The organism is Paraburkholderia gardini, from assembly GCF_907164545.1.
Taxonomy (GTDB): domain Bacteria; phylum Pseudomonadota; class Gammaproteobacteria; order Burkholderiales; family Burkholderiaceae; genus Paraburkholderia; species Paraburkholderia gardini.
On record NZ_CAJQZB010000017.1, the window covers coordinates 1 to 57,671 of the forward strand.

Below are 57,671 nucleotides of genomic sequence, written 5' to 3' on the forward strand. Positions count from 1 at the left end.
GCCGGTCTTGCCGACCGTGCACAACGCCGTGTTGCCCGCCGTCACGCCCGACAGGGCGACGGATTTCTTCGGTTTGAATGCGCCGCTTCCGACCGGTGCCGCGGCTTGTGTCGTCTCGCTCATCTCCAGCAATCTCCTGTATATCCGCTCATTTTCGTGGCGGCGGTATGTCGATTACCTGCGGCCTGACAGTCGCGGCTTTCCAGCGAAAAGTCGCGCTTCTGGATGAATGCATTGCGTCGATCGGTCACGAGACGGCGCTCCCGGTTGCAACCTGGGTTGCGAACAGCGGCGCGGCTTCGTCGGGCACGGCGCGGCCGGTCGAACGCGCGCGGCGCAGCACCGACCAGTAGTAGCGATAGCTCGCGCGGTCGTGGAGCGTGTCGTGGTGACGCGTGGGGCCCCATTGCGCCGATTGCGCGGCAAGCAGGATCTCGGCAGCGGTGGTGATCTCCGCGTCGCGCGGTGCGAACGCCGCGACGATCGCTTCGATCTGCGCGGGGTGAATGCTCCACATGCGCGTGTAGCCGAATTCGTTGCGGGCGCGGCTCGCGTCGTTCGCGACGACGCTCATGTCGCGCACTTCAGTGCTGACATTGTGCGACGGCACCTTGCCGTACGCATGGCAGGCCGCCGAAATCTCGAGCTTGGCGCGCCGTACGAGCGGATGGTCGAACTGGCCTGGCGAGCGCATCGCGCTATCGGGAATCGCGCCGTCATGCGTCGAAACGAAATCCATCAGGCCGAAGCTGAGCGCCTCGACGCCCGGCAACGCGGCAAGATCGAACACGCGCGCGAGCGCGCCGTGCGTCTCGACCAGCAACTGCACCGGAACCGGCTGCGCAATCGAGAGTTCGCGACGCGTGGCCTCGACGAACGCGCACATTTCGGCGGCATCGGGCACGTTGCGGATCTTCGGGAGGGTGATGTACGCCGGCGCGCGCTTCGCGGCGCGCAGGATCAGGCGCACGTCGTCGCGCCAGTGAGGATGCTGGAAATCGTGAATCCGCACGCCGACGCGGCCAAAGCGGTCATGCTCGCTGCCCAGCAGCGAAGCGACGAGTTCCGCGTGCTCCGCCTCGCGGCCGACCTGCGCGCCATCTTCGCAATCGAGCGTGACGTCGAATACGGGCCCGAGCGCCTGCTGCAAGGCAAGCGATTTCAGCATCAGCTTTTCGCTGCCGGCGTAGTGATCGCAGGCAGGCAGAACAGCGGGTGGCGCTTCGCCTTCGAACAACACTTCGGCGGGGGAAAGGGCGCGCATCGTCGACGTCAGGGGCGTGGGTGTCTGTTGATCAAACCGATTCGGGCGCGCTCTGCGGGGCGGCAGGCTGGCAAAACGCGTCCGGATCAGGTGAGGAAAACGTGGGCGACGCTTCGTTCAGGTTGCGTTCGAACGAGGCGCCACGCACGCATCCGCACGTGAAAAAACCGGAACCCGCCGCGCTGCAACGGAGCTCCGGTTCATTTGCATCAGCGATTAGCCAAGCAGATGCTGCACGCCGTCGCGCTCTTCGAGCAGCTCGTTCAGCGTGCCGTCCATCTTTTCACGCGAGAAAGCGTCGATCGCGAGGCCTTCGACACGCTTGTACTCGCCGTTTTCGCACGTTACAGGCACACCGTAGATGATGTCTTCCGGAATGCCATACGAACCGTCCGACGGAATGCCCATCGTGACCCACTTGCCGTTCGTGCCGAGCACCCAGTCATGCACATGATCGATCGCTGCGTTCGCCGCCGATGCTGCCGACGACAGGCCGCGCGCTTCGATGATCGCCGCGCCGCGCTTGCCGACGGTCGGGATGAACGTGTTGCGGTTCCACTCGTCGTCGTTGATCAGCTTCGTCAGGTCCTGACCTTCAGCCGTTGCAACGCGGAAATCCGGGTACATCGTCGGCGAATGGTTGCCCCACACGGCGAGCTTTTCGATCGAGGCGACCGGCTTGCCCGACTTCGCGGCCAGCTGCGACAGCGCGCGGTTGTGGTCGAGACGCAGCATGGCGGTGAAGTTCTTCTTCGGCAGATCCGGCGCCGACTTCATCGCGATATAGGCGTTCGTGTTGGCCGGGTTGCCGACCACGAGCACCTTCACGTCGCGGCTTGCGACTTCGTTCAGCGCCTTGCCCTGAACCGTGAAGATTTCGGCGTTCGCCGACAGCAGGTCCTTGCGTTCCATGCCTTTCGAACGCGGACGCGCGCCAACCAGCAGGGCGACGTCGGCATCCTTGAATGCGACCTTCGGATCGTCAGTGATCACGACGCCCGACAGCAGCGGGAATGCGCAATCATCCAGTTCCATCACGACGCCTTTAACGGCGGCTTGCGCCTGCGGCAGATCCAGCAACTGCAGGACGACCGGCTGGTCCTTGCCGAGCAGGTCGCCATTGGCGATGCGGAACAGCAGGGAGTAAGCGATTTGACCTGCGGCGCCGGTGACGGCAACGCGCTTTGCGGGCTTAGCCATTGAGAAATCTCCAGGACGATGCGTTAGACGCTAAGGGAAAACGCCATTCTATATGCGCGTTGCTCGAAGCGTCGGTTAAACACAGCGGAATTCGCAGCGCGCGGACAGCCTGTAATGAAGCTGGAAGGCGTGCTGCGGCGAGGCCGCCATGCCGGAAAACCTGTGCCTGTACGGCTGAGCGGGTAAAACAGGGAGCGGCGAGCGCTGCATCTGGCCACTGCATGACGCGGGCCCTGCAACAGCGTGTTCCGGAAGCGTCTGACGAAGCACTGACGGGCGAATCGAAACCTGAACTGCGGGAGGGTGCGGCGTGGTGCAGGGCGGCTTTCGCGGCGCGGCGATCATGCAGAAAATGCAATGCCTGACCACCCGCAAACCCTTGCTCGACAAGGAGTGTAGAAGTCAGGCAGCGCAAAGTCAACATTATCTTATGTCTTATATAAGACATAAGTGTAAAGGGGAAAACTCTGGACGGCGGACGGCCCTTTATGATGAAATGCGCGGATGACTTCGAACCCGGCGAGCACCGCGAACCCGATCGGCCCGGCTGCCAGCGGCGAGGCAGTGCCCGCTGCCGTGCCTGCCATGTCGCCCACGTTCAGTCCGCTTTACCAGCAGATCAAGGGGCTCATTACGCAGAGCCTCGAGTCCGGCGAATGGAAGCCGGGCGAGATCATTCCGAGTGAAGTCGAACTGGCGTCGCGCTACAAGGTCAGTCAGGGCACCGTGCGCAAGGCGATCGACGAGCTCGCCGCCGACAACCTGCTGGTGCGCCGTCAGGGCAAGGGTACGTTTGTTGCAACGCACAACGAAGACCGCGCCCAGTTTCGCTTCCTCAGATTACTGGCCGATGACGGCGTGGAACATCCGCACGTCAGCCGGCTGCTCGAATGCAGGCGGCTGCGTGCTTCGGCCGATATTGCCCGCCAGCTCGACCTGAAGCCGGCCGACCCGGTCGTGCTCATCAAGCGCCTGCTGCAGTTCGACGGCGAAACCACCGTACTCGATGAAATCTGGCTGCCCGGCGTTGTGTTCCGCGGGCTGACGCTCGAGCGTCTCCAGGAGTACGAGGGGCCGCTCTACGCGATGTTCGAAACGGAGTTCGGCACGCGCATGATCCGCGCGACCGAAAAGATCCGCGCGGTAGCCGCGGAGCCGTCGGTGGCGGACCTGCTGCACGTACCGGCTGGCTTTCCGCTACTCTCCGTCGAACGCGTTTCATATACCTATGGCGATCGTCCCGTCGAAGTGCGGCGTGGATGGTATGTCACAACAGGGTATTACTATCAGAATGACTTGAGCTGAATGATGGCGCTGCGCCAGGCGCGCAGCCCGTATGAAGACGCCTTTATCGCGTGTGCCGTAACAGTGTTGAGCGTTGTTACGCTGCAGCGCGAAAAGAAAAGGCGCTAAAATCGCGGATTAGTGTGACTACAAGTAGGGGTCTAGCATGGCTGAAGCCGTAAAAAAACCGAGACCGGAATTCCGGAATATCGGTATCGGGCAGATTTTGACGGCATACCGTCTCCCTCTGGCGGGGCGTGTGTCGATTCTCCATCGTTTGAGCGGTGGGCTGCTTTTTGTATTTCTTCCGTTCCTGCTGTACCTCTTCGATCAAAGTCTCACCTCAGAACTCAGCTTCGAAGTCTTCAAGGGTTTCCTCTCCAACATCATCGTCAAGCTCATCACGCTCGTTCTTGCGTGGGCCTTCCTGTTTCACTTCTGCGCCGGCATCCGTCACCTCGTGATGGACATGCATTACGCAGTGTCGAAGGAAGGTGGCAAGCAGACGTCGATCATCGTGCTGGTCGTGTCGTCGCTGCTCACGATTGTGTTTGCGGCAAAACTGTTTGGAGCATTCTGAAAAATGGCAGCCAATAACCGGATCGGCTCGAAACGCCTCGTCGTCGGCGCGCATTACGGCCTGCGCGACTGGCTCGCGCAACGCATCACCGCCTGCATCATGGCGGTCTACACCGTCATCCTGCTTGCGCTTTTCTTCGGCGCGCACGATTTCTCGTATGACGGATGGGCATCGATCTTCGCGATGCAATGGATGAAGCTCGCCACGTTTGTCACGCTGCTGTCGCTGTTCTATCACGCGTGGGTCGGCATCCGTGACATCTGGATGGATTACATCAAGCCCGCGGGTTTGCGTTTGTTCCTCCAGGCGCTGACGATCGTCTGGCTGCTCGGTTGTGCAGGCTACGCTGCGCAGATTCTCTGGAGAGTGTAAAAGAATGGCTGCAATCAAAAATTCTCTGCCGCGTCGCAAGTTTGACGTGGTCATCGTCGGCGCGGGCGGCTCGGGGATGCGCGCTTCACTGCAACTCGCGCGTGCGGGCCTGTCGGTCTGCGTGCTGTCGAAAGTGTTTCCGACGCGTTCGCACACGGTGGCGGCCCAGGGCGGTATCGGCGCATCGCTTGGCAACATGAGCGAAGACAACTGGCACTATCACTTTTACGACACGATCAAGGGTTCCGACTGGCTCGGCGACCAGGACGCGATCGAGTTCATGTGCCGTGAAGCGCCGAACGCAGTCTACGAACTTGAACACATGGGCATGCCGTTCGACCGTAACGCCGACGGCACGATTTACCAGCGTCCGTTCGGCGGCCACACGGCGAACTACGGCGAAAAGCCGGTGCAGCGTGCCTGCGCGGCGGCTGACCGTACCGGTCACGCACTGCTGCACACGCTGTATCAGCAGAACGTCGCGGCGAAGACGCAGTTCTTCGTCGAATGGATGGCGCTGGATCTGATCCGCGACGCCGACGGCGACGTGCTCGGCGTGACCGCGCTGGAAATGGAAACCGGCGACGTCTATATCCTCGAAGGCAAGACCACGCTGTTCGCCACGGGCGGCGCAGGCCGGATCTTCGCGGCGTCGACCAATGCGTTCATCAACACCGGCGACGGCCTCGGCATGGCCGCGCGCTCGGGCATCGCGCTGCAGGACATGGAATTCTGGCAGTTCCACCCGACCGGCGTGGCCGGCGCGGGCGTGCTGATCACCGAAGGCGTGCGCGGTGAAGGCGGCATTCTGCGTAACTCGAACGGCGAGCGTTTCATGGAACGCTACGCCCCGACGCTGAAGGATCTGGCGCCGCGCGACTTCGTTTCGCGCTCGATGGACCAGGAAATCAAGGAAGGCCGTGGCGTCGGTCCGAACAAGGATCACGTGCTGCTCGACCTGTCGCACATCGGCGCCGAGACGATCATGAAGCGTTTGCCGTCGATTCGCGAAATCGCGATGAAATTCGCGAACGTCGACTGCATCAAGGAGCCGATTCCGGTTGTTCCGACCATTCACTACCAGATGGGCGGCATTCCGACGAACATCCACGGTCAGGTCGTGGGCACGTCGAAGGGTCACGAAGATCCGGTCAACGGTTTCTACGCGGTCGGCGAATGCTCGTGCGTGTCGGTCCACGGCGCGAACCGTCTTGGCACGAACTCGCTGCTCGACCTCGTGGTGTTCGGCCGTGCGGCCGGCAATCACATCGTCAAGCATGTGAAGGAAATCAAGGAGCACAAGCCGCTGCCCGCCGATGCTGCCGATTTCGCGCTGTCGCGTCTGGACAAGCTCGACAAGTCGTCGTCGGGTGAGTACACGCAAGCCGTCGCAAGCGACATCCGTGCCACGATGCAGGCGCATGCCGGCGTGTTCCGCACGTCGAAGCTGCTGGCCGAAGGCGTCGAGCGGATTCGCGAAGTGGCTGAACGTGTCGACAGCATTCATCTGAAGGACAAGTCGAAGGTGTTCAACACCGCACGCGTCGAAGCGCTGGAACTGGCGAACCTGATCGAAGTGGCCCGCGCCACGATGGTCTCCGCCGAGGCGCGCAAGGAAAGCCGCGGCGCGCACGCACAGGACGACTTCGAACATCGCGACGACGAGAACTGGCTGCGCCATACGCTGTGGTTCAGCGAAGGCGACCGCCTCGACTACAAGCCGGTTCACATGCAACCGCTGACCGTCGAATCGGTGCCGCCGAAAGCGCGGACCTTCTAAGGCACAAGTCAAAGGAATTCAGAAATGGCAAAGCGTACATTTGAAATCTACCGCTACGATCCGGACAAGGACGCAGCACCGCGCATGCAGACGTACGAGATCGAAATCGACTCGCACGAGCGCATGCTGCTCGACGCGCTGCTCAAGCTGAAAGCGGTCGATGAAACGCTGTCGTTCCGCCGTTCGTGCCGTGAAGGCGTGTGCGGGTCGGACGCAATGAACATCAACGGCAAGAATGGTCTGGCGTGCCTGCAGAACATGAACGACCTGCCGCAGAAGATCGTGCTGCGTCCGCTGCCGGGCCTGCCCGTCGTGCGCGACCTGATCTGCGACTTCACGCAGTTCTTCAACCAGTATCACTCGATCAAGCCGTATCTGATCAACGATACGCCGCCGCCGGAAAAGGAACGCCTGCAGTCGCCGGAAGAACGCGACGAGCTCGACGGCCTGTACGAGTGCATTCTGTGCGCGAGCTGTTCGACGTCGTGCCCGAGCTTCTGGTGGAACCCGGACAAGTTCGTGGGTCCGGCGGGCCTGTTGCAAGCCTATCGTTTCATCGCGGACAGCCGCGACGAAGCGACGGGTGAACGCCTCGACAACCTGGAAGATCCGTACCGTCTGTTCCGTTGCCATTCGATCATGAACTGCGTCGATGTGTGCCCGAAGGGCCTCAATCCGACGAAGGCGATTGGCAAGATCAAGGAATTGATGGTTCGCCGCGCTGTCTGAGATGGACGGATCACCGCATCAGTCCGACCCTCTTCGCCGCGCGCGCCTTCGCTGGCGTGCGCGGCGCGGTTTGCTGGAAAACGATCTGATCTTCGAACGTTTTTTCAGCCGATATGAGCATGACCTCAGCGACGCCGACGTGGGGGCACTTACCCGTCTGCTCGAGCTGAGCGATAACGACCTGATGGACTTGCTTCTCTCGCGCAAGGAACCAGAAGGCGACCTTGCCGACCCGGATACCCAACGGGTGCTGGAGCTGCTGCGCACAGCGTGAGCATCACGCGCGCATGCGTAGCTGTCTTGTCCCGGCGTGCAATTATCGAAACCCTGTTTCCATACTTCGATTGAGGATGTGCTATGACCCCGTCAGATGTTAAAGCCACGCTATCGTTCAGCGACAATTCGCCGAGCGTTGAAATGCCGATTTACAAGGGCACGATGGGCCCGGATGTAATCGACATCCGCAAACTGTACGGCCAGACTGGCAAGTTCACGTACGACCCGGGCTTCATGTCGACGGCAGCGTGCAATTCGGCGATTACGTACATCGACGGCGACAAGGGCGAACTGCTGTATCGCGGCTACCCGATCGACGATCTCGCGCAGAACGCCGACTTCCTCGAAACCTGCTTTCTGCTGCTGAAGGGCGAACTGCCGACCGTCGCGCAGAAGAAGGAATTCGTCGACACCGTCACGAAGCACACGATGGTGCACGAGCAGATGCACTTCTTCTTCCGTGGCTTCCGCCGCGACGCGCACCCGATGGCGGTGCTGGTTGCAGCGGTCGGCGCACTGTCGGCGTTCTATCACGACTCGCTGAACATCAACGACCCGCGTCACCGTGAAGTGTCGGCGATCCGCATGATCGCGAAGCTGCCGACGCTCGTCGCCATGGCGTACAAGTTCAGCATCGGCCAGCCGTTCGTGTATCCGAAGAACGACCTGTCGTACAGCGCGAACTTCATGCACATGATGTTCTCGAACCCGTGCGAAGAGTACAAGATCAACGACGTGCTGGTGCGGGCGCTCGACCGTATTCTCATCCTGCACGCCGACCACGAACAGAACGCGTCGACTTCGACGGTTCGTCTGGCCGGTTCGTCGGGTGCCAATCCGTTCGCCTGTATCGCTGCCGGTATCGCCTGCCTGTGGGGCCCGGCGCACGGCGGTGCGAACGAAGCCGCACTGAACATGCTGGAAGAAATCGGCTCGGTCGACAACATTCCTGAGTTCATCAGGCAGGTGAAGGACAAGAACTCGGGCGTGAAGCTGATGGGCTTCGGTCACCGCGTGTACAAGAACTACGATCCGCGTGCGAAGCTGATGCGCGAAACGTGCCACGAAGTGCTCGAAGAACTGGGCCTGCACGACGATCCGCTGTTCAAGCTCGCCATGGCGCTCGAAAAGATCGCGCTGGAAGACGAATACTTCGTGTCGCGCAAGCTGTACCCGAACGTCGACTTCTATTCGGGTATCGTGCAACGCGCGCTGGGCATTCCGACGTCGATGTTCACGTGTATCTTCGCGATGGCACGTACGGTCGGCTGGATCGGTCAGTGGAACGAGATGATTGCGGATCCGGAACAGAAGATTGGCCGTCCGCGTCAGCTGTTCATCGGCGAAACGCCGCGCGAAGCCAAGCCGATCGGCAAGCGTTAATCAGCCGGTCGTTGTCCGGTGCGGCGGTTGATCGCTGCATCGCAGGCAAAACGCCTCGACGGAGACTCCGTCGGGGCGTTTTGCTTTTCGGCGTGGTGTCATGCGGCAACGTCTGCCTGTGCCTGGCCGGCCGTTCCTGCGAACCCTTACCGGGTAACGCCGATACAGGTATCGACACTACCAGCCAACCCCATGTTTTTTATCGCTTTTCCCTGCATCGGGTGAGCATCGGCTGTCATCTGCGTGGCATAATTGACCGGACACGATTGCCCCGCAGTCCAGTTATTACTACCCGCATACAATGGCACAGACTCTCTACGACAAATTGTGGAACACGCACGTGGTCCACACGGAAGAAGACGGCACGACGCTTCTCTATATCGACCGTCACCTGCTGCACGAAGTCACCAGCCCGCAGGCGTTTGAAGGCCTGAAACTGGCTGAGCGCCCCGTGTGGCGCATCAGCGCGAACCTGGCCGTGTCCGACCACAACGTGCCCACTACCGACCGTAGCCACGGCATCGCCGATCCGGTCTCGAAGCTGCAGGTCGATACGCTCGACGCGAACTGCGATGCCTACGGCATCACGCAGTTCAAGATGAACGACCTGCGTCAGGGCATCGTGCACATCATCGGGCCGGAACAGGGTGCCACGCTGCCGGGCATGACGATCGTCTGCGGCGATTCGCATACGTCGACGCACGGCGCGTTCGGCGCGCTCGCGCACGGCATCGGCACGTCGGAAGTCGAACACGTTCTCGCCACGCAAACGCTCCTGCAGAAGAAGAGCAGGAACATGCTGGTGAAAGTGGAAGGTGCGTTGCCGCGCGGCTGTACCGCGAAAGACATCGTGCTCGCCGTCATCGGCAGGATCGGTACGGCAGGCGGCACGGGTTATGCCATCGAATTCGGCGGCTCGACGATCCGCGCACTTTCGATGGAAGGCCGCATGACGGTGTGCAACATGGCGATCGAGGCGGGTGCACGTGCCGGCATGGTCGCCGTCGACGACACGACCATCGAATATCTGAAAGGCCGCCCGTTCTCGCCGGAAGGGGTGGAATGGGATCACGCGGTCGAATACTGGAAGCAGTTCGTTTCGGACGCCGATGCGAAGTTCGACCGTGTCGTCGAACTGAACGCCGCGGAGATCGTGCCGCAGGTCACGTGGGGCACGTCGCCGGAAATGGTGACGTCGATCGACGGCCGCGTACCGGATCCGGAACGCGAGAAAGACCCGGTCAAGCGCGACGCGATGGAACGCGCGCTGAAGTACATGGCGCTCGAACCGAATCTGCCGATCGAATCGATCAAGCCGGACAAGATCTTTATCGGTTCGTGCACGAATGCGCGTATCGAAGACCTGCGCGCCGCGGCGTATGTCGTGAAGAAGCTGGGCCGCCGTGTTGCGCCGAACATTCGTCTCGCAATGGTGGTGCCGGGCTCGGGTCTCGTGAAGGCGCAGGCGGAGCGTGAAGGTCTCGACAAGGTGTTTCTCGATGCCGGTTTCCAGTGGCGCGAACCGGGCTGCTCGATGTGTCTCGCGATGAACGCCGACCGGCTCGATCCGGGCGAACGTTGCGCTTCGACCTCGAACCGTAATTTCGAGGGTCGTCAGGGCGCGGGTGGTCGCACGCATCTCGTGAGCCCCGCGATGGCCGCAGCCGCGGCCATCGAAGGGCACTTCGTCGATATTCGCAAGCTGGGATAAATCGCATGATGAAAAGCATCAATCGTCTTACGTGGCTGCGTCGTCTCGCACTGGGTTCGCTGGCGGCTGCATTGCTAGGACTGGCCGGCTGCAACACGGTGCATGGCTTCGGTGAAGACATGTCGCACCTTGGTAACTCGATCAGCAATCACGCTGACAAATAAGCGGGTTTTGATTCTTTCCGGCGATGCCTGGCTGCCGCCAGCCGCATCGCCCGCTTTTGAACAGGCGCAAGCGTCATGGATAAATTCACTGTACACACCGGCGTCGTGGCGCCGCTCGACCGGGCGAACGTCGATACCGACGCGATCATTCCGAAGCAGTTCCTGAAGTCGATCAAGCGCAGCGGCTTCGGTCCGAACGCATTCGACGAATGGCGTTACCTCGATCACGGCGAGCCGGGCCAGGACAACTCGAAGCGCCCGCTGAATCCCGATTTCGTATTGAATCAGGCACGCTATCAGGGCGCATCGGTGCTGCTGGCGCGCGAAAACTTCGGCTGCGGCAGCTCGCGTGAGCACGCGCCGTGGGCGCTGCAGCAGTACGGCTTCCGCGCGATCATCGCGCCGAGTTTCGCCGATATCTTCTACAACAACTGCTTCAAGAACGGTCTGCTGCCGATCGTGCTGACGGAGCAGCAGGTCGATCATCTGTTCAACGAAACGTACGCGTTCAACGGCTTCAAGCTGACGATCGACCTCGACGCACAACTCGTGCGCACGTCGGACGGCGCGGCTGCATATCCGTTCGAAGTCGCGGGCTTTCGCAAGTACTGCCTGCTGAACGGCTTCGACGATATCGCCCTCACGCTGCGTCACTCGGAGCTGATCCGTCAGTACGAAGCCGAACGGCTCACGAAGCAGCCGTGGCTCAATCACCGCATCGTCGGCTAGACGCCCCGGGTATCTGGCTGGCACGCCTGACCTGTCGTTCGGCCGGTCAGGCGCGTCGACGCACTCACGAACAAAGCAAGGAATTCGCATGAAGATCGCAGTGTTGCCGGGCGACGGCATTGGTCCGGAAATCGTCAAGGAAGCCGTCAAGGTGCTGAACGCACTTGGCGAAAAGTTCGAACTCGAAGAAGCGCCGGTAGGCGGCGCGGGTTACGAGGCGCAGGGTCATCCGCTGCCGGAATCGACGCTCGCGCTCGCGAAGGCCGCTGACGCGATCCTGTTTGGCGCCGTCGGCGACTGGAAGTACGACTCGCTCGAACGCGCGCTGCGCCCGGAGCAGGCCATTCTGGGCCTGCGCAAGCATCTTCAGCTGTTCGCGAACTTCCGTCCGGCGATCTGCTATCCGCAGCTGACGGGTGCTTCATCGCTGAAGGAAGAAATCGTTTCGGGCCTCGACATCCTGATCGTGCGCGAACTGAACGGCGACATTTACTTCGGCTCGCCGCGCGGCGTGCGCGAAGCGCCGGATGGTCCGTTCGCCGGCGCGAAGGAAGGCTTCGACACGATGCGCTATTCGGAACCGGAAGTGCGCCGCATCGCGCACGTCGCGTTCCAGGCAGCACAAAAGCGCGGCAAGAAGCTGACTTCGGTCGATAAAGCCAACGTGCTCGAAACGTCGCAGTTCTGGAAGGACGTGATGATCGACGTGTCGAAGGAATACGCCGACGTCGAGCTGTCGCACATGTATGTCGACAACGCCGCGATGCAGCTCGTGAAGGCACCGAAGTCGTTCGACGTGATCGTCACCGGCAACATGTTCGGCGACATCCTGTCCGACGAAGCCGCCATGCTGACGGGTTCGATCGGCATGCTGCCGTCGGCTTCGCTCGATAAAAACAACAAGGGTCTGTACGAGCCGTCGCACGGCTCGGCGCCGGATATCGCCGGCAAGGGCGTGGCGAATCCGCTCGCGACGATCCTCTCGGCCGCGATGATGTTGCGTTATTCACTGAACAAGGTGGAACAGGCGGACCGCATCGAAAGCGCGGTGAAGAAAGTGCTGGAGCAGGGTTATCGCACCGGCGACATTCTTACGCCGGGTTGCACGCAGGTCGGCACGGCAGCAATGGGCGATGCGGTACTGGCCGCGCTGTAAGCAGCACTGGCAGCGTGACATCGCGTAGTACCGCAGTAAAGGCTAACGGGGCGCAAAGCGGTCCGTTAGCCTGCCAGAAAGGCAGGAATTGCGGCCATACGGCCGCCAGATTGCGATTTTCGTGTATATTTATGTGATGGCGAAGTTTCCTCAAATCTCCTCGATTGCAAACCTCCACGGCAAAACGGCCCGTGCGGTTGAGTTCGCCATTACCATCGAATCGCTCATTAAAACGATTACCCCGAAAACGATCACGAAGCGCTGATCGCCTGTTGTGCCCGCCCGTCTTCCCCGCGCGGTCACTGCGGGCAAAGTTGCGGGGAAGCCTCCACTCGAAGGGTATGAAGTCATGAACGTAGGTCTCGCAGGTTGGCGCGGTATGGTCGGTAGCGTCCTGATGCAGCGCATGCAGCAGGAAGGCGATTTTGATCTCATCGAACCGGTGTTTTTCAGCACCAGCAATGCGGGCGGCAACGCGCCGTCATTCGCTAAAAACGAGACGAAGCTCAAAGACGCGTCGAGCATCGACGACCTGAAGAAGTGCGACGTCATCATCTCCTGCCAGGGCGGCGACTACACGAACGAGGTGTTCCCGAAGCTGCGCGCGGCGGGCTGGAACGGCTACTGGATCGACGCGGCTTCGTCGTTGCGCATGAAGGATGACGCGGTCATCGTTCTCGATCCAGTCAACCTCGACGTGATCAAGAATGCGCTGGTCAAGGGCCAGAAGAACTTCATCGGCGGCAACTGCACGGTCAGCCTGATGCTGATGGCGCTCGGCGGCCTGTTCCGCGAAAACCTCATCGACTGGATGACGGCCATGACGTATCAGGCCGCATCGGGCGCGGGCGCGCAGAACATGCGCGAACTGCTGCAACAGATGGGCACGCTGTACGGCGCGGCGAAGGAAGACCTCGCGGACCCGTCGTCGGCGATTCTCGACATCGACCGCCGCGTGCTGGAAGCGATGAACAGCGACCGCATGCCGACCAGCCAGTTCGGCGTGCCGCTCGCGGGTTCGCTGATTCCGTGGATCGACAAGGATCTCGGCAACGGCATGTCGAAGGAAGAATGGAAGGGCGGCGCGGAAACCAACAAGATTCTGGGCAAGCCGGCCATGGGCGAAGCCGGTTCGATTCCGGTCGACGGCCTGTGCGTGCGCATCGGCGCAATGCGCTGCCACTCGCAGGCGCTGACGATCAAGCTGAAGAAGGACGTTCCGCTCGACGAAGTGAACAGCATCCTCGCGTCGGGCAACGACTGGGTCAAGGTGGTGCCGAACGAGCGCGAAGCGTCGATGCGCGATCTGTCGCCGGCCGTGGTCACGGGCACGCTGACGGTGCCGGTCGGCCGTCTGCGCAAGCTCGCGATGGGTGGCGAATATCTGTCGGCATTCACGGTCGGCGACCAGTTGCTGTGGGGCGCGGCGGAACCGCTGCGTCGGATGCTTCGCATTCTGCTCGACAAGTAAAGTAAACTACGCGATTACGAAGCGTAGACATTCAGAAAGCGTCGCGCTTGCGCGGCGCTTTTTTCATTGTGTGCTCCGAATTCCTGTCACCCTCCAACCCTGAACATGGCGAGCGCCATGCCGCGCCAGAGCTCCCGATGATCGTTCGATTTCATGTCCTTCCCGCTGCTATGGTTTCCCGTGTTCGCGCGGGTCGTCTGGCGGCCGCTGTTGCTTTCGCATTTGCATTGAGTGGGACCGGCGCAGGCATCGCACACGCAGCGACCGCCGACGCGGCCAGTGCCCCGGCTGTCGTCGAATCAGCTGATGCGCAGTACACGGTGCGTCCGGGACAGTCGCTCAACGACGTCGCGATCGCGCTGACGCAGTCGCACGACCGTGCGACGCTCGCGCGTGCATCGAAGGCGATCTTCGATTCCAATCCGAACGCGTTCATGGGACACGATCCGAGTCGTATGCGGCTGGGCGCGGTGCTGAACGTGCCGTCGCTGGATTCGCTGGGCGTGGCTGCCAGTGCGCCGGAGGCAGGTTCGGCGGCGGCTTCCGCTTCGGGCGCGGCGTCTGCCGCTGCGCCGGTGGCGGCAGCGTCGGCACCGGCTGCGTCTACGCCAGCGGCCAGCGCGCCAGCTGCGTCGAATGCAGTTTCGAATACCACGGCGGGTGTGACCCCGAATAGCGCGAGCGCCGTGGCGGGTGCGAGTGTGCCAGCGGCTTCATCCGTGGCGGTGGCGGCAACGTCAGGCGCTTCGCAGGCGGCGGGAGCGGCTGCACAGGCGCCGCAGACAGCCAGCGGCTCGCATGTATGGACCGGGTCGATCCAGGCTGGCGGCGCGCCGGCTGAAGGTGCGTCCGCCGCGACTTCGTCCGCAGCGACGACTGCTGTTGCGGCGCAGGCCGCATCGCAGGCGCGGACGTCGGTGTCGAGTCTCCAGCAACTGCTCGCGTTGAAGAGCCGGGTCCTGATGGAATTGCAGAAGCACGGCATCGTGCCGGTCGGAAAGGCGCCGCAGGCGGGCAGCGCTGCGGCTCTGCCGTCGGCATCCACACCGCAGGCCAGCGTGGGTGTCGCGCCGGGTAGCGGCGCGACGGTCGGACCGGCCGCTGTGGGAGGCAATGCGGGCACGGGGACAGCAGGGCTGTCGCCGGGCGTGATGGCGGGAATCGCAGCGGCCATTGCGGCGGTGATTGCGTTGATCCTGAGTTTGACTGTGCGCCGCCGCCGCCGCCCGGCGGCGGATGCCGGCAGTGCGGATGCAGAGGCAAAAGGCGTGTCGCCTGCTGCACCGCTCGCGAGCGACGACGTACAGGCTCAGGCGTTCCCGTCGATCCAGCCTGACACACCTGAAAGCGCGACGGGCGCGGCGAGTCTTGCAGCGGCGGCTGAACTGGGCGCTGAGGCGCTGCCGGTGGAACAGATCGATCCCGCGGCGCATGAATCCGAAGAAGACGAAGGTGCCCGATATGTCGGCGCAGGCGCGCACGATGAGGCGCCGAAGGCAGCAGAAACCGAAACCACGCTGCCAGTCGAGCCAGCGGAACCGCTGACGCACGCCGCGAACGCAGAGCCAGAGCCGGCGCAAGCCAGCGCAAACGAACCGTTGTCGCAGGCCGAAGCGGCCGACGCCTACGTTGCCCCTGACGTGCATCACGATGCGCCCGTCCAGCACACCGATCACGACCCGCACGCGGATGAGTCGATGGCCAGTCAGGAGTCCGCTCGCGCGTTCAATGAAAACGCACACGCGCAGCCGGCCTCTGCAGAGCCGGTCGAACTCCCGTCGCACGCCGCCGGATTCCCGCGCGAGGCCGTCGCGGCGCTTGGCGCACTCGATATGGCGCTGCCGCCGCGCACGGAGCAGCCGGCGCCGTTCGGCGAAATGACGCTGGACGGTCTTCCGCCAGCGGCGAGTCAACCCGTTGTCGAACCGGAAGTCACGGCCCGCCAGGCTGTTGCCCAGCCGCCCGCAGCACCGCGTGCCGCTGATGAAATCGGCGCCGGTACCGCTGGCCCGGCCGCCGTCGCGGGTCTCGGCGCAATGCCGTTCGGCGCGCTGAAGCTGGATTTCGACCTCGAACTGCCACCGAGCCCCGCGCAGTCTCTGCCGGCCTTCACGCAGGAAGACCTGGCGAAAATCGCGCGCAACAAGCTCGAACTCGCGGCGGAATACATCGAACTCGGCGATCTGTCGGGCGCGCGGGCGCTGGTCAACGAAGTAATCGAGTCCAACGACGCTTCCACCCGTAACGAAGCGCGCGCGCTCCTCTCGACGCTCGCGCCGCTTTCGTAATGCGAATTGCCCTGGGCATCGAGTACGACGGCACGGCCTTTTACGGCTGGCAGTCCCAGCCGCATGGCAAAACCGTGCAGGACGAACTCGAGCGCGCGCTGCGGGAATTCGCGCAGACGCCGTTGCAGACGGTCGTGGCCGGCCGTACCGACACGGGCGTGCACGGGCTCGGACAGGTCGTCCACTTCGATACGGAACTCGATCGCACACCGTTCTCGTGGGTGCGCGGCACGAACGCATTCCTGCCGAAGACCGTCGCCGTGCAATGGGCCCAGCCGATGCCGGAGACGTTCCACGCCCGTTTCTCGGCCTTCGAACGGACGTATTACTACGTGCTGTACGTCCATCCTGTCCGCTCGCCGATGCTGACCGGCCGGGCCGGCTGGATCCACGCGCCGCTCGACGTCGACGCCATGCGGGCCGCGGCGGCCTGTCTGATCGGCGAACACGATTTTTCGGCGTTCCGCTCATCCGAATGCCAGGCGAAAACGCCGGTCAAGCATCTGCATCAGATCGACGTGCGTCAGCAAGGCGACTTCGTCCACTTCCGCTTCCGCGCCAATGCGTTCCTGCATCACATGGTGCGCAACCTGATGGGATGCCTCGTCGCGGTGGGTCGCGGGCGTCATCCGGCAAGCTGGCTGGCTGACGTGCTGGCGAGCCGCAACCGCAGCAACGCGGCGCCCACCTTCATGCCCGACGGCCTCTATCTCGCGCAGGTCAGCTATCCTGAGGCCTTCGCGGTGCCGGCCGCGCACGCAGGCAGCGTGCCGTGGAGCACCGTATGGACGCAACCCGAACCATGACAACTCTCCCGAACGACCAGTCCCATCCGGCACACGCACAGGACGCCATGCCAGAGCATCGAATCCGTCGCACGCGCATCAAGCTGTGCGGGCTGTCGACGGTCGGGCACATCGCCCACGCGATCGATCTCGGCGCGGACGCGATCGGGCTGGTGTTCTATCCGGCCAGCCCGCGTTCGGTGAGCGTCGCGCAGGCTGTCGAGCTCACCCGGGACATTCCGCCGTTCGTTTCGGTGGTGGGTCTGTTCGTGAACGCGTCGCCGGAATGGATGCGCGAAGTGGCCGCGAACGTGCCCCTGACAATGCTCCAGCTCCACGGCGACGAAACACCGGATCAGTGCGAGTCGCTCGCGAACATTGCGGGTTTGCCTTGGTTGCGCGCACTGCGCATCGGAGCCGATACTCAGCGAGCCGATTTGGTAAAATCGGCACTTAACTATTCAGCAGCCAGCGCCATTCTGCTCGACGCACTCGTCGACGGTTATGGTGGCGGCGGACAGGTTTTCGATTGGTCACTTATTCCTCCAGAGCTCGCGCGTCGGGCCGTTTTGAGTGGTGGGTTGAACGCGCAAAACGTCAGTGATGCGATTCATCGCGTGCGCCCGTACGCGGTCGATGTCTCGAGCGGCATCGAAGTACCGGGCGCGAAGGGCGTGAAAGATCACGCCCGGATGGCGGCGTTCGTACGCGCGGTGCGCGAAGCGGACGCCGGATGATTCAGGCAGCGCCACGGCTCCCGGAGCCTGCGGCGCTCCATTCTGAGAAGAGTGACGCAATGTATAACTTGCCCGATGAAAGAGGCCATTTCGGCCAGTATGGCGGCGTGTTCGTCGCGGAGACGCTGGTTCACGCACTTGATGAACTGCGCGCGGCATACGAGAAATACCAGAAAGATCCCGACTTTATCGCCGAATATGAGCGCGAATTAAAGTATTTTGTGGGTCGCCCCTCCCCGATTTACCATGCGCAGCGCTGGAGCGAGATGCTCGGCGGCGCACAGGTGTTCCTGAAGCGCGAAGACCTGAATCACACGGGCGCCCACAAGGTGAACAACGTGATCGGTCAGGCCCTGCTCGCAAAGCGCATGGGCAAGCCGCGCGTGATCGCGGAAACCGGCGCCGGCCAGCACGGCGTGGCGACCGCGACGATCGCCGCGCGCTTCGGCATGGAATGCGTCGTGTACATGGGCTCGGAAGACGTGCGCCGCCAGGCTGCCAACGTCTACCGGATGAAGCTGCTTGGCGCGACTGTCGTTCCCGTGGAATCCGGCTCGCGCACGCTGAAAGACTCGCTCAATGAAGCGATGCGCGACTGGGTCACGAACGTCGAAAACACGTTCTACATCATCGGCACGGTCGCGGGTCCGCACCCGTACCCGATGATGGTTCGCGACTTTCAGCGCGTGATCGGCGACGAATGCAAGGTGCAGATGCCCGAACTGGTCGGTCGCCAGCCGGACGCGGTAATTGCGTGCGTCGGTGGCGGTTCGAACGCGATGGGCATCTTTTACCCGTATATCGATGACAAATCGGTGCAGTTGATCGGTGTCGAGGCTGCGGGCGACGGCATCGATACGGGCCGTCATGCCGCATCGCTGATCGGCGGCAGCCCGGGCGTGCTGCATGGCAACCGTACGTACCTGCTGCAGGACGAAAACGGCCAGATCATCGAGACGCATTCGATTTCCGCCGGTCTCGATTACCCGGGTGTCGGTCCTGAGCACGCGTGGCTGAAGGACAGCGGCCGCGCGCAGTACGTCGGCATCACCGACGAAGAAGCGCTGAAGGCGTTTCACGACTGCTGCCGGATCGAAGGGATCATTCCCGCGCTGGAGTCGAGCCATGCGCTCGCCTACGCGGCGAAACTCGCGCCGACGTTGCCGAAGGACAAATACCTTCTGGTCAACCTGTCGGGTCGGGGCGACAAGGACATGCATACGGTCGCCGAGCGATCGGGCATCACGTTCTGAGCGCCCCGACGATGCGCGACGAGATCGAGGAGTTCGACGAGCCGCAACCGGCCATCGACGCCCGTGCGGCCGACGTGGCCGGAGTGGCCGACGTGGCCGACGCTCCGGCGGTCATGCCCCACGTGCCGGCGGCACCGAAGGGCATCGAACTGTTGAACCGCGATTTTCTGACCGATGCGGCGAACCTGCCCGACGGATCGATCGACCTGATTCTGGCCGATCCGCCGTACGGGCTTGGCAAGGACTACGGTAACGATTCGGACATGCGTTCTGGCGAGGATTTTCTCGCCTGGACGTGCGAATGGCTGGATCTGGCGATTCCGAAGCTGAAGCCGTCCGGTTCGCTGTACATCTTCTGCACCTGGCAATATGCGCCGGAAATCTTCGTTTTCCTGAAGTCACGCCTCACGATGGTCAACGAAATCGTCTGGGACCGGCGCGTGCCCAGCATGGGCGGCACGACGCGCCGTTTCACGTCGGTGCACGATAACATCGGTTTTTTCGCGGTGTCGAAGGATTATTACTTCGATCTCGATCCCGTCCGCATCCCGTACGATGCCGTCACGAAGAAGGCGCGTTCGCGCAAGTTGTTCGAAGGCAGCAAGTGGCTGGAGCTTGGCTATAATCCGAAGGACGTCTGGTCGGTATCGAGGTTGCACCGGCAGCACGCCGAGCGCGTCGATCATCCGACCCAGAAGCCTCTGGAAATCGTCGAGCGGATGGTGCTGGCAAGTTGTCCACCAGGCGGGCGTGTACTCGACCCGTTCATGGGCAGCGGCACCACCGCAGTCGCCTGCGCCCGTCAGCGGCGCGAATTCGTCGGCTATGAGATCAATGAAAGTTACTGCGCGATAGCGCGTGAACGCGTAAGCGCGGTCTCGCCGGTGGCACCGCGTGCGTCTGGCTCACCCGTTGTGCCTGCCGCCGCGGCTGAATCGAGCTGAACCGGCCCGATCGTGCGATCCGCGTGCACATAACGCGCCGTTAGCGCGCAGTTAACGATTTTCCGAGAAAATTTCCATGTCCCGTATCAAGAACACATTCGCGGCTTTGGCCGAGCAGGGCAAGAAAGGCCTGATTCCGTTCATGACGGCAGGCGATCCGGACCCCGCCCGCACCGTCGAATTCATGCATGCGCTCGCTGCGGGCGGCGCGGACGTCATCGAGCTTGGCGTGCCGTTTTCCGATCCGATGGCCGATGGCCCGGTGATCCAGGCTTCGTCGGAGCGCGCGCTGGCTAAAGGCGTTTCGCTGCGCACGGTGCTCGCCGACGTCAAACGCTTTCGCGAGAAAGACGATAAAACGCCGGTCGTGCTGATGGGCTATGCGAATCCGATCGAGCGCATGGGCGCCGACGCCTTCGCGGCCGCGGCGAAGGACGCGGGCGTCGACGGTGTTCTGGTCGTCGATTACCCGCCGGAAGAATCGGTGGCATTCGCCGAAAAAATGCGTGCTGCAGGCATCGATCCGATTTTTCTGCTTGCGCCGACGTCGACCGATGACCGTATCGCGGAAGTCGGCAAGATCGCGAGCGGCTACGTCTATTATGTGTCGCTCAAAGGGGTCACCGGAGCGGCAAATCTGGACGTTTCCAGCATCGCGGGTAAAATCCCGGCCATCAAGTCGCGCGTTCCCCTGCCGGTGGGCGTCGGTTTTGGCATCCGGGACGCCGCTACGGCCCGCGCCGTGGCCGAAGTCTCCGATGCCGTCGTGATCGGCAGCCGGATCGTCCAGTTGCTGCAAGAGGCCTCGCCTGAAGCGGCCGCCGGCACGCTGACGCGTTTCATCGCGGAAGTGCGTCAGGCGATCGACAGCATCGGCACGGCCGCGCGATAACACTATTTTTGTCGTCTCTGGCAAGGCGGCGGGTTCGTCCCGCCGCTTCGCACGTAGAAGAAGACCTTTGAGGGATACAACATGAGCTGGCTCGACAAGCTGCTGCCGCCGAAAATCAAGCAAACCGATCCGAAAAGCCGCAAGGGGATTCCGGAAGGACTGTGGATCAAGTGCCCGTCGTGCGAAGCGGTGCTGTACCGCAACGACGTCGAGGCGAATCTGCACGTTTGCCCGAAGTGCGACCATCACATGCGTATCGGCGCGCGCGCGCGGCTCGACGGTTTGCTCGATCCGGAAGGCCGCTACGAAATCGGCCAGGAAATCCTGCCGGTCGACGCGCTCAAGTTCAAGGACAGCCGCAAATACCCGGATCGCCTGAAAGAGGCGATGGAAGACACCGACGAAACCGACGCGATGGTCGTCATGGGCGGCGCGATCCACACGCTGCCGGTCGTGGTCGCGTGCTTCGAGTTCTCGTTCATGGGTGGCTCGATGGGCTCGGTGGTCGGCGAGCGCTTCGCGCGCGGCGCGCAGAACGCGCTCGAGCAGCAGGTGCCGTTCATCTGCTTCACCGCCTCGGGCGGCGCGCGGATGCAGGAAAGCCTGCTTTCGCTGATGCAGATGGCTAAAACCACGGCCATGCTCACGAAGCTGTCAGATGCGAAACTCCCGTTTATCTCCGTGCTGACCGACCCGACGATGGGCGGCGTGTCGGCGAGCTTCGCGTTCCTGGGCGACGTCGTGATCGCCGAGCCAAAGGCGCTGATCGGCTTCGCCGGCCCGCGCGTGATTGAGCAGACCGTGCGCGAAAAGCTGCCGGAAGGCTTCCAGCGCGCCGAATTCCTGATGACGAAGGGCGCGATCGACATGATCGTCGACCGTCGCAAGCTGCGCGAGGAGATCGCGCAACTGATGGCGCTGCTCACGCGCCAGCCGGCCGACGCCGTCGCCTGATCCAGTGACGACGCGCTTGCCGCTTGGGAGCGGCGATGCGCGCCAGATGTAAAAAAGAAGCGCGCCGCGAGAGCAATCGAGCGGCGCGCTGTCGTTTCCGGGATAATGTTGGCCTTGCTGGTTAACCTGTCTTGTCCGGCTGCAACCGATGACCTCATTTTCGACCCTCGACGCGTGGCTCACGCATCTTGAATCCGCGCATCCTGTCGGCATCGACATGGGTCTCGCCCGCATCAACCAGGTGCGCGACGCGCTGCAATTCTCGTTCGACTGCCCGGTGATCACGGTCGGCGGCACCAACGGCAAGGGTTCGACGTGCGCGATCCTCGAATCGATCCTGCTGCGCGCGGGGTATAGCGTCGGGTGTCACACGTCGCCGCATCTGCTGACGTTCAACGAACGCGCGCGTGTGAACGGCCAGAACGCTACCGATGCCGAACTGCTGCCGCACTTCCACGCCGTGGAGCAGGCGCGCAGGAGTCTGCCCGAGCCCGTCTCGCTGACCTACTTCGAATTCACGACGCTTGCGATCATGCATCTGTTCGCGTCGCGCGGACTGGACGCGGTGATCTTCGAAGTCGGCCTTGGCGGCCGGCTGGACGCGGTCAATATTCTCGATACCGATTGCGCGATCATCACGAGTATCGACATTGATCACACCGATTACCTCGGCGATACGCGCGAAAAGATCGCCTTCGAGAAGGCCGGCATCTTCCGCGCGGGCAAGCCGGCGATCTGCGCCGATCCGGTCCCGCCGCAAACGCTGATCGATCACGCCGAAAAGACGGGCGCCGACCTGTGGCTCTTTGGCCGTGACTTCCGCTACGAAGGGCAGGCGGGCAGCGAGCGTCAGCAATGGAGCTACGTCGGCCGGACGATGCGGCGCTCGGCGCTTGCGTATCCGGCGCTGCGTGGCGCGAACCAGCTGATCAACACGTCGGCGGCGCTCGCCGGCCTCGAAGCGCTGCGCGACCGTCTGCCGGTTTCCGCGCAGGACATCCGCCTGGGGCTCGCCAACGTCGAACTGGCGGGCCGTTTTCAGGTGTTGCCGGGGCTGCCGGCGGTCGTGCTGGATGTGGGCCACAACCCGCATGCGGCGGCGGTGCTCGCGCAGAATCTCGGCAATATGGGCTATTTTCCGTACACATACGCGGTATTTGGCTCGATGCGCGACAAGGACATCGCTGGCATCCTGCAGCATCTGAAGGGCGAGATCGATCACTGGTGCGTGACGGATCTGCCGACGCCGCGCGGCGCCTCCGCCGTCCAGCTGGAGACGGCCTTGCGCGAAGCGGGTGTCGTGGATGGACCGGACAGCAGCGTGCAACGCTTCGAATCGCCTGCTGAAGCTTTTCAGGACGCACTAAAACGTGTGCCTGACAATGGTAGAATCGTGGTTTTCGGTAGCTTCTATACGGTGGCGGGTGTGATGGCCTACCGTAAATCGCAACAACACTGAACGCGCGCAGCCTCGAACCAGGCCATTCATGGGAATTTTCTCGTTCGGTAAGAAAGACGACGCGCCCAGCCGGCGTGGCGCAAACTCCAGTTCAAGCAGGACCACCCGTGGCGAGCGGGTGGAGCGGCGGACCCGCCGCACGGAGCGGTCCAGCGACGCGGATGCGATGCTGCTCGACCCTACACTTCCCGAGAAGCAACGCGCCCGGCGCCGGCTGGTAGGCGCGATCGCGCTGGTGGTGGCCGCGGTCGTCGTATTGCCGATGGTGCTCGATTCGCACCCGAAGCCCGTCACCGACGACATCTCGATCGATATTCCAGCCCGCCCTGTGCCGAAGGCCAGCGCGGACACCGAAGACACGCAGGCAGGTGTCGCACCTGACAATCCGCCGGTTGACAAGGCGCTCTCCGCTTCGAGTCCGGCTCCGGCTGAAGCGAAGCGGGACGCGGTTGCGAAGGCGCCGGCCACACCGGCCACGAAACAGGCCGCCGCGCCGGAGATGAACGCGAACACGGCAGCGAAGCCGGCAAAGCCGCAGGCACCGGTTGTCGCGGCGAACCCGGCACCTCAGACAAAACCCTCGACGAAACCTGCGCAGACCGCGGCGACCGCCGCCGCGGCAGACGCCGATTCCGGCACGCCGGCCATGCCGCCTGGCAGTCGTTTCGCCGTGCAGCTCGGCTCGTTTCCGGACGACGCGAGCGCACATAACTGGGCAACGAAGTTGAAAGCGGCGGGCGTACCCGCATATACCGAGCGTCGGAAGCAATCCGACGGTTCGATGCGTACGTTGCTGCGCGCCGGGCCGTTCGCGGACCGGGCGGCGGCATCGGCGGCGATCGCGAAGGTACGTGAAGCGGGCCTGACGTCAGGCGCGAACAACGGCGCTGCACAGTAAGCCGCCAATGTTCACTGCCTTCGACTACGCTGTAATGGCGGTCATCGGCCTGTCGGCGCTACGCGGTACGTGGCGCGGGTTTTTGTCCGAAGTGTTCGGGCTGATTGGCTGGATTGCCGCGTTTCTGATTGCTTGCCGCTTTGTCGGCTATGTCGTGCCGTATATCCCGGCTACGTGGCCGGGCGGCCCGCTGACCCAGTGGCTGATCGCCTTCGCGGTGATCGTGATCGGTGTGGTGCTGGTGGCAGGCGTCGCGAACGCGCTGCTCAGCCGGCTCGTGCAGGCGACCGGCCTCTCCGGCGTCGACCGGTCGCTGGGTTTGATGTTCGGCCTCGTGCGCGGGGTCGTTCTGGTGCTGATTCTGGTCGCGCTCGCGGGACTGACCGAACTGCCCCAGCAGGAATTCTGGCAACACGCCTTGCTGCGGCCCTACGCCGAGAAAGGTGTGCAGGAACTGAAACCGCTGCTTCCCGAGACACTCGCCGCCTACGTCCGTGTGTGACGTTCAACAGAGGGCAGGTGTCGCGGAAAGCCTGCAGCACCCCGGCGGAGTCCGGCTGCCCTGGCGGCACCGGTCCACGGCCGTTATGAATTGTGTACCTTTGAAGGACATGCCATGTGCGGCATCGTAGGCGTAGTTTCTCAATCCCCGGTCAACCAGCTGATCTATGACAGCCTGCTGCTCCTGCAGCATCGCGGTCAGGACGCCGCCGGCATCGCCACGGCGAACGGCAGCAACTTCCACATGCACAAGGCCAACGGCATGGTGCGCGACGTGTTCCGCACGCGCAACATGCGCAGCCTGCCGGGTACCACCGGCATCGGCCAGGTGCGCTACCCGACGGCCGGTTCGGCATCGAGCGAAGAGGAAGCCCAGCCGTTCTACGTGAACGCACCGTTCGGCATCATCCTTGCCCACAACGGCAATCTGACCAACTGGCAGCAGCTGAAAGACGAGATGTTCCGCGTCGATCGCCGCCACATCAATACCAACTCCGACACCGAAGTGATGCTGAACGTGCTCGCGCACGAACTGCAGCTGTCGAGCTCGGGCCTGCAACTCGATCCGGCCGCGCTCTTCAAGGCAGTGTCGGGCGTGCATCGCCGGGTGCGCGGGTCGTATGCGATTGTTTCGCTGATCGCCGGTTACGGCCTGCTCGCGTTCCGTGACCCGTTCGGCATCCGTCCGCTGTGTCTCGGCAAGCAGGAAACGCCGGAGGGCATCGAATGGATCCTGGCGTCGGAATCGGTGGCGATCGAAGGTATTGGCTTCGAATTCGTGCGCGATATCGAGCCGGGCGAAGCGGTCTTCATCGACCTCGAAGGCAACTTCCACGCACAGCAATGCGCGACGGCCCCGAGCCTGAACCCGTGCATTTTCGAACTGGTGTATCTGGCGCGTCCGGACTCGGTGCTCGACGGCGTGCCGGTGTACAACGTGCGTCTGCGCATGGGCGACTACCTCGCCGAGAAGATCCGGCGCGAACTGCCTGACGTCGCGATCGACGTCGTGATGCCGATTCCCGATTCGTCGCGTCCGGCCGCGATGCAGGTCGCGAAGAAGCTGGGCGTCGAATATCGCGAAGGGTTCTTCAAGAACCGTTACGTCGGCCGTACGTTCATCATGCCCGGCCAGGCCGTGCGCAAGAAATCGGTGCGCCAGAAACTGAACGCGATGGGTATCGAGTTCAAGGGCAAGAACGTGCTGATCGTCGACGATTCGATTGTGCGTGGTACCACGTCGCACGAAATCGTGCAGATGGCGCGCGATGCAGGCGCGAACAAGGTGATCTTCGCTTCGGCGGCGCCGCCGGTGAAGTTCCCGAACGTGTACGGCATCGATATGCCGACGCGCGGTGAACTCGTCGCCCACGGCCGCACCGATGAGGAAGTGGCGCGCATGATTGGCGCTGACCATCTCGTTTATCAGGACGTTGACGCGCTGAAGCAGGCGGTTCGCGATATCAACCCGGCGCTGAAGACGTTCGAAGCGTCGTGCTTCGACGGCAACTACATCACCGGCGATGTCACGACCGAGTACCTCGATCGCATCGAGAGGGCTCGTCTTGCGCCTTCCGCGCAATCGGACCGCGACGCGGCGAGCGAAGCGATCGACGGCGGCGCCGCGCGTTCGCAATTGCATCTGCAACTGTCGGTCGAGTAAGGCTGCATGCGTGGCGCGATTGCCGGATGCACGGTACGCACCGCGCGTGTTAGGATGGCGGCTTGCGTCGATTTGAACTCAGCTTGCGGACGCGGGGCAACCCAAAACAGCTAAAGCGAACGGTGGTGAAACAGCAATACGCCATCGACGCTCCAGCTTTCCCCCGCACATGAAGCCCGCTTATGCCGACGCAAAGCGGGCTTTTTTGTCGCTGCCGTCTGTGAACGCGTGATCGGTTTCGTGCGTGTGCAGGCGCCAGCTCAGGAAAACGGAAACAGAAAGAACATGGACGACTCCCTTAACTTCGACACTCTCGCGGTGCGCTCAGGCACGCTGCGTAGCGAATTCAACGAACATTCGGAAGCGATCTTCCTCACGTCGAGCTTCTGCTTTTCGAGCGCCGCCGAAGCCGCCGACCGCTTCAGGCATTCCGAAGACTATTACACGTACTCGCGCTTCACGAACCCGACGGTGACGATGTTCCAGGACCGTCTGGCCGCGCTCGAAGGCGGCGAGGCGTGCATGGCCACCGCATCGGGCATGAGCGCGATCATGTCGGTGGTGATGGCGGCATTGCAGGCGGGCGATCACCTTGTCAGTTCGCAGAGCCTGTTCGGTTCCACGCTCGGCATGTTCTCGCAGATCTTCAGCAGGTTCGGCATCACGACGACCTTCGTCGATCCGAACGATCTCGACGCCTGGAAAAACGCAGTGCGTCCCGAGACAAAGATGTTCTTCCTCGAAACGCCGTCGAATCCGCTCACGGAAGTCGCCGATATCGAAGCGGTCGGCAAGATCGCGAAATCGGTGAACGCGCTGTTCGTGGTCGACAACTGCTTCTGCAGCCCGGCGTTGCAGCAGCCGCTGAAGCTGGGCGCGGACGTCGTCATGCATTCGGCGACCAAGTTCCTCGACGGTCAGGGTCGCGTGCTGGGCGGCGCGCTTGTCGGCTCGAAGCAGTTCATCATGGAAAAGGTGTTTCCGTTCGTGCGCAGCACGGGCCCGACGTTGTCGGCGTTCAATGCGTGGGTGCTGCTGAAGGGCATGGAAACGTTGTCGCTGCGGGTGGAAAAGCAGTCGGCGAACGCGCTTGACATCGCGCGCTGGCTCGAGGCGCATCCGGCCGTGAACCGCGTGTTCTATCCGGGCCTCGAATCGCATCCGCAATATGCGATCGCGAAACGTCAGCAGAAGGCGGGCGGCGCGGTTGTGTCGTTCGAGCTGAAGGGCGATTCGCCCGAAGCGATGCAGGCGAATGCCTGGCGTGTGATAGACAACACGAAGATCTGCTCGATCACCGGCAATCTCGGCGATACGCGTACCACGATCACGCATCCGGCGACGACCACGCATGGCCGAGTGACGCCGGAAGCGCGGGCGGCAGCGGGCATCACGGAAGGGCTGATCCGCCTCGCTGTCGGCCTCGAAAACCCGGACGACATTCGCAACGATCTGGCGCGCGGGCTGGCTGTTTGAATGGTGTGAGATGGCGCGTTGGGGCGTGGGCTTCGCTCATGCGCTGGCGCTTCTTCGGCCTGGTGCGTGCGCCTGGCGTTTAGTGCTGAAGCGCGCGCCACTGGCCGGGCGCAAGCCCGAAACGCCGTGTGAAAGCGTGCGTGAACGCGCTCTGGTCGCCGAAGCCGATGTCGAGCGCGATGTCCGACAGCGTGTGCCGTGGATCCGCCAGCAGCGCAAGCGACGTATCGAGCCGCAACCGTTGCAGATAACGATGAGGCGTTTCGCCAAACGCTTCGATGAAAAGCTGATGAAAACGCCGCATCCCGAAGCCGCAATGCGCGGCGAGATCGGCGATGCGCAACGGCTCGGACAGGCGCGCGCGCAACCAGCGGTCGATGCGAACGAAATCGAGCCCACAGGCGGGCAGCGCACCGGCGCCTGATCCTGTGGCGCCAGAATCGGACAGAATCGCCGCGCAGAGCCGCGCAGCGGCATTCCAGTTGAACTGGCGCACCCATGCTTCGTCCCCGGCATACGCAGCGCCTGTGGCGCTGGCAGCGACGGTGCGTACGAGCTCCGTCAGCGAGCCGTCGATCCCGACAGCGCGTGCACGGTCGAACAGCCGTTGCGGCACGGCGAGCGACGCCGCCGGCAGATCAAGTACAAGTTGCCGGTTCTCGCCGATGCCCGCGTAATCGTGACGTGAGCCAGCTGGAATCAGCCAGGCCGAACGGCTGTCGATCTCCTGGCCGACGCCGTCCACGGCCATCACCATCGCGCCGTCGAGCCCGAGTACGACCTGATGAAAGTCGTGCACATCGGTCGCCTCGATCGCGCCAAAGCGGCGCAATGAAACGGTGGGCCTGGCGACGGCAGCGTGGTGACCCATCTTTCAGAACGCGATCAGACGTCCAGCAGTTCGACTTCGAACACGAGCGTTGCATTCGGCGGAATCACGCCGCCCGCACCGCGTACGCCGTAGCCGAGTTGCGGCGGAATGGTCAGGCGGCGCACGCCACCGACTTTCATGCCCTGCACGCCCTCGTCCCAGCCCTTGATGACCATGCCGCCGCCGAGCACGAAGGCGAACGGATCGTTACGGTCCTTGCTCGAATCGAATTTCTGGCCATCGGTGAGCCAGCCGGTGTAATGGACGCTGACGGTCTTGCCAGCCTGCGCTTCAGTACCGGTGCCTTCGGTCAGGTCTTCGTATTTCAGGCCGGATTCGGTCGTGACAATCGACATGGGGAACTCCTCGAGACAGATCGTTCAAAACCGACATTGTAGGCGCGTTGCCCCTGCGCCCGCCAGCCGGCCATCCGGACTATGCCATCTGGCCGGGGGCGTTTCGTGGCGGGCGCGGCACCGCCCGTGCCTATAATGTGGCTTTGTTTTCGCGCACGCATTGCGCACCAGGATTTCGATCGTGACAACGTTTTTCAGCGGCACCCAGCAACCCGCCACGGCGCAGCCAGTCTCGCCGGACAGTGAACGTACCGCGCATCTTTGCGCCGAGGCCGCGCTTTTCATGCGCGATCATGTGTTGTCCCTCGTGTCGCATGATCTGCGCAGTCCGCTGAACGCGATTCACAGCTGGGCCTATGTACTTGAACGCAAGCTCGATGCGGGCGACGCCACGGCGCAGCGCGCCATTGCCGGCATCCGCAGCGGCGTCGACCAGCAGGTCAAGCTGCTGGAGTCGCTCGTCGACGCGACACGTGCCGAAACAAAGTCGCTTGCGCTTAACCGCGCGCCGTTTGCATTGCCCGCCATGATCGACGCGGCGCTCGACGCGGTCCGCACGCCGTTTGCTCAGGCGCGCGCGGTCACTGTCACGTCCGGTTCGACACTCGCGGGCGAGCCGCTCAACGGCGACGCCGCGCGCCTCGCGCAGGCCCTGTGGCTGATGCTGACGTTCGCCGTCGAATCCAGCGCCCGCGAAACCGGCGTCGTGCTCGAAAGCACGCTCGACGGCACCCTGTGGCAGGCAACGGTCGCGTTCACACCGGCGCCGGCCGCGCTCCACGACGCCACGCTTGCGCATCTGCTCGAAGCGTTCGCGCGACGCCAGGCGCAGGAACCGCGCGAAGCGGGGCGCATTGCGTGGGTACTGGCGTTGTGCAAACGCGTCGCCGAGGCCCACGGCGGCAAGTTCGAGCAGCATGAAGAGGCGCTCGTGCTGCGCGTTCCGCTCGCTGCCGCATGACCGGATTCGTGCGCTTCCGCCGGGGGATCTGCTTTCATCAATCTTTCAGCCTCTATACTGGCGACTTTTGTTTCCGGAGCCTTCTGCCTTGATTCAGGTCGTCGCCATTCTGGGTGCGCTGTTGCTGGTGGCACTCAACGGTTTCTTTGTTGCCGCCGAATTCGGGCTGGTGAAGTTGCGGCAAACACGCGTGCAGACGCTCGCGCAAAAGCACGGCCTGCGCGGCAAGTTGCTCGCCAGGGTGCACGGCCGTCTCGATGCGTACCTCTCCGCGTGCCAGCTTGGCATCACGCTGGCGTCACTCGGTCTTGGCTGGATCGGCGAACCCGCGTTTGCCGAACTGCTGCATCCGCTCTTCGGGCTCGTGGGTGTCGAATCGGAGAAGCTGATTCACGGCATTTCGCTCTTCTTCGCGTTTTCGTGTATTTCGTTCCTGCATATCGTGGTCGGCGAGCTGGCGCCCAAGTCGCTCGCCATCCGTCAGGCCGAGAAGATCGCGCTATGGGTCGCCATGCCGCTGTACGGTTTTTACTGGGCGATGTATCCGGCGATCTGGGTGCTCAATACCAGCGCGAACACCGTGCTGCGCATCGCCGGCCTGACGGCCGATCACGGTGGCGACACGCACTATTCGAACGATGAACTCAAGCTGATCCTGCGCGGTCGCCGCGAAGGCGCGGCGGGCAGCATCGCGGCTGCGTCGGCTGCGTCGGCTGCGTCGGTCGCGTCAGCTGTTTCAGCCGCCTATAGCCAGGACGAGTGGAACACGTTCGCCCATTCGCTCGATTTTTCGCGGCTGACGGTTTCCGACCTGATGCGTCCGGCACATGAGATGGTGGGTCTGCGCCGCGACCTGCCGTTGCGCGACAACATGCAGGTCGTCGCGCGTCACCGGTTCAGCCGCTATCCGCTGTTCGAAGACGCTTCAGGCGAGCGCGTCGCCGGCATGATTCATCTGAAGGACCTGCTGCTGGCACGTCAGGCGGGCAGCGTGCTGGAAGACCTCTCGCCCTATACACGGCCCGTGCAGTACGTGCAGCCGAACATGCCGGCGCTGGAGCTGTTTCGCCGTTTTCGCAAGGGCGCGCCGCATCTGGCGCTCGTCGGGCACAAGGGTGAAAAGCCGATCGGTTTTCTCACGCTCGACAATCTGCTCGGCGCGCTGGTCGGCCAGATTCACGACGAGTTCCGTCAGGGCGACGCCGACTGGACGCGGATGGACGACGGCACGCTGATGGGCAAGGGCAGCCTGCCCGTGGTGTCGCTGGAACGCGCGCTCGGTATCGATATCGACGAAGGACGGGCCGAATCGGTCGGCGGCCTTGTCATTCAGGCGCTCAACGATTTGCCGGCTGAAGGGCAGCGCGTGTCGTTCGACCGTTTCGACGTCGTCGTGAAGAAGATGCGCGGGCCGCGCATTGTGCTCGTGCGCGTCTATCCGAAAGAATTCGAGGACGAAGGCGGCTGACGCTCAACCGGCGGCAAGCAGCGGCACAAGCAGTGCCACAAGCAGTGCCACCGTTATCCGAACGCACCTTTGCGCGCGTTCGCGTCCGGCAGCTGACGCGTCTCGCGCACCGAACGCGGATGCCACAGCTTCGCACCACCTTCGATGCCGGCGTCATTCGACACGATCGCCACGTTCGGCGGCAATTCGAACTTCAGCCGCGCGGCGTTGCCGCCGCCAATCCACAGCTTGTCGTAGTTTACGAGCGAAGCGAGGATGCCGATGATCTTTTCCACGCGGCGATTCCATCGCCTGTCGCCGGCTTTCTTGCGCGCGGCATCGCCGATGTATTCGTCGTAAGCGCGGCCCTTGCTCACCGGGTGGTGCGCCAGTTCGAGATGCGGCATCAGTTCGCCGTCGCGAAAGAGGGCGGTGCCCGCGCCGGTGCCGAGCGTCAGCACGAACTCGATGCCTTTGCCTTCGATCGCGGCGAAACCCTGCATTTCGGCATCGTTGATCATGCGTACCGGCAGTCCGCCCAGCCGTGCCGCCAGATCGTCCGCGAGCGCGATGTCGTGCCAGCCGGTCACGCCGAAGTGCGGCGCCGTCAGGATGCGGTTATCGCGCACGAAGCCGGGAAAGCCGATCGAGATCTGCGTCGGCGGATATTGCGCGACGATCGGCGCAACCAGCGCGACCAGCGTATCGACGAGCTGATCCGGTGTGCACGGATGCGGCGTCGCCACGCGCACGCGCTCGGTCAGCATGTGTCCGGTTGCATCGATGATCGCGGCTTTCAGGCCCGTACCGCCGACGTCGACGGCCAGAATCTGCTCCGCTGTACTTCTGGTTTTCGGCTTGCGTGATGTCACCACATTGATCCCCTTATCGTGCTTCGTGCTTCGTGTTGTGTGAGCCGCGTTACTTCTTCCGGGCAGCGGTGTTTGCAACGTTATCCGGTGCGAGCGGTCGCCACGCGCGTCCGTCGCGGGCGAGTAGCGCGTCGCTTTGCGCAGGCCCCGCGCTGCCCGCCGGATACCCTTCCACGGGCAACGGGCCGCTTTCCGGATGCAGCACGTCTTCCACGGCGGCCCAGCTCGTCTCGATGCTGTCGGCGCGCTGGAACAGCGTGGCGTCGCCCAGCATGCAGTCGTACAGCAACGTTTCATAGCCGACGTTCGCGCGCTCCGTGAAGAAGTCGGCATAGTCGAACGCCGATTGCACCGGGCCGATCTGCATCACGGGACCGGGCACCTTCACATTGAAATCAAAGCGCGTGCCGTGCGCCGGGTCGATGCGCAGGGTCAGCACGTTGGGGGTCAGCGTGTCGACGGGGGTGTCGCGAAAGAGCCGGAACGGCACTGTTTTGAGGTGCACCGCGATCTCCGTGCGTCGCGCGGTGAGACGCTTGCCGGTGCGCAGATAAAACGGCACGCCCGCCCAGCGCCAGTTTTCGATGAACACGCGCGCCGCGGCATACGTCTCCGTGTGGCTATCCGCCGCGACATCGGGTTCTTCGCGATAACCCGGGCCGGCCGGACCTTTCTCGTACTGGCCGAACACGACGTCGCGCGCGTGGAGCGGCTGGATCGCATCGAAGATGTCGGCCTTCTTGTCGCGCACCGCTTCGGCCGCGAAGGAATTGGGCGGCTCCATGGCCACCATGCCGAGCAGCTGGAACAGGTGATTGGGCAGCATGTCGCGAAACGCGCCGGTCTGTTCGTAGAACTGGCCGCGCCCCTCGACGCCGATCGTCTCCGCCGCCGTGATCTGCACGTGATCGATGTACTCGCGTCGCCAGACCGGCTCGAAGATCGCGTTCGCGAAGCGCACGGCGAGAATGCTCTGCACCGTGTCCTTGCCGAGAAAATGGTCGATGCGATAGACCTGCGATTCCTTCGCGTAGCTCAGGATATGCGCGTTCAGATCGCGCGCGGACGCAAGGTCCGTGCCGAACGGCTTTTCGATGACGAGACGCCGGAAGCCGCCGCCTTCGTCTTCCTTCAGCAATCCCGCGCGGCCGAGACGTTCGACGATCGGTTTGAAGAAGCGCGAAGTGACCGCAAGATAAAAGATCACGTTGCTGCCAGCCCCGGTCCCGATCAACTGCTTCAGATTCGAGAACGTGTCGTCGGATTCGAATTCGCCGGCCATGTATTGCAGCCGCTGCGCGACCCAGTCCCACGCCTTTTCGTCGAGTTGCGTGGTATGGAAACTGCTCGCCTTGTCGGCGGCGAACTGCTGCAAGGACTTCTTGAGGTCGTCGCGCCATTCGGCGGTCTCGCGTTCGCCGTGATTCACGCCGATGATCTTCATGCCCGAATCGAGCAGGCCATCCGCCGACAGGTTGTAAAGCGCCGGCATCAGCAGACGTTTTGTGAGATCGCCACCCGCGCCGAAGATCACCAGCGTGCACGGCGGCGCGGGATGCCTGCCCGCCGCCGGAAGCGTGGCGCCTGCAGGCCCCGAACCCGCTTTCGTGCTGACACCGGCATTGGACGCGGTATTCGCTGGCTGCGCTGCATTCGTTTCGTTCGACATGGGTTTATTCCTTGAGGCTGTGCATGGGGCGATATAGAAAAGACCGCAGTCGAAGCCGCACAGTTCAAAAATCGCGCGGAATCTCACGCAGCGCCGGCAATCTGGCAATGTGCAGCCACGGAGCAGGCTATTTCGTGACGAGCGCTTCTTCGACTTCTCCCGCGACCGGCACGTTGCCTGACTGGCCCATTTCGCGCGGTTGCAGCAGCAGCGCGACGAGCCCGCTCCAGCCCGTCTGATGCGATGCACCGACGCCACGGCCGTTATCGCCGTGAAAGTATTCATGGAACAGCACGAGATCGCTCGAACGCGGGTCGGCCTCCAGCAGCGGATAGGCACCCATCACCGGACGATGCCCGTCGCGGTCTTTCAGGAACAGCGTGGTGACGCGCCGTGCGAGTTCGTCCGCGACCTCATTCAGCGAGAAGCACTGGCCGGAACCCGTCGGATACTCGACGCGAAAATCGTCGCCGTAATACCGGTGGAATTCGTAGAGCGATTCGATCAGCAGATAGTTGACCGGCATCCAGACCGGCCCGCGCCAGTTCGAATTGCCGCCGAACACGCGTGAATCCGATTCCGCCGGCAGGTACTTGATGCCGAAGCTGTTGCCGTTGTGTTCGTACACGAACGGGTGGTCGCGATGCACGCGCGAAAGCGCCCGCACGCCGTGATCGGAGAGAAATTCGGATTCGTCGAGCACGCGGCGCAGCAGTGCTTTCATGCGATGTCCGCGCAGCAGCGACAGCAGGAGGCTGTTGCCCTTGCCAGGTTCGTTCCAGCGCGACACGAGCCGCGCCAGATCGGGACGATGTTCGAGGAACCAGACGAGCCGGTCGCGCAGGCCGGGCAGGTCGCCATGCAGACGCTGTTCGAGCACGTGCACGGCAAAGAGCGGAATCAGTCCGACGATCGAGCGGATGCGCATCGGCACCATCGTGCCGTCGGGCAGTCGCAGCTTGTCATAGAAGAACTCGTCCTGCGAATCCCACAGGCCGGTGTCGCAACCGTCTTCGCAACTGACGGCCTCCGCGATGTACAGGAAGTGCTCGAAGAACTTCACGCCGATATCGACGAACACGTGATTGGCGTACGCGAGTTCCAGCGCGATACGCATCAAATCGAGTGCATACGCCGCCATCCAGGCGGTGCCATCGGCCTGGTCGATGTGGCCGCCCGTCGGCAGCGGCGAGGAACGATCGAAAATGCCGACGTTATCGAGGCCGAGAAAGCCGCCCTGAAAAATGTTGTGACCGTCGGCGTCCTTGCGGTTCACCCACCATGAGAAATTGAGCAGTAACTTGTGGAACACCAGTTCGAGGAAATCGCGATCGGCCTTGCCGGTAATCGCACGGTCGATTTCATAGACGCGCCATGTTGCCCACGCATGCACGGGCGGATTGGCGTCGCTGAATGCCCATTCGTACGCGGGCAACTGACCGTTCGGATGCTGGTAGCGGTCCTTCACGAGCAGCAGCAACTGCCGCTTGGCGAACGCGGGGTCGATCAGCGCAAAGGCGGCCGCATGAAATGCGAGATCCCATGATGCGTACCACGGGTATTCCCATTTGTCCGGCATCGACACGATGTCCGCGTTGCACAGATGCCGCCAGTCGGCATTGCGTCCGCGCTTGCGGCGCGCGGCGGGGGCGGGCTGCGCCTGGTCGCCGTCCATCCAGCGCTGGACGTCGAACTGGTAGTACTGCTTGGACCAGAGCATGCCGGCAAGCGCCTGACGCTGAACGAGCCGCGCATCGGGGTTGTCCATTTCGTGCTGCAGGGCCGCATAAAACTCGTTTGCTTCGGCAATGCGATGCGCGAAGAGTACATCGGCATCGAGCGGTACTTCGTCCGGCCCCGACTCGTGTCGCCAGCGCAGAAACACGACCGCGCGGGCATGCGGTTCCAGTTCGAAATGCACATGCGCACCCGCCTTCGTACCGCCGTCGCGACGCACTGCGTCGGCGTCGCCGTGCACGAGGTAATCGTTGAAACCGTCCTTGAACGGACCGTGGCCGGTCGTGTTGAAAAGCCGCTGGACGTTCGTTTCATTCTCGCAAAAGAGCCACGTCACTTCCGGCGTAACCGTCGCATCTTTCGACGGCTGGACCCACGCCGTGACGATGAGCGGATCGTGTCCCTGCATGCGTCCGACCAGATGCGGTGCGCTGTGCGAATCAGGGCTTTTTGTCAGCGAGGGTTTGTCCTTGAGGCCCTTCCACGACCACTTGTTGCGCGCCCAGATCTGCGGCAGCACGTCGAGCGAAGCTGCTTTGTCGGCGCGGTTCTCGACGCTCACGCGCATCACGATGTCGTCCGCGTTGTGCTTCGCATATTCGACTTCGACGTCGAAGTAGCCGTTGTCGTCGAATACACCTGTGTCGAGGATTTCGTACTCGGGCACGTCGGCACCGCGGCGTGCGTTTTCCTGGATCAGGTCGTCGTACGGATACGCCGCATGCGGGTACTTGTAGAGCATGCGCATGTACGAATGCGTCGGCGTGCCGTCGAGGTAGAAGTACAGCTCCTTCACGTCCTCGCCGTGATTACCCTGCTCGTTCGTGAGACCGAAGAGCCGTTCCTTGAGGATTGCGTCGCGACCGTTCCAGAGCGCGAGCGAGACGCACCAGCTGAGCGTGTCGTCGCCGAAACCGGCGATGCCGTCTTCGCCCCAGCGATAGGCCCGGCTGCGTGCATGGTCGTGCGGAAAATAGTCCCACGCCGTGCCGTTTTCGCTGTAATCCTCGCGCACCGTGCCCCATTGGCGCTCGCTGAGATACGGGCCCCAGCGTTGCCAGCGGGCGCATTCGCTGGAATGCAGACGGCGGCCTTCGGTGGTCTCGAGTATGTTGACGGCGCGCAGCGGTGACATAGACGTGTCCTTTAGCTTGGGCCCTGGCGGTCAGACGCACATCGTAGCGCGGTTTGGCTACCTCGGGTCAGATGCGTGCAAGCAGATACTCCACTCGCAGCAGCTCGCCCAGCGACCACGCCTGGAACGGTGTGCCGCCTGGCGTGTGCGGCGCGTCGCCGTCCGCCACCTCGGAAACGTGATCGAGACCCGCGTGATCGAGATGCGCGTGAAGCGGCGCCAGAAAACCGGCCTCGGCTTCAGCGCGACTCACGCCGTTCATCCCGTGCACGCGCAGCCATGCCTCGACAAACGGGCCGAGCAGCCACGGCCACACGGTGCCCTGGTGATACGCACCATCGCGTTCGAACGGGCCGCCGCCATAGTGAGCGCAATAGGCATGATCCGACGGCGCGAGCGTACGCAAACCGACAGGTGTCAGCAGATGTGTTTGCACGTGCTCGACGACGGCTCGCGCGGCCGCGCCCTCGAGCAGCGCGAACGGCAAGCCGCCGACGGCGAAGATCTGGTTTGGCCGCAGCGCACGATCGACCTGCCCCGCGACGTGATTGACGTCGACGACATCGAACAGCGCGCCCGTCGATGCATCGATAAAGCGCGCGTTGAATGCCTGCGATGCACGTGTCGCGAGGTCCTGCCATTGCGCGTTCCATGCCGACGCAATGCGCAACACGTTGATCCACAGTGCCTGGATTTCCACGGGCTTGCCGATGCGCGGTGTGACGACCCAGTCGCCGGCTCGTGCGTCCATCCATGTCAGCTGCGTGCCGGGCACGCCGGCGCGCAGCAGGCCGTCGGCATCCGCTGCGATACCGAAGCGCGTGCCCTGCGAATAGCCTGTGAGAATCGCGTCGACCGTCTGCTGGAGGCGCGTGCGCGTTGCAGGACTCGCATGACCGGTTGCGAGGTAGTCGTGCACGGCAACCGCGAACCATAGCGACGCATCGACGGAGTTGTATTCGGGCGCGTTGCCGTAGTCGGGGAAGCGGTTGGGCAGCATGCCTTCGGAGAGCGTGCCGGTCCATTCGAGCAGAATGGACTCCGCTTCGGCGAGCCGGCCCGATGTGATGAGCAGCCCCCGCATCGCGATGAACGTGTCGCGACCCCAGTCGGTGAACCACGGGAACCCGGCGATGATCGTGCGGCCCGTGTTGCGCGACACGACATAAGCGTCGGCGGAGCGCTGCAGACGTGAGCCGAACGCGGCGCGGCGCTGCTGTTCGATATCGGCGAGTTCGCCGGCGCGTTGTGCGGGATAACTCGCGGCTTCTGTGCGCTGCGGGTTTTGCGTGTCCTGTTTATCGGCGCTCAGGATCATGAGCGCTTCGCCGCTCTCGAGATCGAAGGAAAACACACCGGGCGTGGCGAGGTCTTCGGTGAAATCGAGCCCGCGTTCGCGCTCGCGGAGATAGCAGAAGTTGCGATACCAGTCGGGTGCGTGCGAATACGTGCCGTTTGTCGATGCGTGAATGACCGGCAAATCGCCGTAAGGCTGCCAGCTGACGCGCGACTGATCCTGTTGTGCGTTGAAGTTGAACGCCGGATTCTCGTGATGCAGCGCGTGATAGTCGCGGCCGGAAAGCAGCGGCCGGACCTTCAGGATCAGGTTGCCCGTGCCCGGCAGCGCACGGCTTCGTTCGGGCCGCCAGCGCAGCACGGTTTCGCCAGTCGCCTTCGCGACGAATATCTCGACGCTCAATACCGTGTTCGTGTCGATCTGCAGGCGCCACGTGGGCCACGGTGCGGTGTCGAAGCTCAGGATACGCGCTGCAATGTCGGGATAAACGAGATCGGGCGCGTAGCGCTGCATCGTGAGCGGATAGCGTGCGCCGTTACCTTCGAGCCACGCCTCGATGCCGTTCACGAGCACAACACGACCCGCTGCCGACGCAGTGAGCAGGAGCGCGTGATAACGGCGCGTGCGTGTCGTGCCGACCGTGCCCGATGCAAAGCCGCCGAAGGCGTCGGCTTCGAGCCATTCGTCTTCGAGTCGTGCTGCTTCGATGGGCGCGGCGACATGGGTCATCGGTTCACGGACCGCACGAAGTCGTCGACGGTTATCGCGTGAGGCAATGACGCGCGAATCGAGCGGCGCGACATCAGCGCCTGGCTCACCGTTACGTTGTTGTTCGTCGAAGTCATGTGTCTGCGATGGTGGGATCGGTCGGACAATGTCCGATTCTATCGGCTTGCGCGCGTGCGTGGTCCCAGTGTGCCGCAAGCGCCGTTCATGTAGTTTTTCTTTCCTCAACCTTTCGATGTGCGAACGCAGCGCGCAGCGCATTCGCATCGACGGCGGTGTCGCTGGACGCCACCCCGGACGGCGCGGTTGCCGACGTTCAGGCGGGCCTTGGCTACGGACATCCGTCAGGTCGGCGGCCGCGCTGCGTTATGAGCCGGGCGACAGCAGCAGCCGGACGCATTGTTCCCCTTCACCCGCAGACGAAGGTGATAACCAATGACCTCGAATAGCCGTTGATCCGAAGCACCGGCGTGTTAAGTTGCAATGCTCCGGGGTTTCAAGGGTTCGCTTCAGTCGAGAAAGACGTAGTCGGCGAGGTAAGGGCTTCGGCCTTCCTGACCTTCCCGCGTGCACGGATGAAGCGGCGCGATGCCGCCTCGCGTGTTCCAGCGCTGCACGTAGCGTACCGATGCCAGTTGCCCTGGTCCGCCTGCACTGGTTGCCTGCAGTAACAGCAACGGAATGCTGCCCGGCTGCTGCGAATTGGGCATCTGCTGCAGCACCTTGCCGGTAATCCTGCTGCCGTCCGTTGCTTCCCATGTCGGCCCGGCATAGTGTTTTGCCACCAGCTTTCCCGATCCGTCGTACAGATCAGCTTGCGGCGCCTTGAAGACCCACGCCAGATGATTGTTCTGGTCGCGCCTGCACACGTAGATCTGCACGCCGGAAGCGTCAAGCGATGCGACGACATGTTGTGCGCCGGCAGGTTGCAGTTCGGGCGGCGGAGTTGCCTGCGCTGTCGCGATGCAGCACGCCGCGAGCCCGGTGCAACATGTGATGAGGTGCGCCAGGCGGCCCGATCGATAAGCGTTGCGTGTCATATGTCCTCCGGAGCGAAGGCCGGTCAAACCGCTTGCGCGAAGACGTGCCTTCAGCCGCGCGCGGCCTTTGCGCGCCAGGCATCGAGGCCATGCCGGGCCTGATTACGGATTGCGCCCTGAACGAACGGCGTCCATCCCAGCAGCGTACCCTTGATTCCCAGTGCCTGTCGCGTCCAGCCCCACAGGTCGAAGGTATCGCGCTGCTCGACGATGAGTCCGCCGCTAAAACGAAACCGCGACTGGACGTGATTCACCACCGGCCGGCCGCTTTGCGTGAACATGTAACGGGCGATCCATTTCGCGCTGCCGCTGGTTTCGTCCGCATCGACCTGGTTGAAGGAAACGGAAAAATCCTGCGCACGTTGGGTGAGCATGCGCCACATATCGCCGGCTTCACTGCCGCGCAGTTCGCCGAACACCGGATCGCCAAAGACGACGTCTTCGGCATAACAGGCGCTCATCGTCTCTGCGTCCAGCTGCTGGAACGCCTGATAGAAACGCTCGATCAGGGCAGCGTTCGCATGGTCCATTTTCATGATCTCCCCGTGTGATTCCTGAACATGCAGCACCGCACACCCGCGGCAAGGCAGGCTGCGCTTCGCCGGTTCAACAGGTTGCCTGCAACAGGGATGCCTGTCCAGTGGCGGGCCCTGTTCCTAAGGGTTTCACCATTTTTCGTTATATCCGATAGAATATAGCGATGCGCCTGTCGAACGGCTCCTGTCAGGGCAACAGGCGGTGAATATCACGTGGAGGTGCAGGTTGGTCCGCAGTCGGCGCATGATTTCTGATCGATCGATCTGGCCCGGTGAGCCTTCGGGCGATTTCGTGTCGACGATTACGGCTCTGAAGCCCACATCGGATCTCGAACGTGCCGAGCTGATCGTGGGTCTGTGCGTCGAGCATGTGCTGAACCGGCACTTTCCCAGGCGTCTGCTTGAGCGGGCTTCGCCCACGTAACAAACATCGGAAAACCCCGGCCGTCGGCGTTGTATCACGATTGAAATTTGCATCGATGTATACGGTGGTATATTTCGCTGAAGTGAAGTTGCACGGTGGAGAAGCGCTGTCGACAGCGTCAAACCTGCCGTAAAACCGGAACAGGATTCGAGGTCATCATGCACACTCCGCCGTTTCGTCTCGCCCGCACGCCGGGCCTCGCTCAACCCGAAGACGAGGCTGGAGCCTGGCCGCGTACGGGCGATGCATGTTGCCAGCCGACGCGGCCGCAGTTGTCCAGCTCAAGGCGCCGTGTGCGCCTTGCTGAGCTCGATCCGCATCTGCACTGCTCGGTCATCGGCACCTGCCTGACGACGCACGAACTGCGCAAGATCGTGTCGAAGTTCGCCGACGTGGACCGGGAGCATGCGAGCGACCTTGAGATTCACCACGCGGCAGTCGAGCTTGCCATGGAAGGCGGCGCGGGTGGCAAGGCACTGCACAAGGCGCTGGATGAGCGCTACGTGGGCGCCATACGGCGTTTCGACAAGGCGCGCGACGCCGAAGCGCTACTTGCCATGTGGGATGAAGCGCTCGCGAACGGTGACATTCCGCCCGCGTACTGGGCGCTGATGACGCATCCGCAAGCGACGATGCACGAGCGGCAGGTCGCGTTTGGCGCGTTGCACATGCTGTCGCATCTGGTGGGCGCGGCGAACCGCGCCGATATTCGTCGCCTTGTCGCACTGGAAGCGGAGAGTGCGACGTTGCGCGACAGGGTCGAGCGCCAGCAGAAGCGTCTGCACGAAATGAGCATCCAGCGGGATACGTCGATTCGCGAACTCTCGGCGCAAATCGCGCAGCTAACGATGCAACTCGAGCGCAAGAGCACAAGCGATGAAGCGAGCTTTCAAGCCGAGGTGTCGACGCTGCGCGATGCACTCGCGGCCCGCGACGCGCGCCTTGCGCTCCACACGAGCCGGCGCGAGGCCGCTGAGCAGCGCGCGGCAAAAGAGCAGGAATACGCGCAGGCGCTACGCGAGAGTCTCGACGAAGCACTCGCGCTGCTTGACATCGTGCAGGCCGAAGCAGGTGCCATGGAGCGAACGATGCAGCTTTCCGCGGAAGCGCCCGATGCGCATCAGGCACTTCTCGATGCGTTAGGCGGCAAGCGCATCGTCTACGTGGGCGGGCGGCCGGGCTCGAACGCCGCGCTCCGGCGAATCGTCGAATCGGCGGGCGGAGCGTTGACACTGCATGACGGTGGCGTTGAAGACAGAAAAGGTCTGCTGGCGGCGGCGTTGCCGCGTGCGGACATGGTGGTTTTTCCGGTCGACTGCGTGGACCACGATTCGATGAACATGCTCAAGCGCGTGTGCGAACGACATCAGGTCACGTATTACCCGTTGCGTACCGCCAGCATCGCAAGCTTCGTCGAACGGGTGACGCGTGCCCACGCGGCGTCTCTCGCGGCAGGTGCGCCACGCGCCTCGCGGTTTTGTCTGCGACACGGTTGACTGCAATCGGGCGCTACCAGGCGGAATCAGTCCGCTCAGCGTTTGACGAGTCTGGTGAGCGCGGTGATCTGGGCCGCGCATGCCGCGGCGGCCTGTTGTTCGATGTCGCGATACAGACGGATGATCTCTTCGCCGACGGGCGTGAGGACGCTGCCGCCGCCGCTCTGGCCGCCGTGTTCCGAGACGGTAGCGGGCGATTTGAGCGAGCGGTTCAGTTCGTCCATCAGCAGCCACGCGCGCCGGTACGACATGTTGAGGCTGCGTGCAGCCGCTGAAATCGAACCGTGCTCCCGCACGGCTTCGAGCAGCGAGACCTTGCCAGGCCCGAGCGCGATCGTGCCTGCCTGCTGGATGCGCATGCGAAAGCGCACCTCCGGTCGGGCTTGTGCCAGATTCTTCATGTTGTTTGCGGGTTTAGCCATGCGCGAAAGCATACACGATGGCGACGCGCGTTCGCGCAGGCAGGTGCGTCAATGTCCGTGCGGGAAGCAGTAACCGAAGTCTTCGCATCCCGGGCAACCCGGCGCCGGGCCAGGTTCCGTTCCGCGAGCCAGCGCGAGTTCACGCGCGAGAAATTTTTTCCATCGCAGGCTGGCGGTATTGCGGATGACCAGCGTCGGGAAATAACGCTCGAGCATCGCGGTTACGTCGTCACGGCCGCTTAAGCCGAGATCGCGCCACAGATGATCCGGCCTCAGACATGCATGCGCGACGATCGCCGCGATGCAGCGCATGTCGTCCTCGTTTGTCGACGGGTTTGCGTGGGTTTGAAGCAATGCGGCAAGCGCGCTCAAAAAATCCGCGTGTGCTGAAGCGGGAAGCGTAGCCGGCAACGCCAGAATGCGTGGTGGCTTTGCTACGTTTGGGAAGTGTCGTTTAAAAAGGGCGTCCAGCGCATTTTGCGTAACGCCGAGCAGTGCGATTTCTCCGCGCACTTCGCGCGCCGCGATCAGGCGCGCAAACAATCGTGCGTCTGGCGTGGGCGATTCGTCCGTCGCGACGAGCAGTTCGTTCTCGCGCGCAGCGGATGCTTCGTCCAGGTTCGATGCATGCAGTGCCGTGGATGGTACCGGCGGACTTACGCGGGGCGAGTGCTCGTTCATAAAGCGGCGGGTTTAAGGCCTGAGTACCCGCGTTTCAATTCGCGCGAGCCGCTTCACATGGCGCGGCGCGGAATGAATGTCCGTGCCGGAGAAGAGCACTGGCGCGCCATGCTCCGCGTCCAGCGGCTGGCCGCCGCATTCACAGGCAATCAGAACCTGTTCGCCCACAGGCGTATTGAACAGTTCGTGCCACGAAAACGTGACCGCGTATCCGTCATGAGCGCTTGCGATCATCGCCATCCGCTTGAAATCTCCCGGCGAATCGCAGCGCAGGCCGGCAAGACTGATGAGTTCCTTGAGCAGGACACCGCGATAACGATCGACCGTGCGGATAAACCGGTCGGTCGTGAAGCACCGCAGGTCGAAGGTATCGGCAAGTACGTTCGCGCGCGCCCTCAGTTCATCCACGGAAAACGACATGGCGCGCAATACGTCGCCCGTCAGCGAAATCCCGCCAGGCGTTGCATGCTCCGCAATCGCCGGTGCTGTCGATGTCATGACCTGCTCGAATTTTGCCGCGGTATCTGCCATACCCATCTTCGATCCTCCGCCGGCCATGCCGGCTTGTTCATCGCTATGTCTCTGGGTATATTACGCTGCGATCGGGCGCGATTGCACGCCGGATCGCTCGATATGCATCATATCCGCCGGCATATTCTGATCTTTGCGCTTCGTGGCGCGTTGCCGCGCCGGCATCGGGTTGCGCGCGACGGTTACTGGTCGACGCCCACGATCACGCTCGATGCCTTGAAGACCGCCGCGGCAGCCTTGCCGCTGGCGAGCCCGAGACGCTCGACGCTGTCGTTGGTGATGATCGCCGCGATCTGCGCACCGCCGGCTGCGGCGATGATGACCTCGGCATTCACCGCGCCCTTGTTCACGGTCGAAACCGTGCCCGCGACGACGTTGCGCGCCGACACCTTGCTGCCGTCGACATCGACCATCACGAGCACCGACGAAGCCTTCACCAGCGCGAACGCCGGTTTGCCCGCCGCAAGCCCCAGTGCTGCTGCGCTGCCGTGCGTGATGACGGCGACGATGTCGAGGCCGTCCTGCGTGCGCAGCGCGATTTCGTCGTTGACGGCGCCGGCCTTGACGCTCGTGACCTGACCGGAAAAATGATTACGGGCACTCGTTCGCATGTCTGTCTCCGTGTGAGATTCCCGTCGAAGCAATCGGCGGAGGTCGGGTTGAGAAAGCGGATCAGTGTACCCGAAGCGTTCCAGCTCAAACCGGCGGTACGCCTTCTTCGACCAGCACCGCGACGGGCATCGCCGCAAGCGCGTCGCGCAGATACAGCAGGCCGGATTCATCGACCTTGGGCGCGCCCGGACTCAACCAGTCGAAGAGCGCGCGCGAAGCGAGCGCCTCCGGCATCTCGATGGCCGTGTCGCCCCATCGTCCGGGCGCGACGAGCGGCATGTCCGTGCCCGGATCGAGCAACGTCGCGGCGAGGCGCGTGGCAATGACGACGCCATACGCGTTGCCATAGCGCCGCGCGAACGCGATGACGTGCGCCGCCTGGCTGCCGCGAACGCGCAGCGGCATATACACGCCCTGATCGGGCAGCGCCGGCAGATGCGCGCGCAACGTGAGCATCCGGTGCACGACACCCAGCTTCACGCGGCCATCGCGCCAGTTCGCAAGCTGCACGGACGGCGGCGTCGCGACGAGCCACGCGTGCCGCTGCGCGAAATCGACGGGCCGCCGGTTGTCGGGATCGACAAGACTGAAGTCCCACAATTCCGTGCCCTGATATAGATCGGGAACGCCGGGCGACGCGAGACGCAGCACCGTCTGCTGCAGGCTGTTAATCGCGCCCGCCGCGCCGATCCGTTCGACGAAAGCATGTAGCTCGCGCAGAAAGCCGTCGCGTCGCTGTGGTGCGAGCACGTCGAAGAGAAAATCGCGGCAGGCGTTTTCGTATGCTTCGTCGGGCGCGAGCCAGTCCGTGCGCAGTTTCGCTTCGCGCAATGCCTTCAACTGCCATTGCGCCACGCGTTCGGCCAGCGCCTTGACGCCCGCCTCGTCGCCGGGTTCGAGCCCGGGTGGCCAGCAGCCCACGAGTGTCTGATACAGCATCGCCTCCGCGTCGGGGCCCGGCGCCCAGTGACGTTCGCTGTCCTCTGCCGCGCTGGTATCCGTGGTATTGCGCTCGCGCGCAACTGGATCGCGAGCGACCGCTTCACGACGATGCGGCGTGTTCAGGGTCGACCAGCCGCGCAGCGTCGCGCCCCATTCCTGCGGAATCTCGCTTAGCACGGCAAGGCGTGCACGCATGTCCTCGCCGCGTTTGTGATCGTGCGTCGCGGTAGCGAGCATCGCATGCGGAAAGCGTCGCGCGCGTTCCAGATTGCCCGCGTGAAACTGCTCGACGGTCAGCGCGAATTCGCCCGGATCGGCGCCCACTTCGTTGCGGGACAACAGGCGTCCGTAGCGGTAGCACGCGGTATCCTCGATCGCCTTGGCTGAGACGGGTGCGGTGAGCTGCGAAAAAACCGTTTGCGCGGTGCGTCGCGACGATCCCGGGTGACCCGGCGCATTGCCGCCGGCGTCGTCCCCTTGCTGCGTGCCGCCAAGCCATTCGCCGATGCGCTCCAGCACGGCGAGATCGCCGCGTGCGAGCGTCTGCTTCGCCGCATCGAACGCGTGATTGAAGTAGCGGTTGTCGATCTCGCTGCGCACGGTGTTTTGCGGATAGATGCGATACACCGGAAAATGCACGACCAGTTCAGTCAGCGCGCGACGGATCGCGGTGAACGTGAAGTCGCGCGTCGACAACTGGTCGCGGGCGATGCGATGCAGCGCGCGCGACGCGCGATCCAGTTCCGCCGCGAGATTCACGGTCAGGATCTTGCGCCGCGCGATCAATGCCTCGTCCGCGAACGATGCACTGCGGCCGGTGAGTTCCGCCCACATGGTGGCGAGCGGCCCGGCGCCTTGCGGATCGTGCAGCAACGCGCCGACGTCGTTCATGAAGTCGTAGCCCGTCGTGCCGTCGACGGGCCAGTCGTCGCGCAGCGGTTCGCCGCGCGCGAGAATTTTTTCGACGATGAAATACGGATTGCCCTCACGCAGTTCATTGAGCCGCAGGCGCAGCCGCTGACAATACTCGCGCGGCTCGGCGAGTCCATCGACATGATCGATCCGCACGCCATCCACGACACCTTCCGCATACAGCCGGAAAATCAGCGCATGGACCGCATCGAACACTTCAGGGCGTTCGACGCGCACGCCCGCGAGCGTGCCGATGTCGAAAAAGCGCCGCCAGTTGATCTCGTCGGCAGCGGTGCGCCACCACGCGAGACGATAGTGCTGTCGTTCGAGCAGCCGGTGCAGCCGCTCGCGCGTCACCGGAGCACCCGCATCGAAGGTCTCGAGCGCGGCTTCGATCCCCGCGAGCCCGTTCTGCGCGACGTACGTGCGCAGCGCTTCGATGCCTTCGGCGGCGCGCGGCTGGTCGGCGGGCTGCGTGGTGACGCCATCGAAGCGTTCCGCGAGCGCGGTCAGATCGGCGCGGTCGGCGGCCTTCAGGATGCCCGCGTATTCGATCGGGCAAACCGGGAACGCGCGATCGTGATACGCAACGTAAAATCGGCCCGTATCGGCGGCGAAGCGCAACGCGATGTGGCCCGCCGCGAGTTCATCGCCATACGTGGCGCCGAGGCACGGCAACAGCACCTTGCCGCGCAGCGCCGGGTCGGGCGAATGCCAGTCGATGTCGAAGTGCCGTGCGTATGCGCTGTGCCGCCCCCATTCGAGAATGTCCTGCCACCACGCGTTACCCGAGCCGCCGACGCCCATGTGATTCGCCACGACGTCGACGATGAGCCCCATGCCGTGCGCGTGCAGTTTGTCGACGAGACGCCTGAGGGCGGCTTCGCCGCCGAGTTCCGCATTGACCTGCGTGTAGTCGATCGTGTCGTAGCCGTGCATCGAGCCTGGCTCGGCGGTTGTTATCGGTGAAGCGTACAGATGGCTGATACCTAACGCAGCGAAATATTCGACGTGCGCGAGCGCGTCGTCGAACGTAAAGCCGCGATGGAACTGCAGTCTGAGCGTGGAGCGTGGAACAGTCATGGCGTATCAGACGGTGAAGAAGCAGAAGCAGAAGAAGGAGCCGGCGCGGATGCGGCGCGTCCGGCGGCGACCGCGCGCAGCCGGTCGCGGAACGTCGCCTCCCTGAACAGCTCGTCGACCGGCAGCGCGAGACGGCGGCGCCAGTTCGGATGTTCGTCGATGGAGCCGGGCAGGTTGGGCTGATCCGCCAGCGCGAGCAGATCCTCGAGTGGACACGTGACGAGCACGGCAGGCGTCATGGCGACGAAAGCGAGCGCCTCGTCGACGGGCGGGCTTCCGAGCGGCGGCGCGGGCGCGTCGTGCGGCGCGAGACCCGCAGCCTGAAAGGCGCGCCACAACGCCGCGCGATCGCCCGCGCGCTCTTCATGCGCAAGCGCGACCGGATCGCGGCCGTCGGCACGTGCGGAGGTCTGGCCGATGCGGTTGCGCCAGTCGATGTCCGCGCCGAGCCACCAGCCGGCCACCGTCGGCAGATCGTGTGTCGTGGTGGTGGACACCGCGTCGCGGTCCCAGTGTTGCGGCGCCTTGAAACCCTGACCCCAGCCGGCGTGTTCGAACCACAGCACGCGAATGCCCGACAGCCCGTGTTCGGTGAGCCGCTCACGAAAACCGGGCGGCACGGTGCCGAGGTCTTCGCCGATCACGATCGAACGATGACGCCACGATTCGAGTGCGATGAGCCGCAGCATGTCTTCGAGCGGATAGCGCAGATATGCGCCGTTCGCGGCTTTCTCGCCGTCGGGCACGAGCCACAGCCGCCGCAGGCCGAGGATGTGATCGATGCGCACACCGCCCGCGTGCGCGAACGCGGCGCGCAGCATGTCGATGAACGCGGCGAAGCCCTGCGAGCGCATCGCGCGCGGTGAAAACGTGGTGAGTCCCCACGCCTGGCCCGCCTGGTTGAACAGATCGGGGGGCGCGCCGACCGACACGCCCGTCAGCATTTCGTCGCGATACGACCACGCATGGCTGCCCGCGCTGTCACACCCAACCGCGAGATCCGCGATCAATCCCACGGCCATGCCGGCGTCGCGCGCGGCATGCTGCGCGTGCGAAAGACCCTTCGCGGCGAGCCATTGCAGGAACAGATGAAATTCGACTTCGTGACGATGGGCCTGCGCGAACGCTTCGACGTCTTCACTGCGCGGATCACGAAGATTTTCCGGCCAGTTGCGCCAGTGGCCGTTGCAGTCCGGCGCGGCCAACTGCGCGGCCTGCAACGCCTCGAAGCGCGCGTGATCCTCGAGCGCGCGGCCGCCGCGGACACAGAAGCCGTGGAATTCGAGCGCACGCGGCGCGTCCTGCGCACGTTCATGCACGCAGAACTGCTCGAAAAGCGCGCGCAAAACCTTGAGCTTCAGAATGGCCGCGGCCGGCCAGTCGATCAGCGGTAACGCTTCGAGTTGCGACCACGCGTCGCCGGCATCGATCCGCGCAAGCGCCGCGTGTGCCGCTTCCGCGCCGAACACCGCGGCGGGATCGATATGCAGCACGTTCAGCCACAGGCGCGACGACGGCGAATACGGACTGAACCGTTCCGGCTCGGCGCTGAACATCGCATGCGTCGGGCTGACCGCGAGCGCGTGCGCGCCGTGTTGCGCGCTTTCGATGGCAAGCGCGGCGAGCGCCGAATAGTCGCCGATACCGCCATCGCCCGGGCGGCGCAGCCCGTATAGCTGCGCGGCCACGCCCCACAGCGGCGGCACGCTGGATGCATCTTCGTGCAGCGTGCGCCACGCATCGGCGACGGTGTAGCAGCGCGAGGGCGCGACGGCCAGCGTCATGCGCTGCTCGTTGATCACGAGCGTGTGATAGCCCACTTCGCCGATCGGCGAAAGCAGCGCGGCTTCGCCCCTGGGCGCCGTGAAGCGGCCATCGATGATCGCGCCGCTTTCCAGCTCGATACGATAGCGGCTGACGGATTTCACTGCGGCGGCGGGCAGCGCGATGCCGCGTTCGCATTCGGCGGTCATCAGGGGCGGCAGCTTGCGTCCTGCCGTTTCGGCGTCGAGCGTGGCCGTGCTTTGTCTGAGTTGCGTGGCGTTGCCGCATGGCAGGCCCATGCGTTCCAGCAGCACGGCGAGCGTGCTGTCGGGCACGCGTTGCATCTCACCGTGGGCATTACTCCATTCGACTTCAAAACCCGCGCGTGCGGCGAGGCTTTCGAGGGTTCCGGTAGCGCGTCGGGTGGTGTTCACGCGTGCGGCTCCGGTTCTGCAACCTTGCGTGCGTCGTGGCCGAAGGCGTAATGGCTGACGTCGCCCGTCAGCCACGCGACGAAAGAGAACGGCGACAGGACGTTCTTCGCGATCGCGTCTCGCACGCGCGCTGGTGTTTCGAGAATCACCTTGCCCGCGGGGACTTCCACGAACGGCACCGTTTCGTCCGAGAGATTGACTGCGATGGACAACGTCTCGCCATCACCGAGTTTCCAGCTCGCCACGAGCGCGTTCGCATCGTCGCCGTTCTGCGCGCGCAGCACGTGGGCGCCGCGTGCCTTTGCATGACGCAGGCGCGGCGTGACGAGTTTCGCGCGCACGGTCAGCGCCGACTTGTAGAAGTGCATCCATTCGAGCCGGTCCGCGCTGTCCGATTCGCTGGATGACGATGCCGAAGGTGACGACGATGCAAACGTACGCACGTCGTTGGGATCGGGAATCTGGGCGCGGCGCCTTTCATCGCTGAACGCGGAGAAGCGCGCGAATTCACGACGGCGCCCTTCGCGCACGGCATTCGCGAGATCGCCGGTGTAGTCGGTGAAGAAGAAAAACGGCTGCTCAGAGCCGGTTTCTTCATCCATGAAGAGCAGGGGAATCTGCGGCGACAGCAGCAACAGTGCGGTTGCCGCACGCAGTGCGTCGGGCGCGCACAGCGAACGCAGACGCTCACCCATCGCGCGATTGCCGACCTGATCGTGGTTCTGCAAAAACATGACGAACGACGTGGGCGCCAGATGCCCGCTCGGTTCGCCGCGCGGCCGGTTTTCATGGATCGGCGAAGGGTCGCCCTGATAGCCGAAGCCTTCGCCGAGTATCCGCGCAAGGCGCCGGATCGGCTGGTCGATGTACGCCTGATAGTAGCCTTCGTGCTCGCCGGTCAGCAGCACGTGCAGCGTGTTGTGCGCGTCGTCGTTCCACTGCGCATCGAAATGCGTGTCGAGGAGCGCGGCTGTGTTGCGCTCGTTTTCCAGCACGAGATGGACGTGTCTTCCGTGTTGAACGTGCGAGCGAACGTGATCCGAGAATTCGCGCAGCCATGCGTCGTTGTCGATCGCGTGGACCGCGTCGAGACGCAGGCCGTCAAAGCGATATTCGTCGATCCAGTAGCGTGCGTTGTCGCAGAAGAACTCGTTCACCTCGATGCGACCGAAATCGATTGCCGGGCCCCACGGCGTGTGCGTGTCCTCGCGAAAGAACGGCTTCGCGTATTGATGCAGATAGTTGCCGTCAGGACCAAAGTGGTTGTACACCACGTCGAGGAACACCTGCAGCCCGAGACCATGCGCGCGATCGATGAGCGCCTTCAGGTCATCCGGGCGGCCGTAGCTGGAATCGGGTGCGTAGGGCAGCACGCCGTCGTAACCCCAGTTGCGCGCGCCGGGGAAATCGTTGAGCGGCATCAGTTCGACCGCGGTCACGCCGAGGTCGACGAGCGCGGGCAGACGCGCCATCACGCCCCCGTAGCCGCCGAGCGCGCCGACGTGCAGTTCGTACAGCACGGTCTCTTCCCATGGCCGCCCGTGCCAGTTCGTGTGCTGCCACGTGTACGCCCGCGGATCGATCACTTCGCTCGGACCGTGCACGTCCTGTGGCTGGAAGCGCGATGCGGGATCGGGAACCGTCAGCCCGCCGTCGATGCAATAACGGTAGAGCGTGCCCGCGCCGCACGCGACTTCCGCCTCGAACCAGCCGTTGCCGGTGGATGTCATCGCCACGGATGCTTTCGGCGCACCGCTTTCGATCTCGACGCTCACCGCTTCGCACGAAGGCGCCCAGAAGCGAAAGCGCGTGCGCGGCGCACTGCTATGCGCACCGCGCAGCTGCGCGCCGAACGGCAGGCAGTGCGCGTGATGGCGCTTGTGCGGATCAATCGGACTTTCAGACATGATTCGTCACCATTCAGTTTTGACGTCGCCTCTTGCGGATGTCCCAGCCGGCGGGACAGTCGAGACAGTGTGCGACGCACGCGGCGCGGCTCATTCGTGATCCGGCGTGCCGCCCGGATCGGGCGGCAACGCGGTCAGGAGGCGCGGTCCGTACTGCGCGCCTGCACGCCATCCAGCCTGCCAGTCCGCGTCGCCGACCGGCAGCGCGCCAACCACGACGAGCGCGTGCGCAGCGACTTCGAGCGTGGGCGTGACAAGCGGATGCGCCGGCGCTTCGGGGCGGGCCGTATCGAGCAGCACATTCCATTCCAGATGAGGCGGAGGCGGCGAAAACATCAGTGCCTCCGACGACGCGTTCAACATCATCAACAATACTTCCGTTTGACCATTGAGATCGGGGCCGGCGCGACGCAAGGTCAGCGCGCGCCCTTCGGGATCCTGCCATGCTTCGATCGTCAAAGGCTCGCCGCGTTCATCGAACCAGCCAACATCGTAGAGGCCGGGCAGCACTTCGTGATCGCCGGACAGGAAACGCATCTCGCGCAGCAGCGGATGCGCCTTGCGCAACGCGATCACGCGTGAGACGAATTCTGTCATCCGCGCGCCGCTCGGCAGCGTCGCACGTTCCCAGTCGAGCCAGGAAATCTCGTTATCCTGACAGTATGCGTTGTTGTTGCCCTGCTGCGTGCGGCCGAACTCGTCGCCGGCCAGGAAGAGCGGCGTGCCGAGCGCCATGAAGAGCGTCCCGGTCATCGAGCGCGCCACGCGCGCGCGCGTTTCGATGATCTCCGGGTCGTCCGTGGGTCCTTCAATGCCCCAGTTCCTGCTGCAGTTCTCGTTGTGACCGTCGTTGTTGTCTTCGGTATTCGCCTCGTTGTGCTTGTGCTCGTAGGCGGTGAGATCGGCGAGCGTGAACCCGTCGTGCGAAGCCACGAAATTCACCGACGCCCACGGTTTCCTGCTGCGCCGGTTGAAGAGATCGGCCGATCCTGTCAGACGCGCGGCCAGATCGGGGCGAAGTCCGGCGTCGCCGCGCCAGAAACGGCGAACGGTGTCGCGGAAACGGTCGTTCCATTCGCCGAACCCTGGCGGATGATTGCCGAGCTGATAGCCGCCCGGGCCGATATCCCACGGCTCGGAAATGAGCTTGCGCTGCGAGAGCACGGGGTCCTGGCGGATCGCATCGAAGAAACCCGAGCCGGGATCGAATCCGGAATGCTCGCGGCCGAGCGTCACGCCGAGATCGAAACGAAAGCCGTCGATATTGAACGCGGTCGACCAGTAGCGTAGCGAATCCATCACCATCTGCAGCACGCGCGGATGCTGGATGTTCAGCGTGTTGCCGCAGCCGGTGTCGTTGATGTGATGCCGCTCGTCGCCGGGAATCAGCCGGTAGTAGCTCGCGTTGTCGAGGCCGCGCCACGAAACGGTCGGCCCCTGTTCGTTGCCTTCGCAGGTGTGGTTATAGACCACGTCGAGAATGACTTCGATTCCGGCCGCGTGCAGCTGACGCACGGCGATACGCATTTCGTCGAGGCGGTGCATCGACAGATACGACGGCTCCGGCGCGAAGAACGCGGCGGTGTTGTAGCCCCAGTAGTTGCGCAGGCCGCGGCTCACCAGGAACCGGTCGTTCAGAAACGCATGCACCGGCAGCAATTCCACCGCGGTCACGCCGAGCTTGAGCAGATGATCGATGAAATCGGGCGCGGCGAGCGCGGCAAACGTGCCGCGCTCGTGCTGACGCAGGCCGGGCCGCATCATCGATGCGCCGCGCAGATGCGTTTCGTAGATCACCGTTTCGCCCCACGGCACGTTCGGGCGCGCGTCGTGCGACCAGTCGAACGCCTCGTCGACCACGATGCATTTCGGCATCGCCGGCGCCGAATCGCGGCGGTCGATCGACAGATCGAGCCGGTTCGAATGCACGCGATAACCGAAGAGCGCGTCGGACCAGCGGAACTGGCCGACGAGCTTGCGCGCGTACGGATCGAGCAGCAGCTTGTGCGGATTGAAGCGATGGCCGTCCTGCGGCTGGTAAGGGCCGTCAGCGCGAAAGCCGTAGACGGTGCCCGGATGCGCACCTGGCAGGTAGCCGTGCCAGACTTCGTCGGTGCATTCGGGCATGTCGAAGCGTGTCAGTTCCTTGCGGCCAGTCGGGTCGAACAGGCACAACTGCATGCGCTGTGCGTTCGCGGAGAACACGGCGAAGTTCACACCAAGGCCATCCCAGGTGGCCCCGAGCGGCCAGGAAGAACCCGGCGACAACCGGTCGGGTAACGCATGCGACATGATTCCCGTTCCTTGTTCTGATTTGTGCGCGATCGGGAACTACAACCTCCCACCGGCGTTTATCCATGCGTTGCTTCGTGTGCGGATGGTGCTGCACAAGGCGTTCAGTCCGCGCGCAGAACGATGGTCGCGAGCGGCGGCAGCACGAGCGTTGCCGATTGCGGTTTGCCATGACTCGCCACATCTTCCGTGTGGATCAGCCCGCCGTTGCCGACGTTCGAGCCGCCATAAACGCCTGCATCCGTGTTGAGCACCTCGCGCCAGCGGCCGGCGCGCGACATGCCGATGCGGTAGCCGGGGCGCGGCACCGGTGTGAAGTTGCACACGGCGACGAGTTCGCGACCGGCACCGTCCACGCGCCTGAACGCGAACACGCTGTTCCCGCTGTCGTCGCCGATGATCCACTCGAATCCGCCGGGCTCGCTGTCGAGCACGTGTAGCGCCGGTTCGTCGTCATACAGACGGTTCAGGTCGCGCACCAGCATCTGCGTGCCGTGATGCAACGGATCGTCGAGTAGATGCCAGTGCGGCGACTGGTCGTGATTGAACTCGGCAAGCTGCCCGAATTCGCCGCCCATGAAGAGCAGCTTCTTGCCCGGATGGGTCCACATGAACGCGAGGTACGCGCGCAGGTTCGCGAATTTCTGCCAGCGGTCGCCAGGCATCTTGCCGAGCAGCGAGCCCTTGCCGTGCACCACCTCATCGTGTGAAAGCGGCAATACGAAGCGTTCGGAATACGCGTAGACCATCCCGAACGTCATGTTGTGATGGTGATAGCGGCGATGCACCGGGTCCTCGTGCATGTAGTGCAGCGTGTCGTGCATCCAGCCCATGTTCCACTTGAAGTCGAAGCCGAGGCCGCCCTGATCGAGCGGCGCCGTGACGCCCGGCCAGGAGGTCGATTCCTCGGCGATCGTGATCGCGCCGTGTACGTCGGGCATGTGCTTGACTTCGTGATTCAGCCGCTTCAGGAACGCGATCGATTCGAGATTTTCGCGGCCGCCATGGATGTTCGGCACCCATTCGCCGGCCGCGCGCGAATAGTCGCGATAGAGCATCGAGGCAACCGCGTCCACGCGCAGGCCGTCGACGTGATAGCGCTTGAGCCACGCCAGCCCGGACGCCACGAGGAACGCACTCACCTCGTTGCGGCCGAGGTTGTAGATCATCGTGTTCCAGTCCTGGTGATAGCCTTCGCGCGGATCGGCGTGCTCGTAGAGCGGCGTGCCGTCGAATTCGATCAGACCGTGTGCGTCATTCGGAAAATGCGCGGGCACCCAGTCGAGGATGATCCCGAGTCCTTCTTCGTGCGCGTGGTTCACGAACGCGGCGAATTCCTCCGGCTTGCCAAAGCGTGCGGACGGCGCGAACTGCGCAAGCGGCTGATATCCCCACGAACCGCCGAACGGATGCTCGGCCACCGGCAGGAACTCGATGTGCGTGAAGCCCATGCTCTTCGCGTATGGAATCAGGCGCCCGGCCATCTCCTCCCACGTCAGGCCGCGATGACCTTCCTCGGCGATGCGCAGCCACGACTCGGCGTGCACTTCGTAGATCGAGATCGGCGATTTCGCGGTCTGCCTGCCGCCGCGCGACTGCATCCACGCGTGGTCGGTCCACGGAAACTGCTCGACCTCGTCGACGTGCGCGACCACCGAACCCGTCGCGGGTGGCCGCTCGGTCTGCATCGCGCACGGGTCTGCCTTGAGCGGCAATGGATGGCCGTCGCGCGTCAGCATTTCGTACTTGTAGCGCGCACCGGCGGCCACGCGCGGCACGAACAGCTCCCACACGCCTGCCTGATGACGCAGACGCATCGGATGACGGCGTCCGTCCCACGCGTTGAAATCGCCGACCACGGAAACGCGTCGCGCGTTCGGCGCCCACACGGCGAAACGCACGCCGGGCACGCCGTCGACCGTCACGGGGCGTGAGCCGAGACATTCGAGTACCGCATACGGATCGCCATGCGAGAGACGCGTTAGCGCTTCGTCGGACAGCACGTTGCCGAACGCGTACGTATCTTCGATCTCCTGCGGCGTGCCATGCCAGTCGATGCGCAAACGATAGGGCACCGCGTTCGAAACGTGCCCGATAAAGAGGCCGTGACGGATATGCGTGAGTTCACCGAGCGTGCGACCGTCGTCGCGCGCGATGATCGTGACGCCCGCCGCGTTGGGCAGCAACGCGCGCACGACCGGGCCGGCATCGGTCTGGTGCAGCCCGAGTTGCGAGAACGGGTCGGGGTGGCGCGCCTCGACCAGCGCGTCGATATCGAGCGGATTCAGTCCGATGGTGAGGTCGCGATCATTCATGGTCGCCTCCGCCTTGCGGATCCGGTGCAGCGGGATCGTGCGATGGTGTGCCGGTATCGCCCAGCATGCGGCTCGCGAGCGCCGCGAGTCCACGCACCGGCAGACCTAGCCACGTCGGCCGGTTGGCGGCCTCGTAGCGGATCTCGTAGGCGGCCTTCTCGATCAGGAACAGGTCGAGCAGTGCTGCCTCGAACGCAGGTTCGACGAGCGGTTGCGGCGCCGCCTCGATGGCGTTGCGATACTCGTCGAGGAATGCCTGCGTTGCAAACCCGCGGAAGCGGTCGAAGAGCGTGCGCTTGCGGTCGGCAGTTTGCTGCGGCGCGTTTTCCATTGTCGATTGCGCGGCTGCGCTCGCATATGACAGCGATCGCATCAGACCCGCGACGTCGCGCAGCGGGCTCGACTTCATGCGCCGTTCCTCGAGCGTCCGTGCCGGTTCGCCTTCGAAATCGATCAGGAACGCGTCGCCCTGCGCGACCAGCACCTGACCCAGGTGAAAGTCGCCGTGAATGCGGGTGCGCAGTGCCTTCGCGTTGGCCGGCACGAGTTTCGATACGGCCTCGGTGAGCGCCGCGCGCCGTTCGAGCAGGCTCTTCGCGAGGTCGCGCGTATCGTCGACGAGCTGATCGATGCGTTCCGCGAGGATATCGAGCGCGGTCGCGAGCAGCGACTGCGTGCCGTCGATCCACGCCTGCACCTGCTGCGGCGACGCTGTTTCGGGCGCGAACGCGTCATCGTCCGATGGCGACGCAAGTGCGACGTGCAACTCGCCAAGCCGCTTGCCGATAGTGCCCAGGAGCGAACGGTAGCCTTCGATCGCTTCTTCTTCGTTGGCGCGGTCGGGTGACGGTTCGATGCCGTCGGTGGTGAAAGCGAGTTCGTCCACGACCCGGCGCAGGTAGTCGAGCGCCCAGTTCCACGCGTCGCCCTGGTTGTCGACGAAGCCCTGCAGGATCGCGAGCGTGTGCGGCACGCCCGCGGGATCGACGCGCACGACTTCGCCGAACAGCGGCGCGGTGTTCGGGTAGCCGATCTTCGTCAGATAGCGGCTCATTTCCGCTTCCGGATGAATGCCGTCGACGAGCCGCCGCACGAGCTTCAGCACAATCGCGTCGGCGATCACGAGCGAGCTGTTGCTCTGCTCGGCCGCGAGCCAGCGGATCTCGGGCCGGTCGCCCAGGTCGAGTTCGTCGAAGCGGTCGGTTGGAACGAAGCAGATCTCGCTCTTCTGCACGGTCGGAACGACGGCGCGCTCGCGCA

General features: G+C 63.6%; 48 protein-coding genes and 1 pseudogene (1 of these 49 running past the window's edge). 28 read left to right on the forward strand and 21 right to left on the reverse strand.

Annotation, left to right across the window (positions count from 1 at the left end):
• The 3 genes and pseudogenes from LPA37_RS13660 to LPA37_RS13670 form a co-directional block, all read right to left on the reverse strand.
• Positions 1-123, reverse strand: a pseudogene (locus LPA37_RS13660) (2-methylcitrate synthase); the annotation flags it as partial.
• A 124-nt stretch (positions 124-247) separates the two neighbouring features.
• Positions 248-1,264, reverse strand: coding sequence for an HpcH/HpaI aldolase/citrate lyase family protein (locus LPA37_RS13665; RefSeq protein WP_229012876.1), 1,017 nt, complete (start codon positions 1,262-1,264; stop codon positions 248-250).
• A 216-nt stretch (positions 1,265-1,480) separates the two neighbouring features.
• A complete protein-coding gene (locus LPA37_RS13670; protein ID WP_228978379.1) occupies positions 1,481-2,464 on the reverse strand; it encodes a malate dehydrogenase in 984 nt (327 codons plus the stop codon).
• Positions 2,465-2,968: 504 nt separating this feature from the next.
• Here LPA37_RS13670 and LPA37_RS13675 point away from each other — a divergent pair.
• The 24 genes from LPA37_RS13675 (at position 2,969) to LPA37_RS13790 (ending at position 27,949) form a co-directional block, all read left to right on the forward strand.
• Positions 2,969-3,769, forward strand: coding sequence for a GntR family transcriptional regulator (locus LPA37_RS13675; RefSeq protein WP_229012877.1), 801 nt, complete (start codon positions 2,969-2,971; stop codon positions 3,767-3,769).
• A 145-nt stretch (positions 3,770-3,914) separates the two neighbouring features.
• On the forward strand, positions 3,915-4,328 hold the full coding sequence (gene sdhC, locus LPA37_RS13680) for a succinate dehydrogenase, cytochrome b556 subunit (protein WP_229012878.1): 414 nt from the start codon (positions 3,915-3,917) through the stop codon (positions 4,326-4,328).
• Between the two features lie 3 nt (positions 4,329-4,331).
• Positions 4,332-4,700 (forward strand): succinate dehydrogenase, hydrophobic membrane anchor protein, encoded by a 369-nt coding sequence (gene sdhD / locus LPA37_RS13685; RefSeq protein WP_228978382.1) that lies wholly within the window; start codon positions 4,332-4,334, stop codon positions 4,698-4,700.
• Positions 4,701-4,704: 4 nt separating this feature from the next.
• A complete protein-coding gene (gene sdhA, locus LPA37_RS13690; RefSeq protein WP_229012879.1) occupies positions 4,705-6,480 on the forward strand; it encodes a succinate dehydrogenase flavoprotein subunit in 1,776 nt (591 codons plus the stop codon).
• A gap of 24 nt (positions 6,481-6,504) precedes the next feature.
• The gene (locus tag LPA37_RS13695; RefSeq protein ID WP_090536777.1) at positions 6,505-7,209 is read left to right on the forward strand and encodes a succinate dehydrogenase iron-sulfur subunit; all 705 of its coding nucleotides are present in this window, start codon (positions 6,505-6,507) and stop codon (positions 7,207-7,209) included.
• 1 nt (position 7,210) lies between these two features.
• Positions 7,211-7,483, forward strand: a complete 273-nt coding sequence (locus LPA37_RS13700) for an FAD assembly factor SdhE (protein WP_228978385.1) — start codon at positions 7,211-7,213, stop codon at positions 7,481-7,483.
• A gap of 83 nt (positions 7,484-7,566) precedes the next feature.
• Entirely contained in the window at positions 7,567-8,868 is a 1,302-nt protein-coding gene (gltA, locus tag LPA37_RS13705; RefSeq protein ID WP_228978386.1) for a citrate synthase, read from the forward strand.
• A 301-nt stretch (positions 8,869-9,169) separates the two neighbouring features.
• Entirely contained in the window at positions 9,170-10,579 is a 1,410-nt protein-coding gene (leuC, locus tag LPA37_RS13710; protein ID WP_228978387.1) for a 3-isopropylmalate dehydratase large subunit, read from the forward strand.
• Positions 10,580-10,584: 5 nt separating this feature from the next.
• Positions 10,585-10,743 carry an entericidin A/B family lipoprotein gene (locus LPA37_RS13715; RefSeq protein ID WP_228978388.1) on the forward strand — a complete coding sequence of 53 codons (159 nt, stop codon included), beginning with the start codon at positions 10,585-10,587 and terminating at the stop codon, positions 10,741-10,743.
• Between the two features lie 75 nt (positions 10,744-10,818).
• Positions 10,819-11,472 carry a 3-isopropylmalate dehydratase small subunit gene (gene leuD, locus LPA37_RS13720; RefSeq protein ID WP_228978389.1) on the forward strand — a complete coding sequence of 218 codons (654 nt, stop codon included), beginning with the start codon at positions 10,819-10,821 and terminating at the stop codon, positions 11,470-11,472.
• Positions 11,473-11,560: 88 nt separating this feature from the next.
• Positions 11,561-12,628 carry a 3-isopropylmalate dehydrogenase gene (leuB, locus tag LPA37_RS13725; RefSeq protein WP_228978390.1) on the forward strand — a complete coding sequence of 356 codons (1,068 nt, stop codon included), beginning with the start codon at positions 11,561-11,563 and terminating at the stop codon, positions 12,626-12,628.
• Positions 12,629-12,977: 349 nt separating this feature from the next.
• On the forward strand, positions 12,978-14,099 hold the full coding sequence (gene asd, locus LPA37_RS13730) for an aspartate-semialdehyde dehydrogenase (RefSeq protein ID WP_228978391.1): 1,122 nt from the start codon (positions 12,978-12,980) through the stop codon (positions 14,097-14,099).
• 227 nt (positions 14,100-14,326) lie between these two features.
• Positions 14,327-16,387: a FimV/HubP family polar landmark protein gene (locus LPA37_RS13735; protein ID WP_324251883.1), complete on the forward strand. Its 2,061-nt coding sequence runs from the start codon at positions 14,327-14,329 to the stop codon at positions 16,385-16,387.
• Positions 16,387-17,193 carry a tRNA pseudouridine(38-40) synthase TruA gene (gene truA / locus LPA37_RS13740; RefSeq protein ID WP_229012881.1) on the forward strand — a complete coding sequence of 269 codons (807 nt, stop codon included), beginning with the start codon at positions 16,387-16,389 and terminating at the stop codon, positions 17,191-17,193. The genes LPA37_RS13735 and truA overlap by 1 nt, the downstream gene beginning before the upstream one ends.
• A gap of 47 nt (positions 17,194-17,240) precedes the next feature.
• On the forward strand, positions 17,241-17,909 hold the full coding sequence (locus tag LPA37_RS13745; RefSeq protein WP_228978502.1) for a phosphoribosylanthranilate isomerase: 669 nt from the start codon (positions 17,241-17,243) through the stop codon (positions 17,907-17,909).
• A gap of 59 nt (positions 17,910-17,968) precedes the next feature.
• Positions 17,969-19,162 (forward strand): tryptophan synthase subunit beta, encoded by a 1,194-nt coding sequence (gene trpB, locus LPA37_RS13750; RefSeq protein ID WP_229012882.1) that lies wholly within the window; start codon positions 17,969-17,971, stop codon positions 19,160-19,162.
• An 11-nt stretch (positions 19,163-19,173) separates the two neighbouring features.
• Complete coding sequence (locus tag LPA37_RS13755) at positions 19,174-20,106, forward strand: DNA-methyltransferase (protein WP_229012883.1); 933 nt, start codon at positions 19,174-19,176, stop codon at positions 20,104-20,106.
• A gap of 76 nt (positions 20,107-20,182) precedes the next feature.
• Positions 20,183-20,998, forward strand: a complete 816-nt coding sequence (gene trpA, locus LPA37_RS13760) for a tryptophan synthase subunit alpha (RefSeq protein WP_228978404.1) — start codon at positions 20,183-20,185, stop codon at positions 20,996-20,998.
• A gap of 81 nt (positions 20,999-21,079) precedes the next feature.
• The gene (gene accD, locus LPA37_RS13765; RefSeq protein WP_228978405.1) at positions 21,080-21,952 is read left to right on the forward strand and encodes an acetyl-CoA carboxylase, carboxyltransferase subunit beta; all 873 of its coding nucleotides are present in this window, start codon (positions 21,080-21,082) and stop codon (positions 21,950-21,952) included.
• 148 nt (positions 21,953-22,100) lie between these two features.
• Entirely contained in the window at positions 22,101-23,411 is a 1,311-nt protein-coding gene (gene folC, locus LPA37_RS13770; protein ID WP_228978407.1) for a bifunctional tetrahydrofolate synthase/dihydrofolate synthase, read from the forward strand.
• 28 nt (positions 23,412-23,439) lie between these two features.
• A complete protein-coding gene (locus LPA37_RS13775; RefSeq protein ID WP_228978409.1) occupies positions 23,440-24,309 on the forward strand; it encodes an SPOR domain-containing protein in 870 nt (289 codons plus the stop codon).
• 7 nt (positions 24,310-24,316) lie between these two features.
• Positions 24,317-24,811 (forward strand): CvpA family protein, encoded by a 495-nt coding sequence (locus LPA37_RS13780; protein WP_228978411.1) that lies wholly within the window; start codon positions 24,317-24,319, stop codon positions 24,809-24,811.
• A gap of 114 nt (positions 24,812-24,925) precedes the next feature.
• A complete protein-coding gene (gene purF / locus LPA37_RS13785; RefSeq protein WP_229012884.1) occupies positions 24,926-26,473 on the forward strand; it encodes an amidophosphoribosyltransferase in 1,548 nt (515 codons plus the stop codon).
• A gap of 285 nt (positions 26,474-26,758) precedes the next feature.
• Positions 26,759-27,949: an O-succinylhomoserine sulfhydrylase gene (locus LPA37_RS13790; RefSeq protein WP_229012885.1), complete on the forward strand. Its 1,191-nt coding sequence runs from the start codon at positions 26,759-26,761 to the stop codon at positions 27,947-27,949.
• Between the two features lie 79 nt (positions 27,950-28,028).
• Here the strand turns inward: LPA37_RS13790 and LPA37_RS13795 are convergent, their stop codons facing one another.
• The gene (locus tag LPA37_RS13795; RefSeq protein WP_229012886.1) at positions 28,029-28,820 is read right to left on the reverse strand and encodes an AraC family transcriptional regulator; all 792 of its coding nucleotides are present in this window, start codon (positions 28,818-28,820) and stop codon (positions 28,029-28,031) included.
• Positions 28,821-28,834: 14 nt separating this feature from the next.
• Positions 28,835-29,176, reverse strand: coding sequence for an FKBP-type peptidyl-prolyl cis-trans isomerase (locus tag LPA37_RS13800; RefSeq protein ID WP_090536727.1), 342 nt, complete (start codon positions 29,174-29,176; stop codon positions 28,835-28,837).
• Positions 29,177-29,357: 181 nt separating this feature from the next.
• Between LPA37_RS13800 and LPA37_RS13805 the strand changes: the two genes are divergently transcribed.
• Complete coding sequence (locus LPA37_RS13805) at positions 29,358-30,137, forward strand: sensor histidine kinase (protein WP_229012887.1); 780 nt, start codon at positions 29,358-29,360, stop codon at positions 30,135-30,137.
• A gap of 88 nt (positions 30,138-30,225) precedes the next feature.
• Positions 30,226-31,605, forward strand: a complete 1,380-nt coding sequence (locus tag LPA37_RS13810) for a hemolysin family protein (protein ID WP_229012888.1) — start codon at positions 30,226-30,228, stop codon at positions 31,603-31,605.
• Positions 31,606-31,658: 53 nt separating this feature from the next.
• Here the strand turns inward: LPA37_RS13810 and LPA37_RS13815 are convergent, their stop codons facing one another.
• From LPA37_RS13815 to LPA37_RS13840, 6 genes are all read right to left on the reverse strand, one after another.
• Positions 31,659-32,456, reverse strand: coding sequence for an ROK family protein (locus LPA37_RS13815; RefSeq protein ID WP_228978504.1), 798 nt, complete (start codon positions 32,454-32,456; stop codon positions 31,659-31,661).
• A 49-nt stretch (positions 32,457-32,505) separates the two neighbouring features.
• A complete protein-coding gene (zwf, locus tag LPA37_RS13820; RefSeq protein WP_229012889.1) occupies positions 32,506-34,125 on the reverse strand; it encodes a glucose-6-phosphate dehydrogenase in 1,620 nt (539 codons plus the stop codon).
• Positions 34,126-34,252: 127 nt separating this feature from the next.
• Positions 34,253-36,997, reverse strand: a complete 2,745-nt coding sequence (locus LPA37_RS13825) for an MGH1-like glycoside hydrolase domain-containing protein (protein WP_229012890.1) — start codon at positions 36,995-36,997, stop codon at positions 34,253-34,255.
• A gap of 67 nt (positions 36,998-37,064) precedes the next feature.
• Positions 37,065-39,023, reverse strand: coding sequence for an amylo-alpha-1,6-glucosidase (locus LPA37_RS13830; protein ID WP_229012891.1), 1,959 nt, complete (start codon positions 39,021-39,023; stop codon positions 37,065-37,067).
• Between the two features lie 506 nt (positions 39,024-39,529).
• Positions 39,530-40,060, reverse strand: a complete 531-nt coding sequence (locus LPA37_RS13835; RefSeq protein WP_229012892.1) for a DUF3455 domain-containing protein — start codon at positions 40,058-40,060, stop codon at positions 39,530-39,532.
• A gap of 50 nt (positions 40,061-40,110) precedes the next feature.
• Positions 40,111-40,590, reverse strand: coding sequence for a nuclear transport factor 2 family protein (locus LPA37_RS13840; RefSeq protein ID WP_229012919.1), 480 nt, complete (start codon positions 40,588-40,590; stop codon positions 40,111-40,113).
• A gap of 250 nt (positions 40,591-40,840) precedes the next feature.
• On the opposite strand from LPA37_RS13840, the gene LPA37_RS13845 reads away from it, so the two are divergent.
• Together LPA37_RS13845 and LPA37_RS13850 are read left to right on the forward strand one after the other, a co-directional pair.
• A complete protein-coding gene (locus LPA37_RS13845; protein WP_229012893.1) occupies positions 40,841-41,020 on the forward strand; it encodes a hypothetical protein in 180 nt (59 codons plus the stop codon).
• A gap of 158 nt (positions 41,021-41,178) precedes the next feature.
• Complete coding sequence (locus LPA37_RS13850; protein WP_229012894.1) at positions 41,179-42,516, forward strand: DUF2325 domain-containing protein; 1,338 nt, start codon at positions 41,179-41,181, stop codon at positions 42,514-42,516.
• Between the two features lie 35 nt (positions 42,517-42,551).
• Here LPA37_RS13850 and LPA37_RS13855 read toward each other — a convergent pair whose 3' ends face one another.
• The 10 genes from LPA37_RS13855 to treS form a co-directional block, all read right to left on the reverse strand.
• Entirely contained in the window at positions 42,552-42,875 is a 324-nt protein-coding gene (locus tag LPA37_RS13855; RefSeq protein WP_407672524.1) for a winged helix-turn-helix domain-containing protein, read from the reverse strand.
• 111 nt (positions 42,876-42,986) lie between these two features.
• Positions 42,987-43,619 carry a nitrogen fixation protein NifQ gene (locus LPA37_RS13860; protein WP_324251884.1) on the reverse strand — a complete coding sequence of 211 codons (633 nt, stop codon included), beginning with the start codon at positions 43,617-43,619 and terminating at the stop codon, positions 42,987-42,989.
• Positions 43,620-43,631: 12 nt separating this feature from the next.
• Positions 43,632-44,156 (reverse strand): molybdopterin-dependent oxidoreductase, encoded by a 525-nt coding sequence (locus tag LPA37_RS13865; protein WP_407672522.1) that lies wholly within the window; start codon positions 44,154-44,156, stop codon positions 43,632-43,634.
• Positions 44,157-44,332: 176 nt separating this feature from the next.
• The gene (locus LPA37_RS13870) at positions 44,333-44,761 is read right to left on the reverse strand and encodes a TOBE domain-containing protein (RefSeq protein WP_228978439.1); all 429 of its coding nucleotides are present in this window, start codon (positions 44,759-44,761) and stop codon (positions 44,333-44,335) included.
• 85 nt (positions 44,762-44,846) lie between these two features.
• Positions 44,847-47,699 (reverse strand): malto-oligosyltrehalose synthase, encoded by a 2,853-nt coding sequence (gene treY / locus LPA37_RS13875; protein WP_229012895.1) that lies wholly within the window; start codon positions 47,697-47,699, stop codon positions 44,847-44,849.
• On the reverse strand, positions 47,696-49,897 hold the full coding sequence (gene malQ / locus LPA37_RS13880; protein ID WP_229012896.1) for a 4-alpha-glucanotransferase: 2,202 nt from the start codon (positions 49,895-49,897) through the stop codon (positions 47,696-47,698). The genes treY and malQ overlap by 4 nt, the downstream gene beginning before the upstream one ends.
• A complete protein-coding gene (gene treZ / locus LPA37_RS13885) occupies positions 49,894-51,804 on the reverse strand; it encodes a malto-oligosyltrehalose trehalohydrolase (protein ID WP_229012897.1) in 1,911 nt (636 codons plus the stop codon). The genes malQ and treZ overlap by 4 nt, the downstream gene beginning before the upstream one ends.
• A 90-nt stretch (positions 51,805-51,894) precedes the next feature.
• On the reverse strand, positions 51,895-54,096 hold the full coding sequence (glgX, locus tag LPA37_RS13890; protein WP_229012898.1) for a glycogen debranching protein GlgX: 2,202 nt from the start codon (positions 54,094-54,096) through the stop codon (positions 51,895-51,897).
• Positions 54,097-54,200: 104 nt separating this feature from the next.
• Complete coding sequence (glgB, locus tag LPA37_RS13895) at positions 54,201-56,411, reverse strand: 1,4-alpha-glucan branching protein GlgB (RefSeq protein WP_229012899.1); 2,211 nt, start codon at positions 56,409-56,411, stop codon at positions 54,201-54,203.
• A protein-coding gene (gene treS / locus LPA37_RS13900; RefSeq protein WP_228978452.1) for a maltose alpha-D-glucosyltransferase crosses the window boundary here: on the reverse strand, positions 56,404-57,671 show its end. It continues 2,191 nt past the right edge of the window; the window shows 1,268 of its 3,459 coding nt (coding positions 2,192-3,459); its start codon lies beyond the right edge, outside the window; its stop codon occupies positions 56,404-56,406. Before treS ends, glgB begins: the two co-directional genes overlap by 8 nt.

What these genes read in the sequence shown, in the direction of transcription:
- sdhD (WP_228978382.1), top strand. Translation starts at nt 4,332, where the DNA reads ATGGCAGCCAATAACCGGATCGGCTCGAAACGCCTCGTCGTCGGCGCG.
- LPA37_RS13835 (WP_229012892.1), bottom strand. Translation starts at nt 40,060, where the DNA reads ATGACACGCAACGCTTATCGATCGGGCCGCCTGGCGCACCTCATCACA.
- LPA37_RS13675 (WP_229012877.1), top strand. Translation starts at nt 2,969, where the DNA reads ATGACTTCGAACCCGGCGAGCACCGCGAACCCGATCGGCCCGGCTGCC.
- LPA37_RS13695 (WP_090536777.1), top strand. Translation starts at nt 6,505, where the DNA reads ATGGCAAAGCGTACATTTGAAATCTACCGCTACGATCCGGACAAGGAC.
- LPA37_RS13850 (WP_229012894.1), top strand. Translation starts at nt 41,179, where the DNA reads ATGCACACTCCGCCGTTTCGTCTCGCCCGCACGCCGGGCCTCGCTCAA.
- folC (WP_228978407.1), top strand. Translation starts at nt 22,101, where the DNA reads ATGACCTCATTTTCGACCCTCGACGCGTGGCTCACGCATCTTGAATCC.
- sdhC (WP_229012878.1), top strand. Translation starts at nt 3,915, where the DNA reads ATGGCTGAAGCCGTAAAAAAACCGAGACCGGAATTCCGGAATATCGGT.
- LPA37_RS13825 (WP_229012890.1), bottom strand. Translation starts at nt 36,997, where the DNA reads ATGTCACCGCTGCGCGCCGTCAACATACTCGAGACCACCGAAGGCCGC.
- LPA37_RS13715 (WP_228978388.1), top strand. Translation starts at nt 10,585, where the DNA reads ATGATGAAAAGCATCAATCGTCTTACGTGGCTGCGTCGTCTCGCACTG.
- LPA37_RS13855 (WP_407672524.1), bottom strand. Translation starts at nt 42,875, where the DNA reads ATGCGCATCCAGCAGGCAGGCACGATCGCGCTCGGGCCTGGCAAGGTC.
- glgB (WP_229012899.1), bottom strand. Translation starts at nt 56,411, where the DNA reads ATGAATGATCGCGACCTCACCATCGGACTGAATCCGCTCGATATCGAC.
- leuB (WP_228978390.1), top strand. Translation starts at nt 11,561, where the DNA reads ATGAAGATCGCAGTGTTGCCGGGCGACGGCATTGGTCCGGAAATCGTC.
- LPA37_RS13670 (WP_228978379.1), bottom strand. Translation starts at nt 2,464, where the DNA reads ATGGCTAAGCCCGCAAAGCGCGTTGCCGTCACCGGCGCCGCAGGTCAA.
- gltA (WP_228978386.1), top strand. Translation starts at nt 7,567, where the DNA reads ATGACCCCGTCAGATGTTAAAGCCACGCTATCGTTCAGCGACAATTCG.
- LPA37_RS13795 (WP_229012886.1), bottom strand. Translation starts at nt 28,820, where the DNA reads ATGGGTCACCACGCTGCCGTCGCCAGGCCCACCGTTTCATTGCGCCGC.
- sdhA (WP_229012879.1), top strand. Translation starts at nt 4,705, where the DNA reads ATGGCTGCAATCAAAAATTCTCTGCCGCGTCGCAAGTTTGACGTGGTC.
- LPA37_RS13775 (WP_228978409.1), top strand. Translation starts at nt 23,440, where the DNA reads ATGGGAATTTTCTCGTTCGGTAAGAAAGACGACGCGCCCAGCCGGCGT.
- treY (WP_229012895.1), bottom strand. Translation starts at nt 47,699, where the DNA reads ATGACTGTTCCACGCTCCACGCTCAGACTGCAGTTCCATCGCGGCTTT.
- LPA37_RS13790 (WP_229012885.1), top strand. Translation starts at nt 26,759, where the DNA reads ATGGACGACTCCCTTAACTTCGACACTCTCGCGGTGCGCTCAGGCACG.
- treZ (WP_229012897.1), bottom strand. Translation starts at nt 51,804, where the DNA reads ATGTCTGAAAGTCCGATTGATCCGCACAAGCGCCATCACGCGCACTGC.
- leuC (WP_228978387.1), top strand. Translation starts at nt 9,170, where the DNA reads ATGGCACAGACTCTCTACGACAAATTGTGGAACACGCACGTGGTCCAC.
- LPA37_RS13665 (WP_229012876.1), bottom strand. Translation starts at nt 1,264, where the DNA reads ATGCGCGCCCTTTCCCCCGCCGAAGTGTTGTTCGAAGGCGAAGCGCCA.
- truA (WP_229012881.1), top strand. Translation starts at nt 16,387, where the DNA reads ATGCGAATTGCCCTGGGCATCGAGTACGACGGCACGGCCTTTTACGGC.
- leuD (WP_228978389.1), top strand. Translation starts at nt 10,819, where the DNA reads ATGGATAAATTCACTGTACACACCGGCGTCGTGGCGCCGCTCGACCGG.
- LPA37_RS13700 (WP_228978385.1), top strand. Translation starts at nt 7,211, where the DNA reads ATGGACGGATCACCGCATCAGTCCGACCCTCTTCGCCGCGCGCGCCTT.
- LPA37_RS13800 (WP_090536727.1), bottom strand. Translation starts at nt 29,176, where the DNA reads ATGTCGATTGTCACGACCGAATCCGGCCTGAAATACGAAGACCTGACC.
- LPA37_RS13830 (WP_229012891.1), bottom strand. Translation starts at nt 39,023, where the DNA reads ATGACCCATGTCGCCGCGCCCATCGAAGCAGCACGACTCGAAGACGAA.
- LPA37_RS13840 (WP_229012919.1), bottom strand. Translation starts at nt 40,590, where the DNA reads ATGGACCATGCGAACGCTGCCCTGATCGAGCGTTTCTATCAGGCGTTC.
- LPA37_RS13865 (WP_407672522.1), bottom strand. Translation starts at nt 44,156, where the DNA reads ATGGGTATGGCAGATACCGCGGCAAAATTCGAGCAGGTCATGACATCG.
- LPA37_RS13755 (WP_229012883.1), top strand. Translation starts at nt 19,174, where the DNA reads ATGCGCGACGAGATCGAGGAGTTCGACGAGCCGCAACCGGCCATCGAC.
- trpA (WP_228978404.1), top strand. Translation starts at nt 20,183, where the DNA reads ATGTCCCGTATCAAGAACACATTCGCGGCTTTGGCCGAGCAGGGCAAG.
- LPA37_RS13845 (WP_229012893.1), top strand. Translation starts at nt 40,841, where the DNA reads ATGATTTCTGATCGATCGATCTGGCCCGGTGAGCCTTCGGGCGATTTC.
- LPA37_RS13860 (WP_324251884.1), bottom strand. Translation starts at nt 43,619, where the DNA reads ATGAACGAGCACTCGCCCCGCGTAAGTCCGCCGGTACCATCCACGGCA.
- trpB (WP_229012882.1), top strand. Translation starts at nt 17,969, where the DNA reads ATGTATAACTTGCCCGATGAAAGAGGCCATTTCGGCCAGTATGGCGGC.
- LPA37_RS13745 (WP_228978502.1), top strand. Translation starts at nt 17,241, where the DNA reads ATGCCAGAGCATCGAATCCGTCGCACGCGCATCAAGCTGTGCGGGCTG.
- LPA37_RS13870 (WP_228978439.1), bottom strand. Translation starts at nt 44,761, where the DNA reads ATGCGAACGAGTGCCCGTAATCATTTTTCCGGTCAGGTCACGAGCGTC.
- purF (WP_229012884.1), top strand. Translation starts at nt 24,926, where the DNA reads ATGTGCGGCATCGTAGGCGTAGTTTCTCAATCCCCGGTCAACCAGCTG.
- accD (WP_228978405.1), top strand. Translation starts at nt 21,080, where the DNA reads ATGAGCTGGCTCGACAAGCTGCTGCCGCCGAAAATCAAGCAAACCGAT.
- glgX (WP_229012898.1), bottom strand. Translation starts at nt 54,096, where the DNA reads ATGTCGCATGCGTTACCCGACCGGTTGTCGCCGGGTTCTTCCTGGCCG.
- zwf (WP_229012889.1), bottom strand. Translation starts at nt 34,125, where the DNA reads ATGTCGAACGAAACGAATGCAGCGCAGCCAGCGAATACCGCGTCCAAT.
- LPA37_RS13780 (WP_228978411.1), top strand. Translation starts at nt 24,317, where the DNA reads ATGTTCACTGCCTTCGACTACGCTGTAATGGCGGTCATCGGCCTGTCG.
- asd (WP_228978391.1), top strand. Translation starts at nt 12,978, where the DNA reads ATGAACGTAGGTCTCGCAGGTTGGCGCGGTATGGTCGGTAGCGTCCTG.